Here is a 56474-nt window from a genome sequence, read left to right as displayed (position 1 = left end):
ATGTCTGAAAAGCCGATGATGGCGTTAAGCGGCGTGCGGATCTCGTGGCTGACATGCGCCAGGAAATCGCTCTTGTGGGCGTTGGCTGTCTCGGCGGCGCGCTTTGCCGTGCGAAGCTCGTCTTCGGTGCGCTTCCACTGGGTAATATCGCGGATCACGGCGCAATAACCGTTCGACGAGGTCAGCTTGCCGATCGTCATAAACAGCGGCAAGAACCCGCCGGACGCTTCGCGACCGATCACCTCGCGGCCATCGTTCAGCACGCTGGCAACGCCATGCCCGGCAAGTCCGGAAAGATAATCGACGATCGCCCGCTGGCTTTCATGGGCAAACAGCATCACGAACGGTTTGCCGTCGATTTCTTCCTGATCGTAGTTGAACAGCGCGCTTGCCGCCCTGTTCACCGAACGGATCTCGCCATCCGCACCGATCAGCACGACGCCATCGGTCGCAGTTTCCAGGATTGCACGCAACTCTTCGACTTCCACCTGCAGCCTGACCAACTGGTCGGCAGGGCGGACCGTTCGGGCAACCGTACGGATTTCCGCGCCCGGGTGATCGGACAGCGAGTTTGCTTCCGACGCGTCGGATGTCGTCGGCATCAGCGCCAGCATCAGGGCCGTCGTGTCGTCCCAGCGAACCGATTGCAGACGTGCGGTCACCGGCAGGATCTCGTCGTCGGCACGCACCACCACCATGCCGCTTGGTCTCGCACCATCGTCATCGAAGTCCTGGCGCTGCAAGAGGGCATCCAGACCGCCGACCTCTTCCAGTTCCTCAAGTGATGCATAGCCGGTCAGCTTGAGGAATTCCGGATTGCAATGGATCAGCGTGTCGCCGTTGTGAACGAGCAGTGCCACCGGCATCTGGTCGACAATCTCGGCGGAGAGGCCGATGCGCTCGCGCACCGGGATCATGCTCAGCAGAGGGACGTCGGATGGCTCGACATGCTCTGGCTCCGGCGCAACATCTGCGGGCTCAAGCATTGCTGCAGCCGGGATTTCCGTGCCAGCGTCGTCCTCGCTGTCGCTCTGGTTCTCGTTTGCAGCGACAGGCGGGAAGTCCGAGGCGAGGTGGTCGTCAACAGCGCTGCCGTCGAGATCCGTTTCGGATGCCTCGATGCTATGGCCTTCGTCGCCCGCCTGAGCGACAATCTCAGCCTCATCCGACACGTGGTCTTCTGCGGCCGGTGCCTCTTCGGCGGAAAGCACCTCTTCTTCGGATGCCATGTCTGAAGCAGGCTGCTCCTGCCAAGGATTGGTCACATCAGTCTCATCTGCCACTGGCTCTGAAACGTCAGTATTCTCCGCGGAAATCTCGCTTGCGGGGGAAGCTTTGCTCGGCGCTGGTTCAGTCGGCGCAGTCTCGGCGTTTGCTGGCGTTTCTTCCGTTGCGCGGTCGAGCTGGCGCCCAATCTCGCGGAAGGCCGCCTGTTCGACCGGCGTCAGGCGGGCGCGGTGTTCTTCGAGCTGGATGACCTTGTCGGACTGGCGACGGCCGGGGTTCTCGACCAGCCGCAGCGCAGGACGCTCACCGGCTGGCCACTCGAGCGGGGCAGCGTCGGAACGGTCGCTATCGGAATAGGTGGTTCCGTAGATGGCGCTATCAGACGGGGACGTTGCTTCCGGCTCCTCCTGTTGCGCTTCCGTCGCCACCGGGCGGTCTTCCAGAACGTCGGAGACCTGCTCGGCGTCATCGGATGGCAGATCGGCGGCGTTTACCGCGTCCTCGATGCCCGGTTCTTCAGTCTCCTTGACCGCTTCATCCTCGACCGTCGTCGGCGAAAGCGTCAGGCCGGTGGCGTCAGGATCATCCTTGGCGTCGGCGATCCGCACGATGCCGAAGCCGCGGAAGCCGTCGAATTCGCGACTGCGGGTATAGGTGGGCAGTGCCGCCAGATCGACCGGCACGACAAGTGCCGTGCCCTCTACCGGCCACCAGATGGTTTTGCCCGACCAGGTGTCGCGCTTGCCGAGCAGTTCGGTAATGCGGCCCTCCGGATCGAGATGGAAGAGAGCGGCGAGGTCGGAAAACGCCATGCCGACAACATCTGCCGCATGCGGTCCCACGGCCTTGGCGAATTCTCCCGAGACCTCTGTAAACTGCCCATCGGCATCGATCTTCCAGACGAAACGCACAGCGCGTGAATCGCGGCTGAACACAAAGCCTTCCACGTCGCCGGATGCATCGGGCTCGGCAACCGTAGTTTCTGGAGCGGCGACCGATATCAGAGCCTGCTCGCTCCGTGTTTCGGCCGGCTCGGATGCATCCCCTGCCTCCGGTGCCGGAAGGCGGTCTTCCGCGATCTCGTCCGAGGCTTCCGCGATCTCATGCGCCGGAATGTCTTCGACAATATCCTCCGACACGATGTCTTCGGCAACTGCTTCCGGAGCGGGCTCCAGATCGACTTCTTCACTCTCCGGCTCTACCGCCGCCGCTTCTTCAACTGGTACGTCGCCATCGACCGGCGCGTCAGCAACCGTAGCTGCGTCGTTAACCGCGGTTACCGCAGCCTCTATTTCCGCAACCGGCTCCGGCTGCTCGGCGGGCTCGTAAATTTCTTCGTCCGCCGCAGTCTCTTCAATCGCGACCGTGTTGATCTCGGTTGCCTCTGCCGCCGTCACGGTTTCAGGAAGCTCGAACTCTTCCTGAGCCTCAACATCGTCCTCGATCGCGGCAAGGGCGTCGATGACCGCAGTCTCGTCGTCGGGCACCATCGCAACGACGCCGGGATCAACCAAGGTTTGCGGGGTAACCGCGTCATCGGTCGCCATATCGACAGTGAACAGAATGTAGAGGGCAGGGGCGTCCGAAAGCTTGCCGATGGCAGCCGGAAGGTTGCCCTTGGCGGTCGTGATCGGGCGTTTGGCAAGCCGGCTGGGATCGGCGGATGCCGTCGCCGAAAGCGTCGTGATCGCCGCTTCCGATATGTCGAGACTTTCAAAACGCTCGGAGGCAGCGGCAACCTTGCCTGCCGCGTCAACGATAGCGATATGGGTGTCTGCTTCCTCGAAGCCCTCGATCATCCGCTCCGCACGCTCGGCGATCGTTGCAAGCTCCCGCTCGGGTGCTGCCGAAAAGAGAATGGCCCGCTCGCCATGGACTTCGACAAGTTCACAGGCCCCGCGAAGCACGACCCGTTGGAAACCGGAAATAACGCGGACTGCGAGGCCTCTTGTATCGCCGACCTTGGCAAGCTGGCGGGCGGTTGCCTCGACCTGGCGAAAGGCCACGTCGGCGCGGTTCGGCCCCTGATCGATCAGGTCGTAGATCGAGCCAAATCCGAAGAGCGCTGCACCGCGTCCGTTCGCCCACAGAGGCATGCGCATGTCGGAGGAAAACAGCACGATTCCGTCGCCCGCTGCAAAGCGTTCCCTGACGCGCTCGTGGACGGCGATGTCGATGAAAGGGTACTGTACAGAGGACATGAACGACCTGTCGGTTAACTACCGGCATTCCTGAGAGACTTAATCCTTCGTTAATACCTTGCCCCCCTTCCGGGGTCCACAGGCCGACCGGTTAAACCTCCGTCAGGGTTAACGACGGCGCTTTTGTGCGCCGCACAAATTCGTTGCGCGGCACAACGTTTGCGATTATATTTCAGGCATCCAACTCCGGCTTTTGCCCATTTAAAAGTCGGGGTAGGGCCTTGGAGGAGCTTTCGCGATGGCACACGGCACAGAAGAGATGTTTTCGTTTTCCGCTTTCGATCCCATGAAGCTTGGCGAACGCCTTCGCGACTTTGCCGGGCAGGGCGCAAGCCAGTCCAGTGAAGCCTATGCTAGGATGAAAGCCGCGACAGAGGAAGCCACCATGGCGGTGGAATCCACAGTTCACACGGCCCAGTCCGGTTCCGTTGAACTCGGGCTTAAGGCAATGGAAGCGTTCCGGTCCAATGCGGATCTGTCGCTCTCGCACATGCAGGCGCTGCTCGGCGTCAAATCAGCGTCGGAATTCTTCGAATTGCAGACCTCGTTCATCCGCCGTCAGGCAGAGGCGACGGTCGAGCAGGCAAAATCCATGCAGGACATGGCCCGCCAGCTTGCAGAAGACGTGTCGCGGCCGGGCAAGGACGCTGCCAAAAAGGCAATGGCAAATTTCCGAACCGCTTGATCGCGACCAGCGCATCACGCCCATATTCCATGGCCGCCGACTGGGCGGCCATTCCATTTTTGGCTTCGTTCTCTCAAAAGGGGCTTGCCAAACGCTGCCGATGGCAGTATCTGCACCGGCGACGCGATTTAGGCGTCTTGTGCGGTTGTAGCTCAGTTGGTTAGAGCGCAGGCTTGTGGCGCCTGAGGTCAGTGGTTCGACCCCACTCAACCGTACCACTTCTTTTCCTGGAATTTCAGATCAGTGAAGCGGCTTGTCGCCGGCAATCCGCATGGCGTCCTGAAACACACGGCCGAGCCTGGCGCGTTCTTCGCCCAGTTGGACCAGGGCCTTGTTGAACCGCCGCGCTACGGCAGCATCGATATCGCTCCGCCGGACCTGGTTTGGTTTCTGGCCATCCTGCGATTTGACAATCATCGGGCGACCGATGTTTTCCTGAAACTGCGCCAATGTCATGCCCGCCTTCAGCAACAGCGTGCGCATATGAGTCCTGTTTTCGGTCGCAAGCGTCAACCGGAAAGCATTGACCAGCGAGTCCTTGGAGGCCGGCAGGTCGCGCACGTCGAAGAGGTCGTTCTTCGTCTCGTGTTCGCGCAAATAGGTCAGGTGAAGCTCCACAAGGCGATGCGCCGCCTCGAGAATGTCAGCATCGGTGCTTCCGGGTATACCCAGATTTTCAAAACGTTTCGAACTCGACTGATGCATATTGACGTCCCTATTCGAGCAGAGAACGCGCGAAGACTGTTTTTGTTCGAAAAAGCGGCAAACAACGAGCTCGGATCTGCGACGACGCTCAACACTTTTTGTTGCAGTGCAGCGAATGCCCTTGCCGTGGGGGCATCAATGCATATCTATTGCGCTCTGGCGGCACGAATATTGTGCAGTCGAACTTCGGGCTGCTTGCCCCCTTCACTGCCTAACGGCAGATTTTGACGGAAGGAAGATTACCATGACGGTTTCCATTAATAACTTTCGTGCCTCGACAGAACAGGTTCTCGCACCGGATCAGGTGGCTGGGTTGATTGCCCAGGCGCGCCAGGCTGCCGGCTACAGCATCGACGATCTTGCCGTTACGACCGGATTGGTCACGGACGAGATCGTGGGTATGGAGAACGGCACGGATTTCGATCCTGCCAAGTTGAAGCGCATCGCAAATGCCCTCAAGATGCCGATGTCGGTTCTGAAGGCGTCGTAATCGCAGACGTCCGGCCTATCATGCTGGACGCTGTGAATGCTTAAGGCCCGCTTCTCGCGGGCTTTATTTTTGTCCGGACGGCGGTTTCCACACGAAGATCCGCGCTTCCTCCTGAATGACTTCCCGCAGGAAATCCGCGACGGTTCGAACCCGCACCAGGTTCCTGGCCGTCTCGTGATAACTGCTCCAATAGGCCCGGCGAATGGAGATGTCCGGAAGGATGCGGGTCAGGTTCATGTCCTGCGAAGCGACATAGTCGTGCAGAATGCCGATCCCGGCGCCGGACCGCACCGCTTCGATCTGGCCGATTGCGCTCGAAATCTCGAACCCGGCATCCCAGTTGCGCATCACCTCGCCGGTGAAGTTCAGCGACGGGGAAAAGATCAGGTCTTCCACATAACCGATCCGCGCATGGTCCTTGAGCGCCTCGATACTGTCGGGCACGCCTGCGTCCTGGAGATAGGCTTTCGAGGCGTAGAGGCCGAGCGTGTAATCCGTCAGCCGCGATGAGACCAGGCGCCCCTGTTCTGGCCGGTCGATCGTGATTGCGATATCCGCTTCCCGTTGCGACAGCGAAAACGAGCGCGGCACCGGCACCAGTTGCAGTTTCAGCTGCGGATGCCGCTTCGTCAGCATTCCCAGGCGCGAGGCCAGGAAGTGCACGCCGAACCCGTCGGGCGCGCCGACCCGCACGGTACCGGCAATTGCCGCGTCGATCCGACCGGTACTCGCCTGCGCGTCCAGCATCTCCGTCTCGATCCGCTCGGCGGCCCGCAGAAACACCTCTCCCTCAGGCGTCAACTCGCAGCCATTGGTGCGGCGGATCAGCAGCCGCGTGCGAAGATCCTCTTCCAGCGCTGATATCCGTCGCCCGACCGTCGCATGGTTGATCCCGAGCCGACGGGATGCCGCAAGAATTTGTCCGCTGCGCGCGACAGCGAGGAAAAGCCGCAGGTCATCCCAGTTCATCGTTACCTCCAGGGCGGGTATCGTTGTGTCGAATTTCGCACAACGGATGCGTAAACCATGGCGTTGCCTTGTGCAAATTGACGCGTATCCTCGCCGCTTACAATTTCAAGAAGGAGGATCACCATGTACGAGATCGGTCATTTCATCGGCGGCAAGCATGTTGCCGGTACGAGCGGGCGCACGGCCAATGTCTTCAATCCGGCAACGGGCGAAGTCCAGGCGACCGTGGCGCTTGCGAGCGATGCGGATCTGAATGCAGCCGTCGAGAATGCCAAGGCTGCCCAGCCGAACTGGGCCGCCACCAACCCGCAGCGCCGCGCCCGCGTCTTTATGAAGTTCGTCCAGTTGTTGAATGACAACATGGATGAACTTGCCGAGATGCTGTCGCGCGAGCATGGCAAGACGATCGAGGATGCCAAGGGCGACATCGTTCGCGGTCTTGAAGTCTGTGAATTCGTCATCGGCATCCCGCATCTTTCCAAAAGCGAGTTCACCGAGGGTGCCGGTCCGAACATCGACATGTATTCCATTCGGCAAGCGGTCGGCATCGGTGCCGGCATCACGCCGTTCAACTTCCCGGCGATGATCCCGATGTGGATGTTTGCACCCGCGATTGCCTGCGGCAATGCCTTCATCCTGAAGCCCTCCGAGCGCGATCCGTCCGTGCCGATGCGTCTGGCCGAACTGATGATCGAGGCAGGCCTTCCGGCTGGCATTTTGAACGTCGTCAACGGCGACAAGTCCGCGGTCGATGCGATCCTGACGCATCCGGACATTTCTGCCGTCTCGTTTGTCGGCTCGACGCCGATCGCCCGCTATGTCTACGGAACCGCCGCCATGAACGGCAAGCGCGCACAGTGCTTCGGCGGCGCCAAGAACCACATGATCATCATGCCGGATGCCGATCTCGACCAGGCCGCCAACGCCCTGATGGGCGCCGGTTACGGCTCGGCCGGCGAGCGCTGCATGGCGATCTCGGTTGCGGTCCCGGTTGGCGAGGAAACCGCCAACCGCCTGATCGAGAAGCTGACACCGATGGTCGAATCCCTGCGCATCGGTCCCTACACGGACGAAAAGGCCGACATGGGTCCTGTCGTCACCAAGGAAGCCAAGGAGCGTATTCTCGGCCTGATCAACAAGGGTGTCGAAGAGGGCGCAAACCTCGTTGTCGATGGCCGCGATTTCAAGCTGCAGGGCTACGAAAACGGCAATTTCGTCGGCGGCTGCCTGTTCGACAACGTCACGCCCGACATGGACATCTATAAGACCGAAATCTTCGGCCCTGTCCTGTCAGTGGTGCGCGCCAAGACTTATGAGGAAGCGCTCGACCTGCCGATGCGCCATGAATACGGCAATGGTGTTGCGATCTATACCCGCGACGGCGATGCCGCCCGCGACTTCGCCTCGCGGATCAATATCGGGATGGTCGGCGTCAACGTTCCGATCCCGGTGCCGCTCGCCTATCACTCCTTTGGCGGCTGGAAGTCCTCGTCCTTCGGCGACCTCAACCAGCATGGCACGGATTCGATCAAGTTCTGGACCCGCACCAAGACGGTAACCAGCCGCTGGCCCACAGGCATCAAGGATGGCGCCGAATTCGTCATGCCCGTCATGAAGTAAGCCCGACTGTCGAATAGACACGCTCCGCCGCATTCTCGTGCGGCGGAGACATTGACCTCTTCCTAGGCGCTGCTAATTTACACATTCGTGTGAGGGGGAGTGTTCATCATGAATTACGAGTGGGACGTTTCGCGCGCGCGCCGCATCCGCCTGGCGAAAATCGGCATAACGTTTCTGGCGGCGACCTTCCTGTTTGCAGTTCCAGTCTGGTTTGCGGTACACATGGGCCTTGCCGAATAATGCCGGCAATAAAGCGCGTCATCGGCAACGCAGCGTTCAAGGGCAATTTCGCAAACTTTGGAATTGTTCAAAACTAGCAAACCCACTATGTATGGGGCCGTGACGAGTCTCGGGAGACGAATATGCGCCTGACAAAGCAGACCAACTACGCCGTTCGCATGCTCATGTACTGTGCTGCGAACGAGGGGAAGCTCAGCCGCATCCCGGAGATCGCGCGCGCCTATGGCGTGTCCGAACTGTTTCTCTTCAAGATCCTGCAGCCTTTGACCAAGGCCGGCCTGGTCGAGACCGTTCGCGGCAGAAACGGCGGTGTTCGCCTCGGTCGCGCTGCCGACCGTATCACTCTGTTTGATGTGATCCGCGTGACGGAAGACAGTTTCGCGATGGCCGAATGTTTCGAGGAGGGCGTCGCCGAATGTCCTCTGGTCGATAGCTGTGGTCTCAACTCGGCACTTCGCAAGGCGCTGAATGCCTTCTTCGACGTGCTGGCAGACTATACGATCGACGATCTGGTCAAGGCGCGCCCGCAGATCAACTTCCTGCTCGGGATCGATCCGCCGCCAGCAATCGCCAAGATGGTCGCGGCACCGGCCGCCTGATCTCAATACAGATCTCATCGCAGCATCAGTTTAGCGGCCCGGCAGGTTGACCTCCGGGCTGTCTTCTTTAGGAGTAGGCAACGTTTCCTTTATTGATGGCCCCTTGAGCCTGGCTCCGGGTGGTCACCCAGATATTCGTTGCCATGCCCTTTTCCCAACTGCGTGAATTTGCCCTGACCGCGCTGGTCGGTGCCGGCGGTGCGCTGATCGCCGCGATGATCGGCTTCCCCGCTCCCTATCTGATCGGTCCGGCGCTGGCCGTGTCGCTTGCGGGTATCGCAGGCCTCACCCTTTCGATCCCGAAAATCGTCCGGAACGGCTGCTTCATCGTCATCGGCATCTCGATGGGGGCGACCGTCACGCCCGACATCCTGGTGGCGATCAAGCGCTGGCCGCTAAGCTTTGTGATGGTCATGGTTACCGTCACGGCCCTGCTTTACGTCGCGGCCTGGGTCATGCAGCGTTTCTTCCATTACGACCGCACCACGGCTTTCCTCGCAGCTTCGCCGGGACATCTGAGCTACGTCCTCAGTCTTGCCGCTGACATGCGTTGCGACCAGCGAACGGTCGGCATTTCCCAGAGCGTGCGCGTGCTTCTGTTGACGATCAGCGTACCCCTGATTGTCACAGCATTTGATCTTGGCGGCGGAGATAGTGTCGCTCAGGTCATCGCGATGGACCTGCCGATGCTGTTGGGCATCCTTGCGGTGTCGACCGTCATCGGCATGCTCTTCCTGCGCTGGAAGCTTCCCGCAGCCCTTCTGCTCGCCGGCACACTGGTTTCGATCTCCACCCACGTGACATCGTTCGCCACCGGTGGCGTTCCCTCCTGGCTCATTGTCCCCGTCTATATCCTTCTCGGCGCCAACATCGGAACGCGCTTTTGCGGAATCTCGCTTCTCGAGGTGCGCACAGCGCTCGTATCCGGCCTCGTGGTCACGGTGATCGTCTCGGTCATGGCGGCGGCCATGGCCGGCACCGTCTCGTATGTCCTGGACATACCGCTCGATGCGGCCCTGATCGCGTTTTCGCCCGGTGGGCTGGAGACCATGGCGGCGATGGCGGTCATGCTGCATGCCGACCCGACCTATGTCGGCGCCCATCACGTCCTGCGCCTGATCTTTCTGTCGATCCTGATGCCGTTTGCGCTCGGGCGCGATGAAACGGGTCCGGGCAAGTCCGCGACTGGCGTTGAAGATCGCCGGGACTTGTGATCTGTCGCTCAATGCGGTTGAAGGAGACCGGCTGTCGATATCAAAGAGGAGCAACCAATGAGCAAACAGGCTGGCAGAGCCATCATCGTCATGGGCGTCAGCGGCGCTGGAAAGAGTTCCGTCGCTGAGCGTCTGGCAGAGAGCCTGAATTGCCGCTTCATGGAAGGCGACAGTCTGCATCCGCAGTCCAATGTCGACAAGATGGCGCAGGGAACACCGCTTACCGATGAAGACCGCTGGCCCTGGCTCGATGTGATCGGCGAGAAGATCGCCGAGTCGCTCGCGCGTTCAGAAGACCTCGTGGTGACCTGCTCTGCACTGAAAGTCGTCTACCGCGAACGACTGCGCAGCGCTGCGGGTGGCAAGCTGACCTTCGTGTTTCTCAAAGGAAGTCAGGAGCTGTTGAGCCGCCGGATGGGCGAGCGCAAGGGCCATTTCATGCCGACGTCGCTGTTGCAAAGCCAGCTCGCCACGCTGGAAAGCCCCGAGGGTGAAGCAGGCGTCGTGACCGTCGACATTGACGCCACGCTCGACCGCATCGTGGCAGATGCCGTAGCGGGGCTGACGGATACGATATGACACGCGATCCTAATTCAAGATAAACTGTTTGAGTGTCGAATTATTTTCAAAATTCTAATGCTTTCGGTGATCCGACATGCCTGACTTGCCGTACAACGCAAACTTATAATGTAACTATGCTGCCAGGTGCCTCTCTTATCGCCTCGTCCAGTATAGGCGACAGGGCGTACGGAGAGAGTTGCGGATGCGAGATTCGATGCAGAGTGCAGGCGGGAGTTCACTTCGTCGGGTACCGAAACAGGAAAGAAGCCGCGAACGCATTGATGATATCCTGAAGGTCTCGATGGAGCTGATCGGCGAAAAGGGTATCGATGCGGTCACGATGAAGGAGATTGCGTCTCTTTCAGGTGGTCCGATCGCCTCCGTCTACCAGTATTTCCCCAACAAGTCGGCGATCATCGCCATGCTCCATGAGCGCTATGTCGAGGAAGTCCGCGGTATTATCGTCGGACATATTCCACAGATCTCGACGGCCGAAGACGCGCTGGATGCAACGGACGTTCTTTTCGACCTCTATTACACCCGCATGCGCGAAAAGCCGTCGACCCAGGATCTGTTGAACGCCATCCAGGCCGACAAGGCGCTGGCAGACCGTGACATTACCGAAACCCGCTTCCAGGCCGACCTCTTCTTCGAGATCACCAAGCGGTTCGTCAGCGAACAGCTTTGGGAGAACTACGCCCGCACACTGTTTCTTATGTTCCACATGGCCGCGGCAACATTGCGTCTGGCGCTGATGGTGACGGAAGACGAGGCAGCCAAAATCGTTGCACAGTTCAAGTCGATCGTGCGGGCACAGTCGACCTATTACTTCAAAGGCAGTTTTCCCGCATCGCTGTAAGCTACAGCCCGAGTTTGTCCCGCATGCCGTACCACCAGGCCCCAAGCGCGGTGAGCGGCACGCGGAACGCCCGCCCGCCCGGGAAGGGTAGGTTGGGCAGGGATGCCCAGGTATCGAACCTCTCCGCATGGCCGGCAACCGCCTCACCAAGGATCTTGCCGAGCAGATGCGTGGTGGTCACGCCGTGGCCGCTGTCGCCGTGCGAGAAGAACACGGTGTCGGACAGCTTTCCCACATGCGGAATGCGGGTCAGCGTCAGTGCGAAATTGCCGCTCCACGCGTAGTCGATCCTGACATTCTTCAGCTGCGGGAAGGTCTTGAGCATGTTCGGGCGGATCACGCCCGTCAGGTCCTTCGGGTCGCTGCCGCCATAGCCGATGCCGCCACCGTAGAGCAGACGGTTGTCGGCGGTGCGGCGATAGTAATCGAGAATGTAATTGGCATCCTCGACGCAGTAATTTGCGGGCAGAAGGCGCTCAATCAGGCCCGCATCCAGCGGCTCCGTCGCCATCACCTGGCTCGAAACCGGCATCATCCGGCCATGGATCTCCGGCAGCAGCGGCGATAGATAGGCGTTGCCGCACACCAGCACATAGGATGCCGTGACACGACCCTTGTCGGTTCTGACCACGGGCTTTGCCGTCTGGTCGATACCCACCACCCGCGATCCCTCGAAAATCTGCGCGCCCAGGCTTTCGGCAGCTGCCGCTTCCCCGAGCACGAGGTTGAGCGGGTGAATATGGCCACCCTTCCTGTCGATCATGCCGCCGGCATAGCGGTCGCTTTTCACATAGCGTCCGACGTCTGCCTTCGAGACCATCTCCAGCCCGTCATGGCCGTGCTGTTCCCAGACGGCCTTGTGCAGCTCCATCTCGCGCACCTGCTTGTCCGTAAAGGCCGCGAAGAAACCGCCGGGCACGAGATCGCAGTCGATCCCGTATTGCGCTACGCGGGCGCGGATGATCTCGCCGCCTTCGAGCGACATCGCGCCAAGCTGCACGGCCTTGTCGCGCCCGTAGCGTCCGGCGATCGTTTCCAGATCGCGGCTATAGCCGTTGACGATCTGCCCGCCATTGCGGCCCGAAGCGCCGAAGCCGATCCGCTCCGCCTCCAGCACCACGACGGAATAGCCGCGCTCGGCCAGTTCGAGAGCGGCCGAGATGCCGGAAAAGCCCGCGCCGATCACGCAGACATCGGCCTCGATCTCGCCCTCGAGGGCAGGGCGCACACGCTTGTCATTGGCCGAGGCGGCATACCAGGAATTGGCGTGGCGGGGATTGTCTGCGGGTTTGAAAGCCATCTTACACCGTCCTGATATAGGCGTCGTATTCGACGTCGGTCACCCGCAGAGAAAATTCCGACAGCTCCTGCTGCTTGCAGGCCGTGTAGAGCGACCGGTATTTCGGCCCGAGCGTCGCGTAGGCGAACGTGGAGCGGGAAAACTGCTGCAGCGCATAGTCCCAGTTGGTCGGCAGCGGTTCGTGGCTGATCGCATGGTCGTCGCCGGTAATCGCCCCGCCCGGATTGCGCTTTTCCTTGATGCCGGCAAGGGCTGCACTGAGGATCATCGCCAGCACAAGATAGGGATTGGTGTCGGAACCTGCAACGCGGTGCTCGATGCGGGTCGCCGGCTTCGACGCGGTGATGACGCGCACGGCGGCCGAGCGGTTGTCGAAGCCCCAGGAGGCATAGGTCGGGGCATGTTCGGAAGGGCGCAGGCGCCGGTAGGAATTGGCATGCGGGGCAAACACCGCCATGCTTTCCCCCATGTTTTCCAAAAGCCCGCCCACCGAATGAAACAGCGCCTCGGACGGCCCGTTCTCGCCCATATAGACATTGCGGCCGTCGCTATCGATCAGCGAGAAATGCACATGCATGCCGCTTCCGGCCTGCGTGCCATAGGGCTTTGCCATGAACGTCGCGTCGAGATCGTTGGCGCGCGCCACGCCCTTGACGATCCGCTTGAGGAGCACCGCATAATCGGCAGCCTTCAGCGCGTCTGGCACGTGGTTGAGGTTGATCTCATACTGGCCCGGGCCGTTTTCCCGCAGTGTCGTATCGGCCGGTATCCCTTGCGCCCTCGCTGCAGAGGCGATGCCGTGGAAGACATTCTCGAAATCCTGCAGCTCGGAAATCGAGAGCACCTGTGTCTGGCCCGTATGCCAGCGGCCCTCGCGTGAATTCGGTGGCCGCACCGGGTCGATCGCCGAACGGATCGGGTCGATCAGGTAGAATTCCAGCTCCGTCGCCACGACCGGCGTCAGGCCGATCCGCTCGAAACCTTTGAGAACATTCGCCAGCACCTGGCGCGGATCGCCGTAAAATCCGGTCCCGTCCTGCTCGTTCATGCCCAGTAGAACCTGCGCCGTTGGCCGCTTCAGCCATGTCACACGCGACAGCGTGTCGGCGATGGGAAAGCAGATGCCATCCGGATCACCCGTGCCCTCCGCAAGGCCCGCGGCATTGACGTCGCGTCCCCAGACGTCGAGCGCGTAGACCGAGCGCGGCATCGCCATGCCCTTTGAGAGCACGTCGAGCGCCCGTTCGCGCGGGATCCACTTGCCCCGCGGCACGCCGTTGACGTCGATCACGAAGGCTTCGAGAACCTCGATATCGGGATTGTCATCGAGAAAGGTCCGGGCTGTATCGATCGTATCCATGAAAACACCGGTAGCCCAGACTTTCTCCTGCCGCTAGACCAAATGAAGAAGAGGGTCAGACGTTAAACCGCTCCGGCCTGTAAGCGGATATGTCGATCCGGGTCTTTTCGCCCATCATCGCTTCCGCGATGACCTGACCCGTGACCGGACCGAGCGTCAGGCCGTGATGCGCATGGCCGAAGGCGAACCACAATCCGTCGTGACGCGGCGCCTTGCCGATGACAGGCATCATATCCGGCGTGCAGGGGCGGGCGCCCATCCAGGGCTCCTTGTCCAGCCGCTCACCAAGCGGGAAGATCTCGCGTGCCACAGCTTCGGCGCGGGCAAGCTGAACCGGCGTCTTCGGCGCATCGCGGCGCGCAAATTCGGCACCGGTCGTCAGCCGGATCCCCTGGTTCATCGGGGCCAGGAAATAGCCGCGCTCTGCATCCATCGTCCAGCCGTTGAGCTTGGCATTGCCCTTTGGCGCATAATGCATGTGGTAGCCGCGCTTGACGCCGACGAGGAAATTGTAGCCGAGCGGCTTGGTCACCGTGTCCGACCACGGACCAAGCGCGACCACGACATCCTTCGCCTCGACCACGCCTTCGCCGGCAATGATGCGCCAGCCGGTCGCGGTCTTCGAAAGGCTCTTTGCGTCACCCGTCAGAACCCTGCCGCCAAGCTTTTCGAACAGCGCCACATAGGCACGCGTCAGCGCGAGCGGATCCTTGACCGCCCACGGGTCTTCCCATTTCAGCGCGCCGATGAAATCGTCGGAGAGATTGGGTTCCGCAACCGCAAGTTCCGCAGGCGTCAGAACTTTGAAGGAAAGGTCGTATTCACGCTTCAGTCGGTCGGCCTCGCGCACCGTCTCGTCGAGCTTGGCCTGCGAGCGGAACACTTCCTGCCAGCCGTTCTTGGCAATCAGATCCTCGGCGCCCGCCTCGCGGATCAGTTCGTCATGGGTGGCGATCGAATGCTCGATCAGCGGCGCATAGGCGCGCGCGATCAGCTCATGCCTCGGCACGTTGGAATGCCACCAGTATTTTGCCAGAAACGAGGAGACCGACGGCATCGCGCTCCAGTGAAAATGCGCGTCGATGCGGTTGTTCCTGGCATAGCGCAGGATCTGGGCGAACTGCTGGGGAAAGCTGTAGGGGACAACGCCCTCGCGCTGGATCAGGCCGGCATTGCCGTAGGAGGTTTCCATCCCGGGCTCCCTGCGGTCCACCAGGGCGACCGATTTTCCCCGCCGCGCCAATTGCAGAGCCGTCGAAACACCGATGATGCCGGCGCCGAGAACGATCACATCCGCTGCCATGATATTGAATCCATATGAGATAACTGAGCAGGTCACCATGACGCCGGGTCAGGCGCAGCGCAAATGAAAATTGCAGCGGCCGCCTGGATATCCAAGGGGTGAGGAGCGCTTGTGGAACTTGATCTAAATCAAATATAGCTTGACGCAACCAAGTTTGCGCTCCTAAGTCGATGACGCACTGACGGCCACCAGAACTTGCAGATGCACGCTTTGCAGACGCAATATCCTGCCGCGACCGCCGAATTTCTCTCTTGTCGCGCCCTCCGTCAGGGCTTCGGATTCATTCATGTCTGAAAAAGTCTCACATCGCGGGCTCGTCGTAGCCGCGATCATGGCAAGCATGGCGATGATCGCCATCGAAGCGACCATCGTCTCCACCGCCATGCCGCAGATCGCAGCCCAGCTCGGGCAGCTCAATCTCTACAGCTGGGTGTTTTCCGCTTTCCTCCTGTCGCAGACCGCGCTGACCGTCGTCTTCGGCAAGCTTTCCGATATCTACGGGCGAAAGCCGATCGTGCTGGCTGGCATCGCCGTCTTCCTGGTCGCCTCCATTCTCTGCGGGTTTGCCTGGTCGATGCCGTCGATGATTGCCTTCAGACTACTGCAGGGCATCGGCGCTGGCGCCATTCAGCCCGTCGCCATGACGGTGGTGGCCGATCTCTTTCCGGGCAGCCAGCGTGGAAAGGTTCAGGGCTATCTGGCCAGCGTTTGGGCGCTCTCGGCCGTGGTTGGCCCGCTGCTCGGCAGCGTCATCATCCATAACCTGCCCTGGGCCTGGATCTTCTGGATCAACGTGCCGGTCGGCCTTGCCGCTGCCGCAGCGTTCATCCTGTTCTACCACGAGGAAAAGCACACCCGGACGGTCTCGATCGATATCCTGGGCGCCGTGCTGTTTGCCGTCTCCATCTCGGCGCTGATGATTGGCCTCACGGTCTCCGAGACCGGATTGTCGACGTCCGCGATCGTCTCCTTCGTCCTGTTCGCCGTGTCGCTTGCGCTGTTCATCTGGCAGGAGCGTCGCGTCGAAGAACCGATGGTCGCGCCGGATCTCTGGCTCTACCGGCCGATTGCGGCCGCCAACATCTCTGTCTTCTTCGCCTCCATGGCGATCATGGGGCTCACCACCTTCCTGCCCATGTATGTGCAGACCGTGCTCAACCAGTCGCCGCTGGTGGCAGGCTTTGCACTGACCATGCTTCTCTTGGGATGGCCGTGCGGCGCAACGATCGCTTCGCGGAACTTCACCCGGTTCGGGCTGCGGCCGATCATGCTGGTGGGCGCCGTGTTCGTCCCCGTGGGAACCTTCCTGCTGACCCTGCTGACGCCATCCAGTTCGGCGGTGCTTGCGGGTGCCGGCTCGCTCGTCATGGGCTTCGGCATGGGCCTTCTCAATATCGGCGCACTGATCCTCACCCAGGGAAGCGTCGCGGCCTCGCAACGCGGCAGTGCCACGGCGTCGAACGTCTTTTCCCGCAACCTCGGCAGCACGCTGGGCGCGGCGATTCTCGGGGCGGTGCTGAGCTGGGGCCTGGTCCATACGACCAGCGGACAGGCGATCACGACCGACCAGCTGCGTGCTCTCCTGAACGGAACCGGTCTCGTGAGTGGCGATGCCGAAGCGGTTCGCCTTGCGCTGCAGGACGGCCTGCACGCGACCTTCCTGACCATGCTCCTGTTTGCCGTCCTGATCGTGCCCGCTTGCCTGTTCGTGCCCCGCGATGCCGTCCACAAGGACGAGCCCGTGCGGGCCTGAACCTTGAAATCTGGCGCCAACATGCCCATTTCGCTGTGAACGGGGCCCTATCGGGACCGATATCGTCACAACGACTATTAAGGTGGGTGGCACGATGCAGCAGATGACAAAGACAATCCGGGACCTGACGATCGAGGAGCGCGAAGACGCGCTGATCACCATGGCGCACGCGCTTGAAGGCGCTGCCAGAGAAGCCCTGGTCGAAGGTAACCGCCAGTTCGCTGCGATCTCCGGCAACATGGCCGAAGCGATCTTCATCAACGCCGATCAGCTTGCACGCGATCACGTCGAGGAAGCCGAACAGGTTCTCGAACAGGCCGTCCAGATCATGGTCGAATATGAAGCTGAACACCCCTACCGGATCGTCAGCACCGCGATCCACTGAGGACGGCGGCACGGCGGGCGACGGGCAACCTTGCCTGCCTCCCGCATTCTCTCGCAGTGGAGAAGACGCCACCTGATGCGGCAAGCCTTCACTGGTCTCCTATACAAAACGTCTGACATTGAACGCCTGCAAATCCAACGTCGAGTTCCTCGGCGATGGCACAGATGGTAGCGTTGTGCTCCTTGGTGTCTGCGGGAATGGGAAAGAGCCAAAGGGAGGCGGCTCGTGGGCGGATGGCCGCAGACGGCCATAGTCCCGCATGAGCGCGAGTGTTCATCCCCTTTGGCTCTGCCACACATCGCCGAGCCACTCTGTTACATTCTTGATATGCAGATTGGCGATTTGAGAACGGAAAGTTCTCACGGTTTTTGTGTCGCCCCAGCTAAGATCAAGAACATGCAAAAAATCTCAAGCACTCCATCGAGCCTCTCAAGCCGCCTACAAAGCTGATTCAGAACGATGAATCTTCACCGGCGCTAAAATGCCGAGAGCTATCCCGTTCTGACCCCGCTTGACTCTTCTGTCGCGGCGGAACAGAAACAGAACACCAACATTCTTTGGGACATGAAGTCCTGTGCAACGCGAACCTTGAGGAGGGCCGTGAACGATGTCGCATGCCCCTGCCTCAAGGCTTGTCGAGGAACTGAGAGACCGGATTGCGCATCTGGAAGGCAGCGTGTCGCGCAAGGCGCTTGTGCTGCCCTTCGGGGTGCCTGACGTCGACGAGCGATTGCCGGGCGGGGGGCTTGCCTATGGCGCATTGCATGAAATTGCAGGTGGCGGGGCGGGTACAATCGACGGTGCCGCGGCCGCCCTGTTTGCGGCAGGTATTGCGGCGCGAGCCAAGGGAAAGGTTCTTTGGTGCCTGACCCGGCCGGATCTCTTTGCGCCGGCGCTGTCGCAGGCCGGGCTTCACCCCGATCGCGTCATCTATTGCGAAGCCGATAAGGAGGAGGACGTGCTTGCCTCGATGGAAGAGGGGCTGTCCTTCGGGGGATTGGCGGCCGTCGTCGGGGAACTGGTGAGGCTGCCGATGACCGCGTCGCGGCGTCTTCAACTGGCTGCCGAGAAGACGGGGACGCTCGGCCTGGTCGTCCGGCGCTGGCGACGGCAGACGGAGGCCTCCGACTACGGTCAGCCGACGGCGTCCACAACACGCTGGAGGATCAGCACCCTGCCGTCCGAGCCGCTTCCTGTCGCCGGCGTGGGACGGGCGAGGTGGCTGGCGGAATTGATGCGGGTAAAGGCGGGGCAATGTGCCGAGTTTGAGTTAGGAGCCTGCGATGCCGAGGGTCGTGTCTGTTTACTTCCCCTATCTAGCAACGGATCGGATACGTCGGCATGGCGAGGAAGCCGTGTCGGTTGACCAGCCGCTGGTCGTGGTCTCGCGCAGCGGCTCGAAACGCTGGATATCGGCAGCCGATACGGCTGCCCGCAAGCTGGGCCTCAAAGTCGGCATGGCTGCCAGCAAGGCACAGGCGATGATTGGCAACCTTCATATGGTGGACGCCGATCCCGTTGCCGACGCCGCAGCCGTCGAGCGCCTGGCGCTATGGGCGCTTCGTCAATACAGCCCCGTCGTTGCCGTGGATGGAACGGATGGCATCGTCATGGATACCGAAGGTGCCGATCACCTTCAGGGTGGTGAAGAGCTGCTGATCTCCGGCGTTGTCAACGGTCTCCGCGGCAAGGGCCTGACGGCACGTGCCGCTGTCGCCGATACCTGGGGCGCGGCGCATGCACTGGCGCGACTGACGACGAACGAAACGACGGTGGTGCCGCGCGGTGATGTCACCAAGGCCGTGATCGGACTTCCAATCCACTGTCTGCGGCTTGCGGCAGATACGATCCAGGCATTGCGCATCCTGGGTATCGACACGGTAGGAGAGCTGTCGGCACTGCCGCGTGCGCCGTTGACACTGCGATTTGGTCCGGAGGTCGGACGCCGTCTCGATCAGCTCTTCGGCCGTCTTGCAGAACCCATCGATCCGTTGCGCACGCCGGATCTGGTCGAGGTGGCGCGCAATTTCCAGGAACCCATCGGTGCGCCCGATACGATTGCAAAATACGTCCGCCGGCTGGTGGCGCAACTGACGGCAAAGCTGGAGGAGCGGGGGCTGGGCGTCCGGCGCTCCGATCTGATCATCCATCGCGTCGACAACACACGCCAGTGTCTTCGAGCAGGACTTGCCAAGCCCGTGCGTGATCCTGCCCGCCTGACAAAGCTTCTCTGTGACCGTATCGAAAAGATCGACCCGGGTTTCGGCATCGAGCGGATGGTGCTGGTGGCGGTCATGGCCGAGCCGCTGGAAATAAAGCAGGTCGCAAACGCGCTGGTGGAAGAGGCGGTGGTGGATGTGACGCCGCTTGTCGATATTCTCGGCAACCGGGGCCAGCGCCTTTACCGCATCACGCCGGTCGCCTCCGACGTTCCGGAACGATCTCTCCGGCGGATCGGACCGACGGCCGTCGAGACGGGTGCCGAGTGGGCAGCCAGGTGGCCGCGGCCGTCACGGCTGCTGGCTTATCCCGAAGAAATCGAAACCATGGCTGTCCTGCCCGACCAGCCGCCAGTCGTCGTCACCTGGCGCGGCAAGCGCCGCCGCATCGTTCGTGCGGATGGGCCCGAGCGCATCTTCGGCGAATGGTGGCTCCGGCCGCGCGAAATGCAGGCGGTGCGCGATTACTTCGTGGTCGAGGACGAGCACGGCGATCGGCTGTGGGTCTTCCGCGCCGGCGACGGCGTCGATGCAGGCACGGGGTCACACAAATGGTTCCTCCACGGCATCTTCGGGTAAGGTTTGAACTATGCGCCATGCCGAACTCCAGGTGACCACGCATTTCTCGTTCCTGCGCGGTGCAAGCTCCGCGGAAGAACTGTTTGCCACGGCCGCCGCACTGGGCATCGACGCCCTTGGTGTCGTCGACCGCAACTCGCTTGCCGGCATTGTCCGGGCCTGGGAGGCGGCAAAGACAACCGGGGTGCGCCTGGTGGTCGGCTGCCATCTCGACCTCACGGATGGCATGTCGCTGCTCGTCTACCCGACGGACCGGCTCGCCTATTCCAGGCTCACCCGGCTGCTGACGCTTGGCAAAAGCCGGGGCGGAAAGGCCAAGTGCGTTCTCGACCTTGCTGATGTCGAGGCCTATAGCGAGGGCCTCATCGCGATCCTCATTCCGGATGAGGCGGACGATGTCTATGCGGGTCAGCTCCGCAAGGTGGCCGCAGTCTTTGGTGACCGCGCCTATGTTTCGCTCTGCCTGCGGCGGCGTCCGAACGACCGGCTGCGGTTGCATGATCTGTCGAACTTGGCGCAGCGTCACAAGGTGAAGACGGTGGTGACCAACGATGTGCTCTTCCACGAGCCCGGCCGCCGACAGCTTCAGGACATCGTCACCTGCATCCGCAACCGCACCACCATCGACAGCGTCGGCTTTGACCGGGAGCGGCATGCTGACCGCTTCCTCAAGGAGCCGGAGGAGATGCACCGCTTGTTTGCCGACTATCCCGAAGCTCTCGCAAGAAGCCGCGAGATCGTCGAGCGCTGCCGCTTCGACATGAGCGAGCTGCAGTACCAGTATCCGGAGGAGGCAATTGTGCCAGGGCTCGACGCCCAGCAGTCGCTGGCCAAGTTCGCCTGGGAAGGTGCGGCGGAGCGTTATCCAGAAGGCATTCCCGACAAGGTCCGCAAGGCAATCCTGCACGAACTCGACCTGATCCGGAAGATGAACTACGCTGCGTATTTCCTCACCGTCTTTTCCATCGTCCGCTTTGCACGCTCCAGGAACATCCTCTGTCAGGGCAGAGGGTCAGCTGCCAACTCCGCCGTCTGCTATTGCCTCGGGATCACCAGCATCAACCCGGAAACAGGAGACCTCCTGTTCGAGCGCTTCGTTTCGATGGAGCGTAACGAGCCGCCGGATATCGACGTCGACTTCGAGCATAACCGGCGCGAGGAGGTCATCCAGTGGATATACGAAACCTATGGCCGCTCCCGTTCGGCCCTCTGCTCCACCGTCACCCGCTACCGAACCAAGGGTGCACTGCGCGATGTGGGCAAGGCGCTCGGCCTGCCCGAAGACCTGATCGGTCAACTGACCTCCGGCGTCTGGGGCTGGTCGAAGGATGGCATCGGCGAAAAGCAGCTCAGGGAAAACAACATGAACGCGTCCGACTACCGGCTGCGTCTGGCGCTTGACCTTGCCTCGCAACTCATGGGAGCGCCGCGCCATCTTGGACAGCATCCAGGCGGCTTCGTGCTGACGCAGGACAGACTGGATGATCTGGTCCCCATCGAGCCCGCCGCCATGGATGACCGCCAGGTGGTGGAATGGGACAAGGACGACATCGACGCCTTGAAGTTCATGAAGGTGGATGTGCTGGCGCTCGGCATGCTGTCCTGCATGGCCCGCTCCTTTGAGCTGCTGGCGGAGTACAAGAACGAAGCGATGGGTCTGGCAGACGTTCCGCAGGAGGATCCGAAGACCTACGCGATGATCCGCAAGGCGGATACGCTTGGTACCTTCCAGATCGAAAGCCGCGCCCAGATGGCGATGCTGCCAAGGCTCAAGCCACGCACCTTCTATGATCTCGTGGTTCAGGTCGCCATCGTCCGCCCTGGCCCGATCCAGGGCGACATGGTGCATCCCTATCTGCGTCGGCGGGAGGGCAAGGAGAAGGTGGAGTATCCGACGCCGGAGCTCGAGGCGGTGCTTGGCAAGACGCTCGGCGTCCCGCTCTTCCAGGAGAGCGCCATGAAGGTTGCCATGGTCTGTGCGGGTTTCAGTGCAGGCGAGGCGGACCAGCTGCGTCGGGCCATGGCGACCTTCAAGTTTACGGGCGGCGTGTCGAGGTTCAAGGAGAAGCTCGTCAACGGCATGGTCAAGAACGGCTACTCTCAAGACTTCGCGGAGCGGACGTTCAGCCAGCTGGAAGGCTTCGGCTCCTATGGCTTTCCGGAAAGCCATGCAGCTTCGTTCGCCCTCATCGCCTATGCCAGTTCCTGGATGAAGTGCCATCATCCGGATATCTTCTGCGCCGCTCTCCTCAACTCCCAGCCCATGGGGTTCTATAGCGTTGCCCAGATCGTCACCGATGCCCGCAACCACGGGGTGGAGGTCCGGCCCGTCTGTGTCAATCGGTCTCGCTGGGACTGCACGATGGAGGAGACCGGAAGGCCCGGCCGCTTTGCGGTTCGTCTCGGTATGCGCATGGTAAAGGGGTTGCCGCTGAATAATGCTGCCAGAATTGTTCTTGCCCGTGTTGACCAGCCTTTCGAGAGTGCCGACGACATGTGGCGGCGATCCGGCGTGCCGACAGCGTCCCTGGTCAAGCTGGCAGAGGCCGATGCCTTCCTACCGTCGTTGAAGCTGGAACGGCGTCAAGCGCTCTGGGACATCAAGGCGCTGCGCGACGAGCCGCTGGAACTATGGGCGGCAGCCGCAAAGCGTGAAGCAAGGGTCGTTGCCGAGATGCAGGAACCCGACGTGTCGCTCAAGTCGATGAAAGAGGGCAGGGAGGTCGTTGAGGACTATTCCCATACGGGCCTCAGCTTGAGGTCGCATCCTGTGTCTTTCCTGCGTCCGGAACTGAAGAAAAAGCGGATCGTCACCTGCGCCGAAGCGATGGGTGAGCGCGACGGCCGCTGGCTCTGGACGGCGGGCCTCGTCCTCGTGCGTCAGAAGCCTGGTAGCGCCAAAGGCGTGATGTTCCTGACGCTCGAAGATGAGACGGGCGTCGTCAATGCCGTCGTCTGGCCCTCGCTATTCGAGAAGCAGCGCCGGATCGTCATGTCGGCTTCGATGATGGCGATCCATGGCAGGATACAGCGCGAAGGTGAGGTCGTGCATCTGGTCGCCCAGCGCCTGTTCGACTTTTCCGGCGATCTCTCCAGTCTCGGCGAGCTTGGCGGCGACTTCCCCTTGCCGTACGGCCGTGGCGACGGAGCCAAACATGGCAGCGGGCCTGATCCCCGCGACAATCCGAAGCCTGTCATCCCGACGCGCGACATCTATATCCCGGATCTCCACATCGACACGCTCAAGGTCAAGTCGAGAAACTTCCATTGACCGGCAAGGATGTCAAAGACAGCGTTGTTGATATTGCTCTTAAGTCTGTCCCGTTTTGCCTGTGCTCCGGCCGGTTACGGCTTCCCTCACAGGGTTGGAGCGGCGGGTTGCGTATCCGCACGAATTCGTCCGTGTCATCCATTCCAGGACTGACTGCGGACGTTGATAGCGTCGGCGCTATGCCCGCTTGAAAGCGTAGACCAGGCGCATGCGGGAGAGGGCGCATGCTCACGATATGTCTTTTTGATGGATCAAAGTCAGCCCTCCGGTGTTGTTGAAGACAGAACGGATTATGGTATGACCGTTCTCCGGAGGCCCGCTATCGTGAAATCACGTATCGAAGTCGTCAATGCCGTGACGGATGTTTTAAGACGGTTGCGGGTCAGGCCGCCATCGCAGGTCAAGTTCGGGACGATCGCGAACACGCCCGCGACTACCGGATATTCAAGAAACGAACTTCTGAACGCGCTCTACGCCCTGGAACATGAAGGCGTCATAGCATTGCACCATGACAACAGTTTCAGCGTCTTGAAATCATCGACCTTGATCTAGCTTCCGGCAGAGCCGACACGCTTGAAACACGATGCGCGTTGGAAATTCGACATCGTCTGTTTCTCGTGCCGGCAGCCTATCGGATCAGCATGCGATCTGGTGTTCCATTTTTCTCTCGAAGAACCATTCTTCAAATGCGGCTGGCGACAGCGGCTTTGCAAAAAGATACCCCTGCGCTTCATCACAACCCATCTTGCTCAAAGCCTCGGCCGCCTCGGTCGTCTCCACCCCTTCCGCCACGACCTGGTAGCCCAGGTCGTGCGACAGCTGGATCATCGATCTGACGAGATTGGTTTCGCGAAAGCCATCATCCATGCTGCGGATAAAGGATTGATCGATCTTGACCACGGTGGTCGGCAAGGTCTGGAGATAGGACAGGCTGCTGTAGCCTGTGCCGAAGTCGTCGATCGATAGTCTGACCCCGCCCTCGGAAAGCGCCTGCAACTTCGCCAGCGCGTTTGCCGCGTCCTTCATGATCGCGCTTTCGGTGACCTCCAGCTCCAGCATCGCCGGCCGGATACCATGTCTCAAGAGGGACAGTTGCACCCGTTGGACAAAGTCCGGTTCATCGAGGTTTGCCGCCGAGATATTGACCGATACCGGAACGATTACCCCCCTGGATTTCAGGTTGCCGGCTTCGCGCAGAGCGGCATCCAGAACCCACGCGGTCATCTTGCCTATATGTGGAGACTGCTCGATGATGGGAGCGAATTCGCCGGGGGAGATGGCTCCCAGTTCCGGATGGAGCCAGCGCAGGAGGACTTCTGCTCCGACGCAATGGCCATCCGGCAAACTGACACGCGGCTGGAACACGATCGATAGCTGATCGCTGCCTTGAAGGGCGTTGTCGAAATCCTGCAGCAGACGGAAACTCCGCTGGTAGCGATCGTCACTGGCCTGTGAAAAGACCGCGACATGTGTCGCTGTCAGACGAGCGTCCTGCGCTGCGCTGCTCATGGCACGCAGGAAATCCGACGGCGTGGTGTCGGGTTTGAGCGGCGCGACGCCGATTGCCGGCGTCATCAGAAATCTGAGGTCCGACTCGTCGTCCAGGTCACCCAGCAGCTGTCTGAGGTAAACCATGCAGTCGAGGCCTGCGATATTTCTGTCCCTTATGAACGCAAACTGCGTCGTGGAGACGTGATAAAGTGTTGTTTTGCCGCCAACGATCGCTCTGAGCCGCTGTGCGGCATCGCGCACTTTCGCATCGATTTCGGCTGTTCCCATCACGCGGGAAAGGTCGTCAAGCTGCCGCGTCTCGGCAAGGTCGATCAGGACACCGGTATAGGCCGTCCGCCAGGCCGGTCCTCTGAGAAGGTCGCTCACGTCCTCGGAAAACTGGGTACGATTGGGAAGCCCGCTGACCGGCTCGATCCTGCCATACGCATGTTGCAGTTCGATCTGGGCCATCACCATTGCGGCAAGGTCCTGGAGACTGGCAATCTCGTTTTCGGTGGTCTCACGCGGCTCGGCTCCAAGGACACACAAGGCGCCGAGACAATGCCCCTCGCGCGTCGTGAGCGGTGCTCCCGCGTAAAAACGCACGCCTGTCTTTGCAAGGACACTGTCGTGGTAGTGCGCATCCTTGGACAGGTCCGGAACGACGAGAAGTTCGGTACTCTCGGCCACTGCCGCACAGGGCGCCTTGTCTCGTGGAATAGACTGGTGCTCCACCCCGACACGCGCCTTGAACCACTGCCTGTCGGAATCGGTTAGCGATATGGCCGCGATCGGCAGGTCGAATATCTGGCTCGCCATGCGCGTGATACGGTCGAAGCTCTCACTTGCTGGCGTATCGAGCAATTTCAAAGAGTGCAGAGCGGCGAGACGGATTTCCTCATTGGTTTTCATGTAATATCTCAGTCGTAATGTCTTTTCGGGATAAAGTTGGGACGGCGTTTAAATTGACATTCTCACGAGGTTGCGGCCTGACGCCTTTGCCTCGTACAGACGGCGATCTGCCGTCTTGAACAGTTCTTCGTAACTGGTGTTTTCGCGGAAGGTGGCCCCGCCGATGCTGACCGACAGCAGCCCTTCGCCAACGTCCCTGGGGAAGGGCAGTGCGCGGATCCTCTGTCTTATCAGCTCGGCCGTGCGCGACGCCGTGTCATCGACAACAGCCGGCAGGAAGACGGCGAACTCTTCGCCGCCGACGCGTCCGACAAGATCTGCCGGCGACAGAGTTTCCTTGATAGCCCCAGCAATCAACTTCAGGGCCTGGTCACCCGCCTGATGCCCGTGACTGTCATTGATTGCCTTGAAATGATCCGCATCAACGATCAGAAACGATCCCGTTTGCGGAAGCGATCCCGCCCGCGCTCTTTCCAGATAGGCTTCGACCAGCATTTCGAATGCACCGCGGCTAAGCACGGCGGTAAGACTGTCTGTCGAAGCAAGCCGCTGCAGCTCCACCTTGGCCACGGCGAGTTGCCGGATCTTCTCCAACAGAAAGTAAAAGAAAGGCCCGCCGATCAGGGTCGGGAGCAGGATGTCTGTCGCGAGTGCGCGACGAAAATGATCCTGCGACATCTCCGCGAAATTAAACGAGTCGGCCAATACTGCGGCGACAACGCAAAGAGCTGTGCCAAGCAGTGTTCCTGCAAACACACGCAGTCTCGAAGTCTCTTGACGGATAAGGTGGACGAACGGCAATGCTGTACCCTAGATTCAGACATTCTGAATTAGCATCTGCCTATTAAGAAAAGCGCTATATCAAACACTCAAATCGTCTCGATTTGGTACGTAGATACCCGTACATGTGGGGCTTGTTCCATGCGCGGCAAATTCGGATCATCGACAGTGAGATCCGCTCGGGTCATGACCGGTTGAACTGCTCACGGAGTGTGCTGGCGATGGGCTCTTTTCGAAGTTGCGCTAGGACATTGTTCCCAATTGCCGGACGGTCTCTCGGGCAGTCGTCGCGTGGACGAGTTGAAGCTGCGAAGTAATACCGAGAAATGACGCGCAACCAAACGCGACACCATTGGCGCTGAGAGTTTTGCAACGACCGAGATTGTTGTCGGGGAGAATTGGCTGGGGAACCTGGATTCGAACCAAGATTAACGGAGTCAGAGTCCGTCGTTCTACCGTTGAACTATTCCCCAGCAGGAAAAGCCTTGTGGCTCATCGGTGTGCGGCGCTTATAACCAAACACTTGGCGCTTGCAAATACCCTTTGTGAAAAAAATCGACATCATTTTTGGTCCTGCTTGCCGCGCCCTAAAAAGCCGTTGGCGAATGCGCCTGAGGCTGTTATCTTCAGGTCAACGAAACGATCAGACGCCAGCTGCATGCTCCAAAGTGTTGCGCGGCGAGATGGACTTATAAAGTGATGAACCCCGATAGCGGCGGAAAGCCGCCGGAAGGCGGGGCGTCGGCGGAACTGCGCAGGGATGTCAAGAACTCCCGGCGCCGCAAGGCGAAGCGAAACGGCAAAGACCGTGACGCGGCGTCGATGGCGCACGCAAGCCCGGCTGAAAAGGCCGGCCAGGCCGGACGCTCGCACGGCATGAAACCGGATGGTGGCACGTCCGACGGCGGGCGGCCAGAGCCGGGCTCACCGCATCCGCGCAAGCGCAAGCGCCGTCGCTCCCGTTCGCGCTCCGCGGTCACGGAGAATTCTGCACATGCGCCAAATCCATCCGTGGATGGTGGCGATCGCCTATCTGGCGCCGATGCGCCGGCGGGCGAAGGCTTGCGCGGTGACGCCAAGCCGGCCGGAAAGCAGCCGCGCCAGCAGGGCCCGCAGCAGGATCGCAATCAGAGCCGCAAGAAGAAGCGTGCCGGTCGGGGCCCGCAGGGTCGGCCGCTGACGCAGGCCAAGCAGGGACCGCTGGTCACCGCCAAGACGGTTTCGGCCGCAGGCCATGCCGGTTATGCGGCGCTCGGGCATGAAAGCCATGGTTCTCCCGGCGCCGACAAGTTCGCAGGCTTCCGCGACGAACTCTATGCAGCCCTTGATCTCGGCACCAACAATTGCCGTCTCCTGATCGCCCAGCCGACGCGGCCGGGCCAGTTCCGGGTCATCGACGCGTTTTCGCGCATTGTCCGTCTGGGCGAGGGGCTGGCTGCAAGCGGTCGCCTGTCGACGGAAGCGATGGATCGCGCCGTCGATGCCTTGCGCGTGTGCGCGTCGAAACTTGCGCACCGGCCGATCCGCCGCATGCGGCTGATTGCCACCGAAGCCTGCCGCGCTGCCGAAAACGGCGAGGCATTTCTGGCGCGGGTCACTGAGGAAACCGGGCTCGAGCTCGAAATCATCGATCGCGAAACCGAGGCGCGGCTTGCCGTGTCCGGCTGCTCGTCGCTGGTCGGTCGCGAGGCCCGCTCCGTCGTGCTGTTTGATATCGGCGGCGGTTCGTCTGAAATCGCGGTCATCCGCATCGGCGACAGCCGCTCGTCGCGGCTCGCCAACCACATTACCCACTGGACCTCGCTGCCGGTCGGCGTCGTGACGCTGTCGGAACGCCATGGCGGCCGTGATGTCACGCCGGCCGTCTTTGCCGGCATGGTCGATGAGGTCGAGGGCATGCTGTCGAAGTTCGATTGCCCGCCGATCGGTTCCCCGCACCAGCAGGGTGCCGAGGACTTTCATCTGATCGGCACATCCGGCACGGTCACCACGCTTGCCGGCGTCCATCTCGATCTGCCACGCTACGATCGCCGCAAGGTCGATGGTCTCTGGCTGTCAGATTCCGAGGTTTCCGCCATGCAGGCAAAGCTCCTCTCATGGGATTTCGCCGGCCGTGCCGCCAATGCCTGCATCGGTCCTGACAGGGCCGATCTGGTTCTTGCCGGCTGCGCCATCCTCGAAGCGATCCGCCGCCGCTGGCCGAGCCAGCGCATGCGGGTTGCCGATCGCGGGCTGCGCGAAGGTCTTTTGACGGATATGATGGCTGATGACGGTGTCTGGCGCCGCGGCAGGGGACGAAGGTTCGGCCAGGGGTCAGGCAGCGGTTCAGGCCAGGGCCACCATCAGACGAATAATTCAGGCCACGGGCAGACGCAGGAAACGGGACGCAAGCAATGACGAAACCATCCGTTGGCGGCAACCGCACCGGTCGCAAGCTTGGCCAGAAGGTCAAGAAGGGCAAGCTGAAGGCGTCTTCACGCCGCTGGCTGGAGCGCCATATCAACGATCCCTATGTCCAGCGCGCCAAACTCGAGGGTTATCGCGCCCGTGCGGCGTTCAAGCTTCTGGAGATCGACGAGAAGCACCAGTTGCTCAAGGGCGCGCGCCGCATCATCGATCTGGGTGCAGCCCCCGGCAGCTGGTCGCAGATCGCCGCCAAGGTCACCGAATCCAGCGATGACGATATGCGCGTCGCGGCGATCGATTTTCTTGAAATGGCGCCGCTTGCCGGCGTCAAGATCCTGCAGCTCGACTTTCTGGATGACGATGCTCCGCGCCAGCTGATGGAAGCGATCGGCGGCACGCCGGATGTCGTCCTGTCCGATATGGCGGCACCGACCACCGGCCACCACCGTACAGACCATCTGCGCACCATGCATCTGTGTGAAGTCGCCGCGCATTTTGCCGTCTCGGTTCTTGGCGAGGGCGGCCATTTCCTGGCGAAAACCTTCCAGGGCGGCACCGAGAAGGACCTTCTCGACATGCTGAAGAAGAATTTCAAGCAGGTCATCCACATCAAGCCCGGCTCGTCGCGCCAGGAATCGGTGGAAATGTTCCTGCTTGCAAAACACTTCAAAGGTCAGGCCCACAGGCTCGCCAACGAAGCGGCCGGCGACCATCCCGGCGATGATGCAGCGGACGAAGCACAGGATGATCCGCGGGAACAGGCGGGCGACGAGGGCTTCGGCCGGGACTGAGTTTACTCGCCGGCTCCCGGTGTCGGCTCTACCTGTCCGACGCGCACTCCGCGCCGGTGTCCCGATACGTCGGCGCCGGTCATCGGGTCGAGCTTGAGGATTGGGATCACCGCAAATACCGAAACAGCGGCGACGATAAAGAACGCGAGATGGAAATCCGCGAGCGCCAGCTGGCTGCCGGAAAACGTCGACGACATCTCCAGAATGAAGGCTGCAAACGCGACGCCGAGTGCCAGGCTCACCTGTTGCAGGAATGAGGCCATGGACGTCGCCTGGCTCGCCTGCTGGTCCGTAATCTCCGAATAGCCGAGAGCATTGGCACCTGTGAAAAACAGGGAGCGGAATAGCCCTGCCGCGAGCAGCGCGCCGATGATCACGATATGGGGTGTGTCCGGCGTGAAGAACCCGTTGACCGCCGTCGATGCTGCGCCAAGGATGCCGGCAAAGATCAGCGCGGTTCGAAAGCCTGTCATCGCAAACACCCGCCTTGCAAGGAACTTGACCGTCAGCGCACCGATCGCACCGGCGAAGGTGATGAGGCCGGACTGAAACGGATTGAGGCCGAAACCCAGCTGCAGCATCAGCGGCATCAGGAAGGGGATCGCCCCGGTCGCGATGCGAAACATCGTGCCGCCGGTGGTGGAGGCACGGAAAGCCCGGTCGTTGAAGATCGTGAGGTTCAGCACCGGAAACGGGTGCCGCTTGGCATGGAAATAATAGAGAATGCAGGCGGCAAAGCCGGCAAACGTGGCCGTGATGCCGACGACCGGCGGCAGCGCCGGCAGGCCGATCACCGACAGGCCGAAGACGACGCCGGAGGCCGCGACCGAGGTCAGCAGAAAGCCGAACCAGTCCATTCGAGGCGTCTCCACCGGCGGCACGTGCGGCAGGTAGATGCCGGTCAGGATCACGCCGGCGATGCCGATCGGCACGTTGATGATGAAGATCCAGTGCCAGGAAAAATAGGTGGTGATGAAACCGCCGATCGGCGGCCCGGTCAAAGGCCCGACCAGCGCCGGGATCGTCAGAAGCGCCATGGCGGAAACAAGTTCGCTTCGCTTCGTCGTCCGCAGCAGCACGAGACGGCCGACCGGCGTCATCATTGCACCGCCCATGCCCTGCAGGAAGCGCGACATCACGAACTGCAGCAGTGACTCGGAGATTGCGCAGAGGATCGAGCCCACAATGAAGACGCAGATTGCCAGGCGAAAGATCTTCTTTGCCCCGAATTTGTCGGACATCCAGCCGCTCAGCGGAATGAACATGGCAAGAGCCACCATGTAGGATGTCAGCGCCAGTTTCAGCGTGATCGGGCTGACCCCGAGATCGGCGGCGATGGTGGGAAGTGCGGTGGCGATGACGGTCGAATCCATCTGCTCCATGAACAGAGCGACGGCCAGAATAAGCGGAATGATGCGGTTCATGGGGAGGGCCTGCGATACGCGACGCACTTCAACGTCCCCGCTCTAGACCTGTTCCGGCATGAAGCCAATTGCACAATGTCAATTTCCGGGAGACCGTGTCACGTCTGCGTGAGGCTTGTTTCCCTTTGCCTGTCGCCTGTTATCTATTCGTGTGCGGGGCTTGGGCATTTTCGGTGCACCCCCGAAAGCTTTCAAACGGAGGGATGAGATCATGACGTTCAAGGACGAACCAAAGGGCATGGAACGCCGCACGCTGCTGGGAAGTGCCGGACTGGCCGTCCTCGCGGCGCCGGCTATATGGAGTGGCCAGGCGCTGATGAGCAGCAAAGCGCTGGCACAGGAGAAGAAATTGGCAATCGATCGCGTAACCCCTCCCGACATTCACAAATTCAAGCTCGGTAGCTTCGATGTTCTCGTGGTGAAGGATGGCTCCCGCGCTTCCGGCACTCCGAACGAGACGTTTGGAACCAACCAGTCGGCCGAGACCGTCAGCGCGCTTCTCGCAGACAACTTTCTGCCGACCGATCAGTTCGTCAACGGCTTTTCCCCGACGCTCATTGATACCGGCAGCGACGTCATCCTGTTCGATACGGGATTCGGCCAGTCGGGTCATGCCATGGGTGCCGGCCGTCTGGTCGAAGGCATGGCGTCTGCCGGCTATATGCCGGGCGATGTCACAAAAGTGGTCCTGACCCATCTCCACGGCGACCATATCGGCGGCCTGATGGAAGACGGCAAGCCGGCTTTCCCCAAGGCGACCTATATCACCGGTCAGACGGAATATGATTTCTGGGTCGACGGCGCCCGCGCCGGAACGCCCGCTGAAGGCAATCAGAAGTCCGTGCTCGCCAATGTAAAGCCTCTGGCGGACAAGATGACCTTTATCGGCGAAGGCGACGACGTCGCACCCGGCATCACCGGCATGCTCGCACCCGGCCACACGCCCGGCATGATGATCTTCAACGTGGAATCGCAGGGCAAGCGCCTGATCCTCACGGCCGATACCGCCAACCACTTCGTCCTGTCGCTGCAGCGCCCGGACTGGGAGGTCAAGTTCGACATGGACAAGGCAAAGGCGGCCGCAACCCGCAAGCGCGTGTTCGATATGATCGCCACCGACAAGGTCGCCTTCCTTGGCTACCACATGCCGTTCCCCGCCGTCGGCTACGCCGAAAAGCAGGAAACCGGCTACCGCTTCGTGCCGAAGAGCTACCAGTTCGATATCTGACGAATATTGACGCGGTAAATTCACAGCTATGCAAACCCGGAGGGCCTGCCTCCGGGTTTTAAATGTTCCCTTCCTGTCATTATCGTGTTACCAGCCCTCGCCAACTTCCAAGCAATTGTTGCCGGAACGTCGGGACGTATTCACGGTCCTGAGCGGTCCCGCATTTTTAAGATCGAAGGAATTGGCAATGGCTCGTATTATAGAAACGCCGACCGGTCTCGACGCCCTCACATTCGATGACGTGCTGCTGCAGCCGGGGCATTCCGAAGTTCTGCCGGGCCAGACCAGCGTCGCCACGCGTATTGCCACTGATTTCGAGCTGAACATTCCGATCATCTCGTCTGCGATGGATACCGTCACCGAAAGTCGTCTCGCCATCGCGATGGCGCAGGCCGGCGGTCTTGGCGTCATCCACAAGAACCTGACGCCGGTCGAGCAGGCCGAACAGGTTCGCCAGGTCAAGAAGTTCGAAAGCGGCATGGTCGTCAACCCGGTCACGATCGGCCCGGATGCGACGCTTGCCGACGCGCTGGCCTTGATGAAGACCTTCCACATCTCCGGCATTCCGGTCGTCGAAGCGTCTGGCCGTCTGGTCGGCATCCTAACCAACCGCGACGTGCGCTTTGCCTCGGATCCGGCCCAGAAGATCCACGAGCTGATGACCCATCAGGGCCTCATCACCGTCAAGGAAAACGTCGATCAGCAGGAGGCCAAGCGCCTGCTGCATACCAACCGCATCGAAAAGCTGCTGGTTATCGATGGCGAAGGCCGCTGCGTTGGTCTGATCACCGTCAAGGATATCGAAAAGTCGCAGCTCAACCCGCATGCCTCCAAGGACATGCAGGGCCGCCTGCGCGCCGCTGCCGCGATCGGCGTCGGTGACGATGGTTTCGAGCGTGCCGAGCGGCTGATCGAAGCCGGCGTCGATCTTCTGGTCGTCGATACCGCGCATGGCCATTCGGCCCGCGTTCTCGAAGCCGTTACCCGCGTCAAGAAGCTGTCCAACCATGTCCGCGTCATGGCCGGCAACGTTGCCACCGCAAGCGGCACCAAGGCGCTGATCGATGCAGGCGCAGACGCCGTCAAGGTCGGTATCGGCCCGGGCTCGATCTGCACCACGCGTATCGTCGCCGGCGTCGGCGTTCCCCAGCTCGCCGCCATCATGTCGGCGGTCGAAGCAGCGCAGGCGCAGGACATCCCGGTCATTGCCGATGGCGGCATCAAGTTCTCCGGCGACGTCGCCAAGGCGATCGCATCCGGCGCGTCGGCCGTGATGATCGGCTCGCTGCTCGCCGGCACCGATGAAAGCCCGGGCGAAGTCTATCTCTACCAGGGCCGCTCGTTCAAAGCCTATCGCGGCATGGGTTCCGTCGGTGCCATGGCCCGCGGTTCCGCCGACCGTTACTTCCAGGCTGAAGTCCGCGACACCCTGAAGCTGGTGCCGGAAGGCATCGAAGGCCAAGTGCCCTACAAGGGTCCGGTTTCCGGCGTCATCCATCAGCTCGCAGGCGGCCTGAAAGCTGCCATGGGCTATGTCGGCGGCAAGGACATCAAGGACTTCCAGGAGAAGGCGACCTTCGTTCGCATCTCCGGTGCTGGCCTGCGCGAAAGCCATCCGCATGACGTGACGATCACCCGCGAAAGCCCGAACTATCCGGGCTCCGGCGCCTGAACGTAGCGACGTCCAAAACAACAGGGCCGGGCATAGTAGCCCGGCCCTTTTTATTTCGTGCCCCCAGTATCCGCCAGCACAAATTTTGATATCTTCTCGTCGTCGATAGAGATCGACTTAAGGGGAGACTTTCGTGAAGAGAACAGTTCTTGCTGCGGTGCTTCTGGGCGCTGCTTTCATTGCGCCTGCCCAGGCGCAGACCGTCAAGGCCGGCGCGTACACGGTTGAGGGCACCAATCTCGACGGATCCGCCTATGACGGCACCGCCACCATCAAGCTGACCAGCGAGACGACCTGTGCCATCGTCTGGAAGACGGGTTCGGGCAAGAAGGCCACGTCGAACGGCATCTGCATGCTCTATGAGAACGCTTTTGCCGCAGGCTACGTGCTGGATGGCGAAGTCGGCCTCGTCGTCTATGAGGTGCGCGATGATGGCGTGCTGGAAGGTGCCTGGACGATTTCCGGCCAGGACGGATCCGGCACCGAAACCCTGACGCCCCGATAATCCAAGTCTGTCTCACGAAGGCCGTCGGCCCGTTGTCGGCGGCCTTTGCTTCGTCTATGCATTCTTATGACGACAGGAGGATCAATGCTTTCCACCAATGCAACGCTCTGGCCGATGATCGCGCATGTCGCGCTCGTCTTCTGTCTCTACTGGATGCTGTCGAAGAAACGCGTTGCCGCCGTAAGGTCGGGCCGCGTCGAGGCAGCGCAGTTTCGCGAGAACCTGCAGGAACCGGCGGAAAGCCTGCTGGTCCACAACAACATCAAGAACCAGTTCGAACTGCCGGTGCTGTTTCACGTCGTCTGCCTGGTGCTTTATGCATCGACCGCAGACAACTGGGGCACGGTGGCGCTCTCCTGGCTCTTCGTCGCCTCCCGCTTTGCCCACGCCTATGTGCATGTGACCAGCAACCGTCTGCGCTACCGCCGGCCGCTGTTCATGCTCGGCTTCTTCACGCTGGTCGCGCTCTGGGTCTGGCAGGCCGTGTGGCTTGCCCTCAACTGAGGGCAGGCGGCGTTATTGTCTGCATTACCAGCCGGGCATCACCGAACCGCGCGAACGCACCATGCGCGGAAACGCCTTGGTGTCGGCATCGAGATCGTCAGGCACCACGGCCGGCGAGATATTGTCGAGGCAGGCGGTGATATGGTCGGTGATGGCGTTCATCAGCGACGGTGAGACCCCCGGCCGCTTCATCAGGCCGATCTGCACGGGTGGCAGCGGCGGAAAACCGTCGGCAGCCGTCAGAACCTTCATGCCGGGCCGCAGCGCCGATTCCGGCAGGACGGAGACAGCCATGCCGGCAAGCACGGCCGCCGCAACGACGGTCGACGACCAGCTCGTAAACAGGACCTGATATTCGCGGCCTGACGCATCCAGCGCCGAACAGGAAAGCTGGCGCCAGAGGCAGTCACGCCGACCGACCGCAAGCGGCACCGGCGCGTCGTCCTTCAGCGTGTGGTTGGCCGAACCCACCCAGCACAAAGGCTCGGTGCGAACCACGTCGGAGATCCGCTGACGCGGGTTGTGTGTGACGAGCGCGATATCCAGCTCTCCGCGTGCCATCTTCTCGGCAAGGCTGACCGAGGGTTCGCAGACGATGTAGAGCTCCACATTGGGATGCGTCTTCGCAAACCGTCCGATGATTTCGGGCATGTAGCGGTCGGCGTAGTCGTCCGGCGTACCGATCCGGATCGAACCTTCCAGGCGGTTGTCGTCGAAGGCGGCGATCGCCTCGTTATTGAGTCTGATGATGCGCCTTGCGTAATTCATCAGCTTTTCGCCCTCGGCCGTCACCCGGTTGCCGCGCCCGTCCTTGGCAAACAGCTGCTTGCCGATCCGTTCTTCCAGCCGGCGCATCTGCATGGACACCGCCGACTGGGTCTTGAACACCCGATCGGCCGCCTTGGTGAAACTGCCGGTGTCGATGATGGCGATGAACGTGTGTAGCTGATCGATGTCGAGCGGTGCGGACATGCAGGCCTCCAGATGAACGTCATTCATAAGAGCGATTGATGCATATCATTAGAAACATTCGTTGGACTGATCAATAGATTTTCCCGCATAAACACGATGCAAAATCAGAACCAGCGAAGGCCTCCTCCCGGATGCCTTCACAAAGGGCAACCTTTCCGCAAAGCCGTTGTGGAAGGGGTGAGCCTCTCCGTGCCTTACGAAAGGATGATCCGATGAGCACGACCAACTACGGAACCGAACTGAAGCTTTACCGTGCAGCAGCGAAGACCAGCTTTGCAGCGCAGATCATGCTTCGAACGAAATCCGTATGGCGCGCTCTTCGAAATCGCTTCGAGGCCAATTCCCTTCACGACCTCGACGATTACCAGCTCGAAGATATCGGCATTACACGCCACGATGTGGTGAAGGCGCTCGATCGTTCGGGCGTTCTGGATGACCCGTCGCGGCTTCTGACGCGTGCCGCCCGCGAGCATGCGCGTACACGCTTCAAGCGGCTCTAGCGAGCCTCAAGTTTCCCCGCAGGGCGATTGCCAATAGCCCTGCCTTTGCCCGGCCGGTTTATCCGCGCCGGGCTTTTTCGTTCAAGTGACTTTTTCGTTCAGGGCTTGGCCGCTTTTCCAGTGCCGAAGTAACCGTCGAACATCGTCTCCAGGCTCTTCTGGTAGCCTTTATTCGCCTCGACGCCGCTGTCGAACATCCGGTTGACGAGATCCGCATAGGTTTGGGCAGCGCCCGGAGCGGTGGCGGAAGGCTGCGGCTGCTCTGGCTTTTCCAGGCCCCACATCGCCCGCATCGCCTGCGCAAAGGGATTGTCCAAGGGATTGCTCGTCGCGTCCGGATTCGGTGCCGCATTGTCAAAACCCATCGCGGTCATCCACTGCTTCTGCATCGTCTCCAGCGCCGGGCCGAACGTATCGCCGCCGGCCGGAAACTGGGTCGCGAAAGGCGCCCCCATCTGCCCTGTAAACTGTTTGAAGAAGCCGCCCATCAGCGTATTGGCCATGCCAGGCATCATCTTCTCGATGATGTCCTGGCCGATGCCGGTAAACTTCTCCACCTGCGCGGCGATCGCGCGGGAAACTTCCTTGGAGCCGAACAGCTTCTCCAGCACGGCATTGCCGTCCGCCTTACCCTGAGGTGTAAAAGCCTTGCCCATGTCCTCGAAATATTTGCCATAGGCGCCGGAAAACACGGTGCTCATCAGGTCAGAAAGGTCGTAAGGGTTGGCAGCCTTGCGCTTGAAACCGGAGGAAAAGGCAGGCATCAGCGCCGCCATCGCTTCCGAGACCTGCTCCTGGGCAAGACCGAACTGCTTGGCGAAGGCCTCCATGGATGCGCCGCCGCCCTGGCCGCCTCCGGCCTTCATCATCATGTCGAACAATGGCAGCATGGGCATCCCTTCCGGCATGGGTGACACACCCACTATAGCCGGAAAGGCAAAGCCTGAAAGCGGATTATGGAGCAGCGAATGCTCCTGCTCAGTAAGCGTAGTCCTTGAACGCCGGCTCGACCGAGCCTTCCCAGCGCCCGTTGAACAGCGCCAGCATTTCGTCGGCAAGCGTTGCCTTCTTCACCAGAATTTCTTCCAGCGGACGAAGGAAAATCGTCTCGTCGTCGCCCTCGGCATTCTTGCGCGCGCGGGCCTTAAGGCCGGCCTTGGAGATCAGCACGCTCTCGCGGGCGATATCGAGAACCGACACGCCACGGATCTCTGCTGAAAGCCCCTTTGATGGAACGGTGTCGCGCATCTGGACGACGTCTTCGAACGTCCAGTCCTTCGTCAGTTCCTGCGCATCCGCAAGCGCCGTGTCGTCATAGAGCAGACCCACCCAGAAGGCGGGAAGCGCCGAGATGCGATCGAGCGGACCGCCATCGGCACCGCGCATTTCCAGGAACCGCTTCAGCCGCACGTCCGGGAACAGTGTGGAAAGATGGTTGATCCAGTCGCCCATCGTCGGCTGCCAGTCGTCGACCGAGCCCTTCAGCCCGCCGTCCATGAACTGCCGGAAGGTGATATTGGTACAGTCGTGATACTTGCCGTTGCGCACGATGAAATACATCGGCACGTTGAGCGCCCATTCTGCGTAATCGGCATAGCCGAAATCGGAGTTGAACACGAAGGGCAGCACGCCGGAGCGGCTGTTGTCGGTGTCACGCCAGATGTCGCCGCGCCAGGAGGACAATCCGTTCGGCTTTCCCTCGGTGAACGGCGAAGCCGCAAACAGCGCGGTCGCGATCGACTGCAGCTTCATCGACACCCGCATCTTCGCGGCCATGTCTGCCTCGGACGAGAAGTCGAGGTTCACCTGGATCGTGCAGGTGCGGTACATCATGTCGAGACCCTTGCTGCCGACCTTCGGCATGAAGCGGGTCATGATGTCGTAACGGGATTTCGGCATGCGCGGCGTTTCTTCGCGCGTCCATTTGGGGCTGCCGCCAATGCCGAGGAAGCCGATGCCCATCGGCTCGGCAATCTCCTTGACGAGAGCGATATGCTGCTCGGCCTCGGTCGCCACCTCGTGCAGCGTCTCCAGAGGCGCGCCCGAAAGCTCGAACTGGCCGCCGGGCTCGATCGAGATCGCGCCCATGCCAGATTGTTCGCCAAGCCCGATGATGTTGCCGCCATCGGTGATCGGCTCCCAGCCCAGCCGTTCCTGCATGCCATTCAGCAGCGCGGAAATGCTGGCGTCACCGGCATAGGGCACGGGCGAATGATCGGCTTTGAAGAAGACGAACTTTTCGTGCTCGGTCCCGATCCGGAATTTTTCCTTCGGTCGCGGTCCCTCGGCCATGTAGCTGGAAAGCTCGGCCACCGAAGAAAGCGGGGTCTGGTCGGTGGTGTCGCGGGCCATGAAAACTACCTTGTTCGGAGTGCCGTATTTAGAGAGCGAACGTCCGGCTGATTGGACCGGAATGATGTGCGGTGCAAGTGAATTTCTTTCAACGCTGGTTTAGAAAAACAGGCAGCTGTGTGTCAAATCTGTCGCGCCGGTTGGGAGCATGTTCAACGCCAGTCGCCGATCGAAGCCTGGACCACGGCAAGTGCTGCAACCGCTGCGGTATCGGCCCTCAGGATACGCGGTCCGAGCGGAATGGCACTGACAAATGGCAGCGAACGCAGACGTGCCCGTTCTTCTTCGGAAAACCCGCCTTCCGGGCCAACCAGCAGCGCCAGCTTGGTCTCCTCGATCTTTGCGAGGATCGTCAGCGGGTTCTGTCCCTCATCGCCCTCGTCGCAGAAAATGATGCGCCGGTCGGACGGCCAGTGGTCGAGGACATCGCCGAGTTTCTTCGGCGAAAGGACCTGCGGGACTGACAATATGCCGCACTGTTCGGCAGCTTCGATCACGTTCGCCTGCAGCCGTTCCATGCTCGTAATCTTGCCCTGCACGTGCTGCGTCATGACGGGTTGAAGCGTGCCGGCGCCCATTTCGACCGCCTTCTGCACCAGATAGTCCAGCCGTCCCACCTTCAGCGGCGCAAACAGGTAATGCAGGTCCGGTGCTAGCGGCTGCGGGCGCACCTGCTCGATCGGTTCAAGCGCGATCTTCTTGCGGCTCGGAAAGATGAGTTTCGCCAGCCATTCGCCGTCGCGCCCATTGAACGCGAGGATCTCGGCACCCTCAGTCAAGCGCAGCACATTGGCGAGATAGTTGAAATGCTCCGCTCCCACCTCCTGGTGCTCTGCCTTGGCAAGAGGGGCGTCGATGAACAGGCGCTGTATCCGGAAATTGGCACGCATGGGAAAACTTTCGAAACTCAGACGAACAGCGCGAAGATAACCGTCGCGACCAGCGCTGCAAGCGCAGCCGATGCCGGCAGCGTAATCATCCAGGCGGCGATGATCGACAGGAAATGCGAGCGGCGCACCAGAAAACGGCGTTTCACCTCGTTCTCGTCGTGCTCGTGCTCCTGACCGACATCCGGATCCTTGCCGGCCCTGACCCGCATATACTCGTAACGGCGGCGTGAATGGCGCGTGTACCATTCGCGGAAAAACCCGACGCCGAACACGGCGCCAACAGCAATATGCGTGGAAGATACCGGCAGACCGACCCAGGACGCGACGATCACCGTCAGCGCCGTCGAAGACGAGACGCAATAGGCGCGCATCGGATTGAGCTTGGTGATTTCGGCACCCACCAGCCGCACCAGTTTCGGTCCGTACAGCAAAAGTCCGAGCGAGATACCAAGCCCGCCGATCACCAGCTCCCACAGCGGTATGCCGACAGGTGCGGACACGCCGCCGCGTTGCGCTGCCGCGACGATCGCTGCCAGCGGACCAATCGCGTTCGACACGTCATTCGCCCCATGCGCGAACGACATCAGCGCCGCGGCAAACACCAGCGGAATGCGAAACAGCTTGCGCAGCGACTGGTTGCGGTTCTCCAGTCCGCGCGACTGTCTGGCGATGACAGGGATGACCAGTCGCCAGACGGCAAGACCCGTGATCAGCGTGATGGCGGTCGCTGTCAGTTTTGACACCGTTATCAACTGCCCAAGACCGACAAGCGAGAGGTAGCCCGCAAAAGCGCCCGCCATCAGGCCGATCAGGATCGGCACCCAGATCCGGGCAGAAGCGATCTTGTCCTCGCGGTAGATGATCGTTTCCTTGATCAGGAACAGCAGGCCGGCGGCAATCGCGGCACCAAGGAGCGGCGACAGGACCCAGCTTGCGGTAATACCGCCGACGGTCGCCCAGTTGATTGCCGAAAAACCGGCCGCCGCGATGCCTGCACCCATCACGCTGCCGACGATCGAATGGGTGGTAGAGATCGGCGCACCGAGCCATGTCGCGACGTTGATCAGCACGGCTGCGGAAAGCAGTGCCGCCATCATCGCCCAGATCATCACGTTCGGATCGGTGATTACGCCGGCACGCATGATGTTGTTGGCGATCGTACCGGCAACGCTGCCGCCGGCAATCACCGCGCCGGCGATTTCGAACACTGCCGCCAGCGCCAGGCCGAACGCCATCGTCATCGCGCGCGCGCCGACCGCCGCGCCGATATTGTTGGTAACGTCGTTGGCGCCGATATTCATCGCCATGTAGGCCGCAAGCGCGGAGGCCGCGATCACCACCACAGCACCCGGATGTCCGGTCACATAGGAAGCGGCAAAGATTGCCACCAGCACGATGAACAGCAGCGCTGCACCGGGTGCTGCAAGCCCGCGCGACGTCTGGCGCGCGGCGTCTTCCACCGAGGAGAGCTTTTCGAGATCCTTGTCGAGCGTCGGCTTGGCCAGACGCGGCCGCGTTTGGCCCATCATTTATTCCAGTATACGATTTTGGTTGGTCGAGCGGACTGTCAGCCTGCGGCCTTGATCGGCACCGTTGAACGAAGCGGATCCATTTTTTCGGCAAACCGCAGGAAGAGAATTTTCAGTTCCGGCTCGTTGACGCGGTTGGCCGCTTCCTCGCAGGAGACCCATTCCAGCTTCCGGGATCCTTTTTCCGGAAAATTCTTCAGGCAATCGGCAACTTCCAGTGCGTGAACCTGCACGCGCACCAGCACTTTCAGGCCGCTGTCGAGGGTCTTGCGGTAGTGGAAGAAGCCAAGCGCGTCCTTCTCGACCTTACCCTTGACGCCCACTTCCTCGTAAGCCTCGCGTTCGGCTACCTGATGCGCCTTCTTGTCCTTCATCGGCCATCCCTTGGGAATGACCCAACGCCCCGTATCGCGGCTTGTGGCGACCAGAACTTCCAGCTGCGTCCGCTTCTTCGTCAGGCGATAGCACAACGCGGCATACTGCTGTCGCGCAGGGCGCTGCAGCATCAAACGAAGATTGCCGGTCAGTCGGTCCATCAAGCCCAATTTCGAAACGCCTCCAAAAAAATGTATGTTGCTAATATAATGCTTGCGCCGGGCTTAACGAGCAAAAGAGGATTATTTTAGGAGAATCATCTCTAAAGGCGCATTCTCCATTCTGAAGCCGGCTACTGTTGCGTCAACGTCTATTTTGCGCGGACCGCGCTTTGTACGCTGATAATGTCGAGAGCGGATCTGTGGTTTATGCGTGGGCAACCCGCATTCGAGTTGATGTGCAACACCGTCATGGCATACGCTGTAACGAGATAGAGAAAGCCACGCGTTCTGAGGAGGAGGCCATGGCCGAGGCAATCGCATTCCTGCCGCCACGCGCGTCCGTCCTGTCGCGGCGGGATAACATCGTGACCGATCTTGCCCGTCTCGTACCGGCGGACTGTCTCATCCACGAAGAACGCGAACTCGCACCGTTCGAGACCGACGCCTTCATCTCCTATCGGCGCGTCCCGCTTGCCGTCGTCCTTCCACGCACCACGGCGCAGGTTGCGGCTGTGATGAAATACTGCCATCGCCACGCCATTCCGGTCGTTGCAAGGGGGGCGGGAACCTCGCTTTCGGGTGGGGCCATTCCGCAGGAGGATGCGGTCGTTCTGGGCCTTTCCAAGATGTCGCGGGTGCTGGAAGTGGACTACAGCAATCGCACCGCCACCGTGCAGGCCGGCGTCACCAATCTCAGCATTTCGGAGACGGTCGGCATCGACGGGTTTTTCTATGCGCCGGACCCGAGTTCGCAGCTCGCCTGCACGATCGGCGGCAATATCGGCATGAATTCCGGCGGCGCCCACTGCCTGAAATACGGCGTCACCACCAACAACCTGCTCGGCGTCCGGATGGTGCTTGTCGATGGCACGGTGATCGAGCTTGGCGGCAAGCATCTGGATGCCGCAGGTTACGATCTTCTCGGCCTCGTCTGCGGCTCGGAAGGCCAGCTCGGCATCGTCACCGAGGCGACGGTGCGCCTGATTGCCAAACCGGAGGGCGCGCGCCCGGTCCTGTTCGGGTTCGATAGCTCGGAAGAGGCGGGAGCCTGCGTCGCCGATATCATCGGCTCCGGCATCATTCCGGTGGCGATCGAGTTCATGGACAAACCGGCGATCGAGATCTGCGAGGCGTTCGCCAAGGCCGGCTATCCGCTGGATGTCGCAGCGCTCCTGATCGTCGAGGTGGAGGGCTCAGAAGCTGAGATGGACGCGACGCTCAAAGATATCGTCGAGATCGCCCGAAGGCATCAGGTCAAGACCGTGCGCGAATGCCAGTCGGCCACCGAGGCGGCGCTGATCTGGAAAGGCCGCAAATCGGCTTTCGGCGCCACCGGCCGCATCGCCGACTATATCTGCATGGATGGCACGGTGCCGCTCGGCAAACTCTCCTACGTGCTGGAAAAGACCGCCGAAATCGTCGAACGCTTCGGCCTGCGGGTGGCGAACGTGTTTCATGCAGGTGACGGCAACATGCATCCGCTGATCCTGTTCAATGCCAACGATCCCGAAGAAGCCATGAAGGCGGAGGAAGCCGGCAACGAGATCCTGAAGCTCTGCGTCGATGCCGGAGGCTGTCTCACCGGCGAGCATGGCGTCGGTATCGAGAAGCGCGACCTGATGCGGCATCAGTTTACCCAGCCCGAACTCGACCAGCAGATGGCAATCCGCTCAGCCTTCGACGAGCAATGGATACTGAACCCGTCCAAGGTGTTTCCGCTCGAGGGGCGCAGGTGAATTTCATGCCCACCAACACCATTCCTGAAGTGGGTTTCCCTTGCTGATACCCCATTCCGAAACCGATGCCGCCTATGTCATCCGCAGCGCCGTGGCCGATGGCCGGAAGTTCGCGCTCTGCGGCGGCAACACCCGCTCCGGCTTCGGCAATGCCACCGAGGGCGCAGAGCCCCTGTCGTCGCGCGGCCTCACCGGCATCGTCGATTACGATCCGGCCGAAATGGTGATGACCGTTAAGGCCGGCACACCCGTCGCCGAGGTGGAAGCGGCCCTTGCCGCAAACCGCCAGATGATGGCTTTCGAGCCCATGGATCACCGCGGCATCATGGGCGCGTCAGGAGAGCCCACGATCGGCGGCGTGTTTGCCGCCAATGTCTCCGGTCCGCGTCGCTTCGTGGCAGGGGCGGCTAGGGACAGTCTTCTCGGCATCCGGTTCGTCAACGGCAGCGGCGAACTGCTGCGCGCGGGCGGGCGGGTGATGAAGAACGTTACCGGCCTCGATCTGGTCAAACTTCTCGCCGGTTCGCACGGCACGCTGGGATTTCTGACGGAAGTGACCTTTCGCGTCCTTCCGGTGCCGCAGACGGTGGAAACCATCGTCATCTCCGGCCTCGATGACGAGACCGCCGCCAAGGCAATGGCGGCCGCCATGGCGCTGCCGGTGGAGGTGTCCGGTGCCGCCCATCTGCCCCAGACCGTGCGAGCCCGGTTTATCGATGGCGCCTTGCCCGAGAACGAAGCAACCGTCCTGCGTCTCGAAGGTCTCGCCGCATCCGTCGCGGTGCGTGCCGAAAAGCTGGTCGCCGTGATGCAGGCCTTTGGTCCCGTCATCCGACTCGGCATGGAAGACAGCCTGTCGCTCTGGCGCGAGATCCGCGACGTTCATCCCTATGCCAACGGTGCCGGTCGGCCCCTCTGGCGCGTCTCGATGGCGCCGATGGCCGGCTGCCAGCTTGTCGCCGCTCTTCGCATGGAGGCGGGCGTCGATGCCTATTACGACTGGCAGGGCGGACTGGTCTGGATGCAGATGGAGGCAGATCCCGAAGCCGACTTCCTGCGCGGCTATATTCGCGCACTCGGCGGAGGCCATGCCACGCTCATCCGCGCCTCGAAATCCGCAAGAGCCGCGACCCCGTCATTCGAGCCGGTGCCGGATGCCGTGGCCGCACTCTCGGCCCGGGTCAAACAGAAACTCGACCCGGCCGGGATCTTCTCGCCGGGCAAGATGGGGTGGTGATCATGAGACCATCATCGGTATCGAGGTCCTGCGCCGCCTGCGGCAGGCGGGGCCAAGTTGACAGGGAAGAAGCGCACTGATGCAGACCTCCTTCACCCCCGAACAACTGCTCGACCCGCATGTGGCGGAGTCCGAAAAGATCCTGCGCCGCTGCGTTCATTGCGGCTTTTGCACCGCCACCTGTCCCACCTATGTGACGCTGGGCGATGAGCTCGACAGCCCGCGCGGCCGCATCTATCTCATCAAGGACATGCTGGAAAACGATCGGGCAGCCGATGAGCAGGTCGTCACCCATATCGATCGCTGTCTGTCCTGCCTCTCCTGCGTCACCACCTGTCCCTCCGGCGTCGACTACATGCATCTGGTCGATCACGCCCGCATCCATATCGAAAACACCTACCGCCGGCCGCTTGCCGACCGGCTGATCCGCAGCCTGCTGGCCGCGGTTCTTCCCTATCCGGCACGGTTCATGACGGCATTGTCGCTGGCAAGGCTCGGCCGGCCCTTCGGCCCGCTGTTGAAGCGCATCAAGCCGCTACGGCCCCTCGCAGCCATGCTGGAACTTGCGCCGAGAGCCGCCCCACCGGCCGGATCAGCCCCCGCGATATCGCAAATGCCCCAAGCGCAACGCCCCGGGCGGGTGGCGATCCTGTCGGGTTGCGCCCAGCCGGTGCTCGATCCCGGCATCAATGCCGCGACACACCGGCTGCTGTCGCGCCTCGGCGTCGAGGTCGTCAGCCCGCAAGGCGAAGGCTGCTGCGGCGCTCTTGTGCATCACATGGGGCGCGAGGAACAGGCGCTGGATTTCGCCCGCGGTAATGTCGATGTCTGGACCCGCGAAATCGAGAAGGGCGGTCTCGATGCGATCATCATCACCACCTCCGGCTGCGGCACCACGATCAAGGATTACGGCCACATGCTGCGGCTGGACCCGGCCTATGCGGAGAAGGCAGCAACAGTCTCGGCGCTCGCAAAGGACATCACCGAATACCTGTTCACGCTTGATCTTGCCAAGCTGGAGCCGAAAAAGCTCACCGTCACCTATCATTCCGCCTGTTCAATGCAGCACGGCCAGAAGATCGTCGCAGCACCAAAGCAGCTTCTGAAGGCCGCAGGCTTTACCGTCCGCGATCCCGCAGAAGGCCACCTCTGCTGCGGATCGGCCGGGACCTACAATATTCTGCAGCCGGAAATTTCAGGCCAGTTGAAGGCGCGCAAGGTCAGGAATATCGAAGCGACGAAGCCGGACGTGATCGCAACAGGCAATATCGGCTGCATCACCCAGATCGCGTCTGGAACAGCCATCCCGATCGTCCACACGGTGGAACTGCTGGACTGGGCCTATGGCGGGCCCGAACCGGCAAAGCTCGCGAGAAAGGCAAAGGCACTCGTCTAGGCGAGGCCGGCCGATCTTACCCTGAAAGGCGACATCGTCGTCTGATTGCCGCCGGCACCGCCCACTCTCCACCCTCATGCCTGTGCTTGTCACAGGGATTGAGCAGCGTCGCGTCTGCGATGCGGAAGAATCTCTTCAGTCCTTTAACCTAGACCGACCGCATTCCTGTGACGCGCACAGGAATGCGAGAAGAGATGCCTAACAATCAGCCGCCGAAGATGGTGCGGAAAATGTCGAGGCCGCGGTCTTCGAAGGCGACGTCGCCCGGCTTGCTGCCGGGGCCGATGACGACCACCTTGGAGCCGACAGCAGCGCGCGCGTAAAGATGCTCGACATCCTTGTTCATCATGCGGATGCAGCCGGACGAGAGGTTGAGGCCGATCGTCCAGGGCTGGTTGGTGCCGTGGATGCGAAAGATCGTATCACGGCCGCCCTTGTAGAGATACATGGCGCGGGCGCCGAGCGGGTTTTCCGGGCCGCCCTGCATGACGACGGGCAGCTTGATGCCGCGGCGGGCCTCACGGGCGCGCATTTCGGCAGGGGGCGTCCAGGTCGGCCATTCCGACTTGCGGCCGATCGAAACCACGCCCGACCAGCCGAAGCCTTCGCGACCGACGCCGATCCCGTAGCGGGTAGCGCGGTTGTTGCCCTCGACGTAGTAGAGAAACTTGTTGTTCGTATCGACGATGATCGTGCCCGGCGCTTCATTGGTGGCGAACCGAACCTTCCGGCGCTGGAATTTCTCCGGCACCGTGCGGTTGCGCACCGAAGGCGCCACGTCGCTGGCGGTCGTCTGCGGCCGCGCCGAACTGGAGCTCTGCGCTGAGGCTGCGTGGGTCGAAGCATCCACTGCCAGAATCGAAACCATCATGCCGGCCACGGCAAACAGCATTTTACCCGATTTCATCCTTACCCCCTGATATTTTCGTCTTGAACTGCAGGAAAACATGTCCCGACCCATCGCCTGCGGCAAGATGAGACGAGGTGAATATACACGGGCGCTCAACGATCGCCGAAGCCACCGTGGCCATATGGCCACAGCAGCCGCGATGGCGCTTACATCACGATGACTTTGGTGCCGACATCAACACGACCGTAGAGGTCTGTCACGTCCTCGTTGCGCATGCGGATACAGCCGGAGGAGACGGCGCTGCCGATCGTCCAGGGCGCATTCGTGCCGTGGATACGGTAGAGCGTCGAGCCGAGATACATGGCGCGGGCGCCGAGCGGGTTTTCCGGTCCGCCATCCATGCGGGCGGGAAGGTAGTGGCCCTTGGCGGCCTCGCGGCTGATCATTTCCTGCGGCGGGATCCAGCTCGGCCATTCGGCCTTGCGGGTCACCTTGTGTTCGCCGGCCCATTCGAAGCCCGGCTTGCCGACGCCGACGCCGTAGCGCCGGGCCTGGCCGTCCGCCATCACGAGATAGAGGAAGCGGTTGTTCGTATCGATGACGAGCGTGCCCGGCTTTTCCTTGGTGTCATAGGCCACCATCTGCGGCAGGAACTGCGGATCGATGCGGCTGCGTGCCGGCGCGTTGGGCCTCATGGCGACCTGTTGCGCTCTCGGCTGACCGCGATCGAATATGCCACGGCGCACCGGCCGCGGCTCGGCCTGCTCGCGGTATATCACCCGCGGCTGTGCGGTCTGCTGCCGGTCGTTCTGCGGCTGGCGATATTGGCGCACGGTTGCTGCCGATCGTCCATTCGGTCCGGCAAGCTGCATCACCCACGGAGCGGCAAGATCCGGGCTGACGATGACCGGCGGGCGGTCGCCGTAGCGGTCGTTTGCCAAAGCTGTGTTGCAAAGCGCGGTCGTCAGGCCTAGGGCCAGAAGCAGGGTCTTCGTCGTCATCGGTTCCACGTCCACTCGTTTACGGATCTGGCGGCCATGGTGAATGGCACGTCAAAGCGTTTGGTAAACGGGTGGGGTGTTCGGCGCTGGAATTCGCATAAAGCTTTTGGCAGGGTTACCGGCTCGTGTGTAAACATGGTTGCCGCAAGCTGAAGACCTGTCAGACTGACGTTGGGGATTGGATTGTCATGGTTTGGGAGAAGCAAGTGGCCGGCATCATCACGAGCGAAGATGGGAAGGGCCGCTGCTTCTGGCACGGCGGTCTCGAAGACTACCGCCGCTATCATGACGAGGAATGGGGCCGGCCGATGGCCGACGATATCAGGCTGTTCGAAAAGATCTGCCTCGAAGGCTTCCAGTCGGGTCTCTCCTGGCTGACGATCCTGCGCAAGCGCGAGAATTTCCGCGCAGCCTTCGCAGGCTTCGATTTCGACACCGTGGCGCAGTTCGGTCCAGACGATGTCGAACGACTGGTGCTCGATGCGGGCATCATCCGCCATCGCGGCAAGATCGTGTCCACCATCAACAATGCCAAGCGCGCCGTCGAGATGCGCGATGAGTTTGGCACCCTCGCCAAATTCTTCTGGAGTTTCGAACCTCGCGAGGAAGACCGACCCGCGATCATGGATCTCGCCACGCTATGCGCCAACCCCACGACGCCAGTCTCCGTCACACTGTCCAAGGTGCTCAAGAAGCGCGGCTGGACCTTCGTTGGCCCGACAACCGTCTATGCCTTCATGCAGGCCATGGGCCTCGTCAACGATCATTTCGAGGGCTGTTTCTGCCAGCCGGAGGTCGCGCAGGCACGGCTGAATTTCAAACGGCCATGACTTCGGTAAGGACCCGCTGCAACTCGCCAAGGTTCTCGATCTTGCGGAAACGCGGCGCTTCGGTCGGCGCGTCCACATGTTCCAGGACCCAGGTCAGGGCATGCGGCACGTAAACGCCCCAGGATCCCGCGGCGATGGCCGGCACGATATCCGACTTGAGCGAGTTGCCCACCATCATCGCCCGTTCAGGCCCGTCGGCCAATTTTTGGAAAATGCGCCGATAGGTGGTGGCCGTCTTGTCCGAAACGATCTCCACCGCGTCGAAGAAATCACCGAGGCCCGATTGCGCCAGCTTGCGTTCCTGGTCGAACAGGTCGCCCTTGGTAATCAGCACCAGCAGATAATGGCCGTTCAGCGATCTTAGCGTTTCTTCCACATGCGGCAGCGCCTCGACCGGGTGGCGCAGCAGCTCCCGGCCGATATCGAGGATTTCGCCGATGGTGCGGGATGGTACGTTGCCGTCCGTCACTTCGATCGCGGTTTCGATCATCGACAGGGTAAAGCCCTTGATGCCGAAACCATAATATCCGAGATTGCGCTTCTCGGCCTCCAGCAGTCGCGCGGAAATATCGGCGCCATCGCCAAAATCACCAAGCAGCTTTTGGAAGTGCCGTTCCGTCAGGCGGTAGTATTGTTCGTTCTGCCAGAGCGTGTCGTCGGCATCAAAACCGATTGCGGTAATCGGGCGCATGTCACTAGCCTCCAGACCGTCAAGATACGGAAGGATGCGACGTTGGACAAGCTTCGAAGCTTACTGTCCCTTCGCCTTCAGCCATGCCTGCATCTCGGCAATTTCCTTTTCCTGCGCCTTGATGATCTCTTCAGCCAGCTTGCGCAGGTCAGGGTCCTTGCCGTGTTCCAGCTCGACCTTGGCCATATCGATCGCGCCTTGGTGGTGAGCGATCATGCCGCGCGCGAAATCGACATCTGCATCGCCGGAATAGTTCAGCGACATGCCGCTGTGCATTTTTGCAGCCGCATCCTTGTAAGCCTTCGTAGACGGGCTTGTGTCCGTCTGTCCCTGCGGCTTTGTCGAGGAATGGTCATGCCCCTTCATGTCCTGCGCAACGGCCAGGCTGAAGGAAAGGGCAAGAACGGCGGCGGCGATGGGGAGCGTGCGTGTCATCATGCACCAAAGCTAAAACGCAGCTTCGCGCAAATCAAGCTACCGCGCGATCACATCATGGACAGCCTGATACTCACGGCCAAGTTCGCCATAGGGCGCGACCGGCCAGGACCAGGCTCGGACCGCCTGTGGCGGCGTAACGCCGGCCAGAAGATCCGTTGTCTCCAGAACCTCTCCCTGCCGATCGACAATTCTATAGGCGGTATCGGTCAACAGGATCTGGCGGCAGGGCAGGGCGGAGATCCCGTCCAGATGCGCGCTGACAAGCTTGGCAACGATGGCATCCGGCTCCGGGTGCCTCATCTCCTCAAGCTGCCGCCTCGCACCGACGCCGATCTGAGACAGGATGTTGGCCGAGACGACGAGATCGAGATACGGCACCTGCCGCAGAAACGCCAAAGGCTCCGGCACCGCGCCGGCAAGCGCCTTGTCGAGACCGGAGAGATTGCGCGAAATCAGCCGCACATTCTGGTATCTGCGCGCAAGCATCCGCAGCCGCACGGAGGCGAGATGCACCAGATCGACCAGAACGACCGTATCGAAACCCTTCGCCAGATCCTCGATCGGCACGTCGCGCAACAGACCGGAGCCAAGCACGACGACGGTCCGCCGCTGCTTCATGTCCGCAATAGTCTCGCGAATGAACGTCTTGCAATTCTCCTCATGCGGTGCCCAGGCGTCGGCGCAACGTCTGGCACGCGACCAGAGATTGACCGAGGACCGGATGAATGGCCGAAATTCGGATGACGTGACCGGCAGGGTCGCGGTGTAATGGAGCGCTTCGAGGATCATGGGTGAGCGATAGAGGCCTGGCTCCCAGTTCTGTCAAGCATTCAGGCCAAGCTCGCGCTCCATCTCGTCCCAGGTGTAGGTTTTCTCACCGGCTTGGAGACGTTCCATGGCGGCTTGCCCGGCTGCGATATCGTACATATTCTCAAGATGCTGCTCGATGACGTCTCGGATATAGACGTCCGGCGCAGAGCCGGCCTCTGCGGCGTAGCCTTCGACAAGCTTCAGCATTTCATCCGGGATTTCGATCGTGACGCGCTTGTCCATGGCCGTAACCCCTGTGGTGGCGCAATATATACCACCGCTCTGGCCTGTTCGCCAGCCGCCGCCCTTGCCGCTCCGGCTGTCATCCTCTAAGAAACCGCACACTAATCCGGCCTTTCCCGAAGGCCCGAAGGCAATGGAATATCGATCATGAGCGACAAACAAAAGAAGCCCCAGAAACTGAAGGCCCGCCTGCCGCGCGGCTTTGTCGATCGTTCGAGCGCCGATATCCACGCCACCAACGAGATGGTCGGAAAAATCCGCGAGGTCTACGAACGCTACGGCTTCGATCCGCTCGAGACGCCGCTGTTTGAATATACCGATGCGCTCGGCAAGTTCCTGCCCGACAGCGACCGTCCCAACGAAGGCGTCTTCTCGCTGCAGGACGATGACGAACAGTGGATGTCGCTGCGCTACGATCTGACCGCGCCGCTCGCCCGCCATGTCGCGGAAAACTTCAACGAGATCCAGCTGCCGTTCCGCACCTACCGCGCCGGCTACGTGTTCCGCAACGAAAAGCCAGGTCCCGGCCGCTTCCGCCAGTTCATGCAGTTCGACGCCGATACGGTCGGCGCACCCGGCGTCCAGGCCGATGCCGAAATGTGCATGATGATGGCCGACACGATGGAAGCGCTCGGCATCAAGCGCGGCGATTACGTGATCCGGGTGAACAACCGCAAGGTTTTGGATGGCGTCATGGAGGCGATCGGCCTCGGCGGCGACGACAAGGCCGGCCAGCGGCTGAACGTGCTGCGCGCCATCGATAAGCTCGACAAGTTTGGCTCTGAGGGCGTTGCTCTGTTGCTGGGTGCCGGCCGCAAGGATGAGAGTGGCGACTTCACCAAGGGTGCGGGACTTGGCGAGGAACAGATCGAAAAGGTTCTCTTCTTCGTTGGCATCAAGGATTACGCGGAAAGCGCGGCTGAACTCGGCGAACTGGTTGCTGGAACAGCCAGGGGCAGCGAGGGCGTTGAGGAACTGAACATCATCGGCGCGCTGGCAACAGGTGCCGGTTACGGCCCCGATCGTATCAAGATCGACCCCTCCGTCGTCCGCGGCCTCGAATACTACACCGGCCCGGTCTTCGAAGCCGAACTCACCTTCGACGTCACAAATGATAAAGGCGAAAAGGTCGTCTTCGGCTCGGTCGGCGGCGGTGGTCGTTACGATGGTCTCGTGTCGCGCTTCATGGGCCAGCCGGTGCCGGCCACCGGTTTCTCCATCGGCGTCTCGCGGCTGCTGACGGCGCTGAAGAACCTTGGCAAGCTCGGCCAGGATGAGGTGGTCGCACCCGTCCTCGTCACCGTCATGGATGGTGATGTCGAGAGCATGGGACGCTACCAGAAATTCACGCAGGATCTCCGCCAAGCCGGCATTCGCGCCGAAATGTACCAGGGCAACTGGAAGAAATTCGGCAACCAGCTGAAATATGCCGACCGCAGAGGCTGCCCGATCGCCATCATCCAGGGCGGCGACGAGCGCGCCGAGGGTGTCGTGCAGCTGAAGGACCTGTTCGAGGGCAAGCGCCTCTCCGGCGAGATCACCGACAATGCCGAATGGCGCGAAGCCCGCGTGGCGCAGGATACGGTCTCAGAAGCCGATCTCGTCGCCAAGGTGCAGGAAATCCTGGCAGCCCAGGCCGAAGACCGCAGGCGGGCGAAGGGCGAATGATGTCTGTGACGGTGGCTTTTCCCCTCCCCAACCCTCCCCACAAGGGGGAGGGAGCGCGTTGGTGCGTGACGCCTGCGTCGGATCTCCAGCTGCGCCTCGCTGGTGAGATCGGCGCCCGTCACGAGTCTTCTCCCCCCTTGTGGGAGAGATGGGCGGCAGCCCAGAAGGGGACTTTCTCCCCTATTGCAGGAGCCGTCCCATGCCGCTGATCAACATGCCGGAATTTTCCGGTCGCCTGCTCGATGAATTTGCCGGTCGCGGTGCGGCCCGCATCGATACGCCGGTGATCCAGCCGGCAGCACCCTTTCTCGACATGGCCGGCGAGGATCTGCGCCGCCGCATCTTCCTCACCGAAAGCGAGCGCGGCGAAAGCCTGTGTCTGAGGCCGGAATTCACCATTCCCGTCTGCCTGCGCCATATCGAAACCGCCACCGGCACGCCACGGCGCTATTGCTATCTCGGCGAAGTGTTTCGCCAGCGTCGTGATGGCGACAACGAATTCTACCAGGCCGGCATCGAGGATCTCGGCGAAAAGAACGTCGCAAGCGCCGATGCCCGTGCCGTCACCGATGCGGTCGAAATCATCGCGGGCCTGTTGCCCGGCCGCGCCCTCACGATCACGCTCGGCGATCAGACCGTGTTCGAAGCGGTCGTGCGCTCGCTCGGCCTGCCACTCGGCTGGCAGAAGCGGCTGATCCAGGCGTTCGGCAACACAGCGCTTCTGAAACAACTGCTGCTGACGCTCGCCACCCCGCAGCCGGTCGCAGGCCTGTCGCCGGAGCTTGCCGATCTCTTGCGCCAGGACGAGGCGGCGCTGATCGACCATATCGACCGGACCATGCAGGACACCGGCTATTCCACCAATGCCAGCCGCTCGCCGCGCGAGATCGCAGCCCGGCTGACGGAAAAGCTGGCACTTGCCGAAACCCGGCTGGATGGCGCAGCACTTCTTCTGCTGAGCGAGTTCCTCTCGCTGGAACTGCCACTTTCGGAAGCAGCCGCCGCTCTTGCCGGTTTTGCCGATGCCGCAGGCCTGTCCTTCGGCCACGCGCTGGGCGAATTCGAAGCCCGCGTTGCAGCGCTACAGGATCTCGGCATGGACCCGTCGCGCATCACCTATCGTGCCGCCTTCGGTCGTCCGCTCGATTATTACACCGGCCTCGTTTTCGAGGTCACGCAAAAGGGGTCGGACGCGGTTCTGGTCGGCGGCGGTCGCTTCGATCGGCTGCTGACGCTGCTCGGCGCCGTCGACGACATTCCGGCCGTCGGCTTCTCGCTGTGGCTCGACCGGATCGAACAGGCGAGGGCGCGCTGATGACCATTACCATCGCTTTGCCCTCCAAGGGGCGCATGAAGGACGATGCCTCGGCGATCTTCGAGCGCGCCGCCCTTCCCATCGTCGCCGTCGGCAATGACCGCTCCTATCGCGGTCGCGTCGAGGGCCATGATGATATCGAGATCGCCTTTCTCTCGGCCTCCGAGATCGCCCGTGAACTGGGCGCCGGCGCCGTTGATTTCGGCGTCACTGGCGAGGATCTCGTGCGCGAGGGACTGGTCGATGCAGACCGGCAGGTCGAGATCGTCGCCCGCCTCGGTTTCGGCCATGCGGATGTGGTCGTCGCCGTTCCGGAAATCTGGCTTGACGTCGATACCATGGCCGATCTCGGCGATGTCGCTGCCGATTTCCGCGCGCGTCACGGGCGGCGGTTGCAGATCGCCACGAAATACTGGCGGCTCACCCAGCAGCATTTCTCGTCGCAGCACGGCATCCAGCTTTACCGCATCGTCGAAAGCCTCGGCGCCACGGAAGGCGCACCGGCAGCAGGCCAGGCCGATATCATCGTCGATATCACCTCGACCGGCTCGACACTGCGCGCCAACCACCTGAAGATCCTGTCGGATGGCGTCATCCTTAAGTCGCAGGCCTGCTTGGTGAGAGCGCGCAAATCCGCGCATGAGAGCGATCCGCGCATCGCGCATATCGTCGACGCCGTGCGCAACGCGCTCTGATGGCCGGCGAAGACGCCAATATCATCGGGCTCTACGAACGCCACGCAGCTGCCTTCGACAAGCTGCGCGGCAAGACCCTGTTCGAGAGGCCGTGGCTCGACAGGTTTGCGGCCACCATGCCGCCGCGCGGTCACGTGCTCGATCTCGGCTGCGGTGCAGCGGAACCCATCGCCGCCGACCTCATCCGCCGTAATCATCGGCTCACCGGCGTCGATACATCGGAAACGCTGATCGGGCTTGCCCGCGAACGGTTTCCGGGCCGCGCCTGGATCGTTGCCGACATGCGCAAGTTCTACCAGCCGACCAAGTTCGATGGCATCATCGCATGGCACAGCTTCTTCCACCTCAACCCGCAGGACCAGCGCGCCATGTTTCCGCGCTTTGCAGCACTCGCTGGCCCCGGTGCGGCGCTGATGTTTACCGCCGGCCATTTCGAAGGCGAGGCGATGGGGGAGTTCGGCGGTGAACCGCTTTACCACGCCAGCCTGTCACCGGAGGAATACGAAGCGCTCCTCACGAAAAACGGCTTCGAGGTGGTGGCGAGCGTCGCCCAGGATCCCCAATGCGGTGGCGCAACCGTCTGGCTGGCAAAGAACATCCGCCGCCGGACATCATAGCAATTCAAGAATAAAAAAAGCCCACCAGTCAGTTGACTGGCGGGCCTTCATGGCAGGGAACACTCAAAGGTTAGGCAGCGATTGCGACCTTACCGCGGCGTGCGTCGACCGAGTAGAGACCTGGGCCGTAGGTGGCGAGCAGGATGTAGGCGCCGGCCAGCGTCACGTTCTTCATCAGCATGATGCCGTTGAGCGTGTTGATCCAGCCGAGAGCGGCATCCGGCCAGCCGGGAACGGCAACGGTGCCCGAATGGAACATCACGCCGGTGAAGATGCAGAACAGGGCGATGGCCCAGCCGGCGATCTTGGTCTGGAAGCCGACGAGAACGGCAAGACCGGCAACGAATTCGAACAGGCCGGCGAGATAGGCAAGGGCGGTTGCAGCCGGCATGCCGGCGCCTGCGATCATGCCGGCAGTGCCTGCAGGATCGGCCAGCTTACCGAAGCCGGCAAAGATGAACATGAACGACAAAAGGATACGCGCGACAAGGATGATGATGTTGTTGGTGCTGGACATGGGAAGTCTCCGGGTTGCGGCGCTGGATCTTTCTCCCCGCCGCGTGTGAATTCTTGAACCGGACATTACCCCTTTCTGCCAAACGCGAAAGATGAACGATCGGAGACTGTTTGTCTCATAAAAGTGAACGATCAAGGCCATTTTAGAATGTGCAAAAAATCGCATATGCAAGCGAAGGTGAACGCAACCTTCAGCCGGGGTTCACCGTTTGGCACCTACCATCGGGTCGTTCTCACATTGAGTTCGACCTCGAACTAGGAGGAAGATATGAAGAAGATCGCCATCACCACGCTCGCTCTCGTCATGGCGTCTGCATTTGCAGTGCCGAGCTTTGCGCAGACATACCGCAGCGAAAGCCGCGAAAACCGGCAGGAAAACCGGATCTACCGCGGTGCCGT

General features: G+C 61.3%; 51 protein-coding genes and 2 tRNA genes (2 of these 53 running past the window's edge). 30 read left to right on the top strand and 23 right to left on the bottom strand.

What is annotated here, in order from left to right; all coding sequences use genetic code 11:
• Positions 1-3428 carry the 5' portion of a PAS domain S-box protein gene (locus AC0JZ8_RS19705; protein WP_471893256.1) on the bottom strand. It extends 625 nt beyond the left edge of the window, so only the first 3428 of its 4053 coding nucleotides appear in the window; it begins with the start codon at positions 3426-3428; the stop codon falls past the left edge of the window.
• 238 nt (positions 3429-3666) lie between these two features.
• On the opposite strand from AC0JZ8_RS19705, the gene AC0JZ8_RS19700 reads away from it, so the two are divergent.
• The gene (locus AC0JZ8_RS19700) at positions 3667-4113 is read left to right on the top strand and encodes a phasin (protein WP_325261819.1); all 447 of its coding nucleotides are present in this window, start codon (positions 3667-3669) and stop codon (positions 4111-4113) included.
• 141 nt (positions 4114-4254) lie between these two features.
• Positions 4255-4331 (top strand) — tRNA-His (locus AC0JZ8_RS19695).
• A gap of 22 nt (positions 4332-4353) precedes the next feature.
• On the opposite strand, the gene AC0JZ8_RS19690 is transcribed toward AC0JZ8_RS19695, so the two are convergent.
• Complete coding sequence (locus AC0JZ8_RS19690) at positions 4354-4818, bottom strand: hypothetical protein (RefSeq protein ID WP_092661249.1); 465 nt, start codon at positions 4816-4818, stop codon at positions 4354-4356.
• A 244-nt stretch (positions 4819-5062) separates the two neighbouring features.
• On the opposite strand from AC0JZ8_RS19690, the gene AC0JZ8_RS19685 reads away from it, so the two are divergent.
• The gene (locus tag AC0JZ8_RS19685) at positions 5063-5308 is read left to right on the top strand and encodes a helix-turn-helix domain-containing protein (RefSeq protein WP_062579161.1); all 246 of its coding nucleotides are present in this window, start codon (positions 5063-5065) and stop codon (positions 5306-5308) included.
• A gap of 63 nt (positions 5309-5371) precedes the next feature.
• On the opposite strand, the gene AC0JZ8_RS19680 is transcribed toward AC0JZ8_RS19685, so the two are convergent.
• Complete coding sequence (locus tag AC0JZ8_RS19680) at positions 5372-6277, bottom strand: LysR family transcriptional regulator (RefSeq protein WP_062453760.1); 906 nt, start codon at positions 6275-6277, stop codon at positions 5372-5374.
• A gap of 123 nt (positions 6278-6400) precedes the next feature.
• On the opposite strand from AC0JZ8_RS19680, the gene AC0JZ8_RS19675 reads away from it, so the two are divergent.
• The 6 genes from AC0JZ8_RS19675 (at position 6401) to AC0JZ8_RS19650 (ending at position 11370) form a co-directional block, all read left to right on the top strand.
• The gene (locus AC0JZ8_RS19675; protein WP_471893255.1) at positions 6401-7897 is read left to right on the top strand and encodes a CoA-acylating methylmalonate-semialdehyde dehydrogenase; all 1497 of its coding nucleotides are present in this window, start codon (positions 6401-6403) and stop codon (positions 7895-7897) included.
• Between the two features lie 108 nt (positions 7898-8005).
• Positions 8006-8137 (top strand): hypothetical protein, encoded by a 132-nt coding sequence (locus tag AC0JZ8_RS19670; RefSeq protein ID WP_471893254.1) that lies wholly within the window; start codon positions 8006-8008, stop codon positions 8135-8137.
• A 122-nt stretch (positions 8138-8259) separates the two neighbouring features.
• The gene (rirA, locus tag AC0JZ8_RS19665; RefSeq protein ID WP_062453758.1) at positions 8260-8736 is read left to right on the top strand and encodes an iron-responsive transcriptional regulator RirA; all 477 of its coding nucleotides are present in this window, start codon (positions 8260-8262) and stop codon (positions 8734-8736) included.
• Positions 8737-8879: 143 nt separating this feature from the next.
• On the top strand, positions 8880-9950 hold the full coding sequence (locus AC0JZ8_RS19660; protein ID WP_113166252.1) for an AbrB family transcriptional regulator: 1071 nt from the start codon (positions 8880-8882) through the stop codon (positions 9948-9950).
• Between the two features lie 57 nt (positions 9951-10007).
• Positions 10008-10529 carry a gluconokinase gene (locus tag AC0JZ8_RS19655; RefSeq protein WP_471893253.1) on the top strand — a complete coding sequence of 174 codons (522 nt, stop codon included), beginning with the start codon at positions 10008-10010 and terminating at the stop codon, positions 10527-10529.
• A gap of 184 nt (positions 10530-10713) precedes the next feature.
• A complete protein-coding gene (locus AC0JZ8_RS19650; RefSeq protein WP_062453755.1) occupies positions 10714-11370 on the top strand; it encodes a TetR/AcrR family transcriptional regulator in 657 nt (218 codons plus the stop codon).
• A gap of 1 nt (position 11371) precedes the next feature.
• On the opposite strand, the gene AC0JZ8_RS19645 is transcribed toward AC0JZ8_RS19650, so the two are convergent.
• The 3 genes from AC0JZ8_RS19645 to AC0JZ8_RS19635 are packed head-to-tail and all read right to left on the bottom strand — an operon-like array spanning position 11372 to position 15333.
• A complete protein-coding gene (locus AC0JZ8_RS19645) occupies positions 11372-12670 on the bottom strand; it encodes an NAD(P)/FAD-dependent oxidoreductase (RefSeq protein WP_062453754.1) in 1299 nt (432 codons plus the stop codon).
• Position 12671: 1 nt separating this feature from the next.
• Positions 12672-14030 carry a glutamine synthetase family protein gene (locus AC0JZ8_RS19640; protein ID WP_092661257.1) on the bottom strand — a complete coding sequence of 453 codons (1359 nt, stop codon included), beginning with the start codon at positions 14028-14030 and terminating at the stop codon, positions 12672-12674.
• 55 nt (positions 14031-14085) lie between these two features.
• Positions 14086-15333, bottom strand: coding sequence for an NAD(P)/FAD-dependent oxidoreductase (locus AC0JZ8_RS19635; protein ID WP_062453752.1), 1248 nt, complete (start codon positions 15331-15333; stop codon positions 14086-14088).
• A gap of 286 nt (positions 15334-15619) precedes the next feature.
• On the opposite strand from AC0JZ8_RS19635, the gene AC0JZ8_RS19630 reads away from it, so the two are divergent.
• From AC0JZ8_RS19630 to AC0JZ8_RS19610, 5 genes are all read left to right on the top strand, one after another.
• Positions 15620-17086 carry an MDR family MFS transporter gene (locus tag AC0JZ8_RS19630; protein ID WP_174195653.1) on the top strand — a complete coding sequence of 489 codons (1467 nt, stop codon included), beginning with the start codon at positions 15620-15622 and terminating at the stop codon, positions 17084-17086.
• Between the two features lie 94 nt (positions 17087-17180).
• Positions 17181-17471: a hypothetical protein gene (locus AC0JZ8_RS19625; RefSeq protein WP_062579170.1), complete on the top strand. Its 291-nt coding sequence runs from the start codon at positions 17181-17183 to the stop codon at positions 17469-17471.
• Between the two features lie 607 nt (positions 17472-18078).
• On the top strand, positions 18079-18837 hold the full coding sequence (locus tag AC0JZ8_RS19620; protein WP_113166244.1) for an ImuA family protein: 759 nt from the start codon (positions 18079-18081) through the stop codon (positions 18835-18837).
• Positions 18755-20269, top strand: coding sequence for a Y-family DNA polymerase (locus AC0JZ8_RS19615; protein WP_175487254.1), 1515 nt, complete (start codon positions 18755-18757; stop codon positions 20267-20269). The genes AC0JZ8_RS19620 and AC0JZ8_RS19615 overlap by 83 nt, the downstream gene beginning before the upstream one ends.
• Positions 20270-20279: 10 nt before the next feature.
• A complete protein-coding gene (locus AC0JZ8_RS19610) occupies positions 20280-23540 on the top strand; it encodes an error-prone DNA polymerase (protein WP_471893252.1) in 3261 nt (1086 codons plus the stop codon).
• Between the two features lie 636 nt (positions 23541-24176).
• Here the strand turns inward: AC0JZ8_RS19610 and AC0JZ8_RS19605 are convergent.
• The 3 genes from AC0JZ8_RS19605 to AC0JZ8_RS19595 form a co-directional block, all read right to left on the bottom strand.
• Positions 24177-25943, bottom strand: a complete 1767-nt coding sequence (locus tag AC0JZ8_RS19605) for a putative bifunctional diguanylate cyclase/phosphodiesterase (RefSeq protein ID WP_471893251.1) — start codon at positions 25941-25943, stop codon at positions 24177-24179.
• Positions 25944-25991: 48 nt separating this feature from the next.
• Entirely contained in the window at positions 25992-26621 is a 630-nt protein-coding gene (locus tag AC0JZ8_RS19600) for a GGDEF domain-containing protein (protein WP_244476072.1), read from the bottom strand.
• A 501-nt stretch (positions 26622-27122) separates the two neighbouring features.
• Positions 27123-27196: transfer RNA gene (locus AC0JZ8_RS19595), tRNA-Gln, on the bottom strand.
• Between the two features lie 226 nt (positions 27197-27422).
• Between AC0JZ8_RS19595 and AC0JZ8_RS19590 the strand changes: the two genes are divergently transcribed.
• Together AC0JZ8_RS19590 and AC0JZ8_RS19585 are read left to right on the top strand one after the other, a co-directional pair.
• On the top strand, positions 27423-29120 hold the full coding sequence (locus tag AC0JZ8_RS19590; RefSeq protein WP_471893250.1) for a Ppx/GppA phosphatase family protein: 1698 nt from the start codon (positions 27423-27425) through the stop codon (positions 29118-29120).
• Positions 29117-29920, top strand: a complete 804-nt coding sequence (locus tag AC0JZ8_RS19585; RefSeq protein ID WP_062579257.1) for an RlmE family RNA methyltransferase — start codon at positions 29117-29119, stop codon at positions 29918-29920. Before AC0JZ8_RS19590 ends, AC0JZ8_RS19585 begins: the two co-directional genes overlap by 4 nt.
• A 2-nt stretch (positions 29921-29922) precedes the next feature.
• On the opposite strand, the gene AC0JZ8_RS19580 is transcribed toward AC0JZ8_RS19585, so the two are convergent.
• A complete protein-coding gene (locus tag AC0JZ8_RS19580; RefSeq protein WP_192076467.1) occupies positions 29923-31344 on the bottom strand; it encodes an MFS transporter in 1422 nt (473 codons plus the stop codon).
• 211 nt (positions 31345-31555) lie between these two features.
• On the opposite strand from AC0JZ8_RS19580, the gene AC0JZ8_RS19575 reads away from it, so the two are divergent.
• The 4 genes from AC0JZ8_RS19575 (at position 31556) to AC0JZ8_RS19560 (ending at position 35253) form a co-directional block, all read left to right on the top strand.
• Positions 31556-32572, top strand: a complete 1017-nt coding sequence (locus AC0JZ8_RS19575; protein WP_425503192.1) for an MBL fold metallo-hydrolase — start codon at positions 31556-31558, stop codon at positions 32570-32572.
• A gap of 187 nt (positions 32573-32759) precedes the next feature.
• Positions 32760-34244, top strand: coding sequence for an IMP dehydrogenase (gene guaB / locus AC0JZ8_RS19570; RefSeq protein ID WP_062453742.1), 1485 nt, complete (start codon positions 32760-32762; stop codon positions 34242-34244).
• Positions 34245-34377: 133 nt separating this feature from the next.
• Positions 34378-34749 (top strand): hypothetical protein, encoded by a 372-nt coding sequence (locus AC0JZ8_RS19565; protein WP_062453741.1) that lies wholly within the window; start codon positions 34378-34380, stop codon positions 34747-34749.
• 84 nt (positions 34750-34833) lie between these two features.
• Positions 34834-35253 carry an MAPEG family protein gene (locus AC0JZ8_RS19560; RefSeq protein ID WP_471893249.1) on the top strand — a complete coding sequence of 140 codons (420 nt, stop codon included), beginning with the start codon at positions 34834-34836 and terminating at the stop codon, positions 35251-35253.
• Between the two features lie 24 nt (positions 35254-35277).
• On the opposite strand, the gene AC0JZ8_RS19555 is transcribed toward AC0JZ8_RS19560, so the two are convergent.
• Positions 35278-36225, bottom strand: coding sequence for a LysR substrate-binding domain-containing protein (locus AC0JZ8_RS19555; RefSeq protein ID WP_062580164.1), 948 nt, complete (start codon positions 36223-36225; stop codon positions 35278-35280).
• A gap of 212 nt (positions 36226-36437) precedes the next feature.
• Between AC0JZ8_RS19555 and AC0JZ8_RS19550 the strand changes: the two genes are divergently transcribed.
• Positions 36438-36725 carry a YjiS-like domain-containing protein gene (locus AC0JZ8_RS19550; protein WP_062453739.1) on the top strand — a complete coding sequence of 96 codons (288 nt, stop codon included), beginning with the start codon at positions 36438-36440 and terminating at the stop codon, positions 36723-36725.
• A 98-nt stretch (positions 36726-36823) separates the two neighbouring features.
• Here AC0JZ8_RS19550 and AC0JZ8_RS19545 read toward each other — a convergent pair whose 3' ends face one another.
• The 5 genes from AC0JZ8_RS19545 to AC0JZ8_RS19525 form a co-directional block, all read right to left on the bottom strand.
• Positions 36824-37615: a DUF937 domain-containing protein gene (locus AC0JZ8_RS19545; protein WP_471893248.1), complete on the bottom strand. Its 792-nt coding sequence runs from the start codon at positions 37613-37615 to the stop codon at positions 36824-36826.
• Between the two features lie 88 nt (positions 37616-37703).
• Entirely contained in the window at positions 37704-39077 is a 1374-nt protein-coding gene (locus AC0JZ8_RS19540) for a glutamate--cysteine ligase (protein WP_471893247.1), read from the bottom strand.
• A 152-nt stretch (positions 39078-39229) separates the two neighbouring features.
• The gene (locus tag AC0JZ8_RS19535) at positions 39230-39967 is read right to left on the bottom strand and encodes a 16S rRNA (uracil(1498)-N(3))-methyltransferase (protein WP_113109536.1); all 738 of its coding nucleotides are present in this window, start codon (positions 39965-39967) and stop codon (positions 39230-39232) included.
• 17 nt (positions 39968-39984) lie between these two features.
• Positions 39985-41493, bottom strand: a complete 1509-nt coding sequence (locus AC0JZ8_RS19530; RefSeq protein ID WP_174195682.1) for an inorganic phosphate transporter — start codon at positions 41491-41493, stop codon at positions 39985-39987.
• Between the two features lie 41 nt (positions 41494-41534).
• Complete coding sequence (locus AC0JZ8_RS19525; RefSeq protein WP_174195683.1) at positions 41535-42041, bottom strand: NUDIX hydrolase; 507 nt, start codon at positions 42039-42041, stop codon at positions 41535-41537.
• Between the two features lie 293 nt (positions 42042-42334).
• On the opposite strand from AC0JZ8_RS19525, the gene AC0JZ8_RS19520 reads away from it, so the two are divergent.
• From AC0JZ8_RS19520 to glcF, 3 genes are all read left to right on the top strand, one after another.
• Positions 42335-43768 carry an FAD-linked oxidase C-terminal domain-containing protein gene (locus AC0JZ8_RS19520; protein WP_113109538.1) on the top strand — a complete coding sequence of 478 codons (1434 nt, stop codon included), beginning with the start codon at positions 42335-42337 and terminating at the stop codon, positions 43766-43768.
• 40 nt (positions 43769-43808) lie between these two features.
• Positions 43809-45005: an FAD-binding protein gene (locus tag AC0JZ8_RS19515; RefSeq protein ID WP_471893246.1), complete on the top strand. Its 1197-nt coding sequence runs from the start codon at positions 43809-43811 to the stop codon at positions 45003-45005.
• 79 nt (positions 45006-45084) lie between these two features.
• Positions 45085-46401 (top strand): glycolate oxidase subunit GlcF, encoded by a 1317-nt coding sequence (glcF, locus tag AC0JZ8_RS19510; protein WP_471893245.1) that lies wholly within the window; start codon positions 45085-45087, stop codon positions 46399-46401.
• Between the two features lie 205 nt (positions 46402-46606).
• On the opposite strand, the gene AC0JZ8_RS19505 is transcribed toward glcF, so the two are convergent.
• Entirely contained in the window at positions 46607-47308 is a 702-nt protein-coding gene (locus AC0JZ8_RS19505; RefSeq protein WP_244473998.1) for a L,D-transpeptidase, read from the bottom strand.
• A 149-nt stretch (positions 47309-47457) separates the two neighbouring features.
• Positions 47458-48252 carry a L,D-transpeptidase gene (locus AC0JZ8_RS19500; protein WP_471893244.1) on the bottom strand — a complete coding sequence of 265 codons (795 nt, stop codon included), beginning with the start codon at positions 48250-48252 and terminating at the stop codon, positions 47458-47460.
• Positions 48253-48440: 188 nt separating this feature from the next.
• Between AC0JZ8_RS19500 and AC0JZ8_RS19495 the strand changes: the two genes are divergently transcribed.
• A complete protein-coding gene (locus AC0JZ8_RS19495; RefSeq protein WP_062453729.1) occupies positions 48441-49082 on the top strand; it encodes a DNA-3-methyladenine glycosylase I in 642 nt (213 codons plus the stop codon).
• Here the strand turns inward: AC0JZ8_RS19495 and AC0JZ8_RS19490 are convergent.
• Genes AC0JZ8_RS19490 through relB form a run of 4 tightly spaced genes read right to left on the bottom strand, consistent with a single transcriptional unit; the run spans position 49069 to position 51264 of the window.
• Positions 49069-49773 (bottom strand): HAD family hydrolase, encoded by a 705-nt coding sequence (locus AC0JZ8_RS19490; RefSeq protein ID WP_062453728.1) that lies wholly within the window; start codon positions 49771-49773, stop codon positions 49069-49071. The two genes, AC0JZ8_RS19495 and AC0JZ8_RS19490, sit on opposite strands and share 14 nt — an antisense overlap.
• Before the next feature lie 60 nt (positions 49774-49833).
• Positions 49834-50211, bottom strand: coding sequence for a CopM family metallochaperone (gene copM, locus AC0JZ8_RS19485; RefSeq protein ID WP_471893243.1), 378 nt, complete (start codon positions 50209-50211; stop codon positions 49834-49836).
• 36 nt (positions 50212-50247) lie between these two features.
• Positions 50248-51000, bottom strand: coding sequence for a hypothetical protein (locus tag AC0JZ8_RS19480; protein WP_471893242.1), 753 nt, complete (start codon positions 50998-51000; stop codon positions 50248-50250).
• A 33-nt stretch (positions 51001-51033) separates the two neighbouring features.
• The gene (relB, locus tag AC0JZ8_RS19475; RefSeq protein WP_174195689.1) at positions 51034-51264 is read right to left on the bottom strand and encodes a type II toxin-antitoxin system RelB family antitoxin; all 231 of its coding nucleotides are present in this window, start codon (positions 51262-51264) and stop codon (positions 51034-51036) included.
• 147 nt (positions 51265-51411) lie between these two features.
• On the opposite strand from relB, the gene hisS reads away from it, so the two are divergent.
• The 4 genes from hisS (at position 51412) to AC0JZ8_RS19455 (ending at position 55559) form a co-directional block, all read left to right on the top strand.
• Positions 51412-52932, top strand: a complete 1521-nt coding sequence (hisS, locus tag AC0JZ8_RS19470; protein WP_471893241.1) for a histidine--tRNA ligase — start codon at positions 51412-51414, stop codon at positions 52930-52932.
• Between the two features lie 199 nt (positions 52933-53131).
• Positions 53132-54247 carry an ATP phosphoribosyltransferase regulatory subunit gene (locus tag AC0JZ8_RS19465; RefSeq protein WP_471893240.1) on the top strand — a complete coding sequence of 372 codons (1116 nt, stop codon included), beginning with the start codon at positions 53132-53134 and terminating at the stop codon, positions 54245-54247.
• Positions 54247-54942 carry an ATP phosphoribosyltransferase gene (hisG, locus tag AC0JZ8_RS19460; protein ID WP_471893239.1) on the top strand — a complete coding sequence of 232 codons (696 nt, stop codon included), beginning with the start codon at positions 54247-54249 and terminating at the stop codon, positions 54940-54942. Before AC0JZ8_RS19465 ends, hisG begins: the two co-directional genes overlap by 1 nt.
• Complete coding sequence (locus tag AC0JZ8_RS19455; protein ID WP_471893238.1) at positions 54942-55559, top strand: class I SAM-dependent DNA methyltransferase; 618 nt, start codon at positions 54942-54944, stop codon at positions 55557-55559. The genes hisG and AC0JZ8_RS19455 overlap by 1 nt, the downstream gene beginning before the upstream one ends.
• A 70-nt stretch (positions 55560-55629) precedes the next feature.
• Here AC0JZ8_RS19455 and AC0JZ8_RS19450 read toward each other — a convergent pair whose 3' ends face one another.
• Positions 55630-56076 carry a DoxX family protein gene (locus AC0JZ8_RS19450; RefSeq protein ID WP_062453720.1) on the bottom strand — a complete coding sequence of 149 codons (447 nt, stop codon included), beginning with the start codon at positions 56074-56076 and terminating at the stop codon, positions 55630-55632.
• A 267-nt stretch (positions 56077-56343) separates the two neighbouring features.
• On the opposite strand from AC0JZ8_RS19450, the gene AC0JZ8_RS19445 reads away from it, so the two are divergent.
• On the top strand, positions 56344-56474 hold the beginning of the coding sequence (locus tag AC0JZ8_RS19445) for a hypothetical protein (RefSeq protein ID WP_062453719.1). 190 nt of this gene lie beyond the right edge of the window; only the first 131 of its 321 coding nucleotides appear in the window; its start codon is at positions 56344-56346; its stop codon lies beyond the right edge, outside the window.

It is taken from the genome of Velazquezella soli, assembly GCF_977018685.1.
Note: the sequence above shows the minus strand (reverse complement) of the source record. Positions and strands in the feature narration are given on the sequence as shown.

What these genes read in the sequence shown, in the direction of transcription:
- AC0JZ8_RS19700 (WP_325261819.1), top strand. Translation starts at nt 3,667, where the DNA reads ATGGCACACGGCACAGAAGAGATGTTTTCGTTTTCCGCTTTCGATCCC.
- AC0JZ8_RS19690 (WP_092661249.1), bottom strand. Translation starts at nt 4,818, where the DNA reads ATGCATCAGTCGAGTTCGAAACGTTTTGAAAATCTGGGTATACCCGGA.
- AC0JZ8_RS19685 (WP_062579161.1), top strand. Translation starts at nt 5,063, where the DNA reads ATGACGGTTTCCATTAATAACTTTCGTGCCTCGACAGAACAGGTTCTC.
- AC0JZ8_RS19680 (WP_062453760.1), bottom strand. Translation starts at nt 6,277, where the DNA reads ATGAACTGGGATGACCTGCGGCTTTTCCTCGCTGTCGCGCGCAGCGGA.
- AC0JZ8_RS19675 (WP_471893255.1), top strand. Translation starts at nt 6,401, where the DNA reads ATGTACGAGATCGGTCATTTCATCGGCGGCAAGCATGTTGCCGGTACG.
- AC0JZ8_RS19670 (WP_471893254.1), top strand. Translation starts at nt 8,006, where the DNA reads ATGAATTACGAGTGGGACGTTTCGCGCGCGCGCCGCATCCGCCTGGCG.
- rirA (WP_062453758.1), top strand. Translation starts at nt 8,260, where the DNA reads ATGCGCCTGACAAAGCAGACCAACTACGCCGTTCGCATGCTCATGTAC.
- AC0JZ8_RS19660 (WP_113166252.1), top strand. Translation starts at nt 8,880, where the DNA reads ATGCCCTTTTCCCAACTGCGTGAATTTGCCCTGACCGCGCTGGTCGGT.
- AC0JZ8_RS19655 (WP_471893253.1), top strand. Translation starts at nt 10,008, where the DNA reads ATGAGCAAACAGGCTGGCAGAGCCATCATCGTCATGGGCGTCAGCGGC.
- AC0JZ8_RS19650 (WP_062453755.1), top strand. Translation starts at nt 10,714, where the DNA reads ATGCGAGATTCGATGCAGAGTGCAGGCGGGAGTTCACTTCGTCGGGTA.
- AC0JZ8_RS19645 (WP_062453754.1), bottom strand. Translation starts at nt 12,670, where the DNA reads ATGGCTTTCAAACCCGCAGACAATCCCCGCCACGCCAATTCCTGGTAT.
- AC0JZ8_RS19640 (WP_092661257.1), bottom strand. Translation starts at nt 14,030, where the DNA reads ATGGATACGATCGATACAGCCCGGACCTTTCTCGATGACAATCCCGAT.
- AC0JZ8_RS19635 (WP_062453752.1), bottom strand. Translation starts at nt 15,333, where the DNA reads ATGGCAGCGGATGTGATCGTTCTCGGCGCCGGCATCATCGGTGTTTCG.
- AC0JZ8_RS19630 (WP_174195653.1), top strand. Translation starts at nt 15,620, where the DNA reads ATGTCTGAAAAAGTCTCACATCGCGGGCTCGTCGTAGCCGCGATCATG.
- AC0JZ8_RS19625 (WP_062579170.1), top strand. Translation starts at nt 17,181, where the DNA reads ATGCAGCAGATGACAAAGACAATCCGGGACCTGACGATCGAGGAGCGC.
- AC0JZ8_RS19620 (WP_113166244.1), top strand. Translation starts at nt 18,079, where the DNA reads ATGTCGCATGCCCCTGCCTCAAGGCTTGTCGAGGAACTGAGAGACCGG.
- AC0JZ8_RS19615 (WP_175487254.1), top strand. Translation starts at nt 18,755, where the DNA reads ATGCCGAGGGTCGTGTCTGTTTACTTCCCCTATCTAGCAACGGATCGG.
- AC0JZ8_RS19610 (WP_471893252.1), top strand. Translation starts at nt 20,280, where the DNA reads ATGCGCCATGCCGAACTCCAGGTGACCACGCATTTCTCGTTCCTGCGC.
- AC0JZ8_RS19605 (WP_471893251.1), bottom strand. Translation starts at nt 25,943, where the DNA reads ATGAAAACCAATGAGGAAATCCGTCTCGCCGCTCTGCACTCTTTGAAA.
- AC0JZ8_RS19600 (WP_244476072.1), bottom strand. Translation starts at nt 26,621, where the DNA reads ATGTCGCAGGATCATTTTCGTCGCGCACTCGCGACAGACATCCTGCTC.
- AC0JZ8_RS19590 (WP_471893250.1), top strand. Translation starts at nt 27,423, where the DNA reads ATGAACCCCGATAGCGGCGGAAAGCCGCCGGAAGGCGGGGCGTCGGCG.
- AC0JZ8_RS19585 (WP_062579257.1), top strand. Translation starts at nt 29,117, where the DNA reads ATGACGAAACCATCCGTTGGCGGCAACCGCACCGGTCGCAAGCTTGGC.
- AC0JZ8_RS19580 (WP_192076467.1), bottom strand. Translation starts at nt 31,344, where the DNA reads ATGAACCGCATCATTCCGCTTATTCTGGCCGTCGCTCTGTTCATGGAG.
- AC0JZ8_RS19575 (WP_425503192.1), top strand. Translation starts at nt 31,556, where the DNA reads ATGACGTTCAAGGACGAACCAAAGGGCATGGAACGCCGCACGCTGCTG.
- guaB (WP_062453742.1), top strand. Translation starts at nt 32,760, where the DNA reads ATGGCTCGTATTATAGAAACGCCGACCGGTCTCGACGCCCTCACATTC.
- AC0JZ8_RS19560 (WP_471893249.1), top strand. Translation starts at nt 34,834, where the DNA reads ATGCTTTCCACCAATGCAACGCTCTGGCCGATGATCGCGCATGTCGCG.
- AC0JZ8_RS19555 (WP_062580164.1), bottom strand. Translation starts at nt 36,225, where the DNA reads ATGTCCGCACCGCTCGACATCGATCAGCTACACACGTTCATCGCCATC.
- AC0JZ8_RS19550 (WP_062453739.1), top strand. Translation starts at nt 36,438, where the DNA reads ATGAGCACGACCAACTACGGAACCGAACTGAAGCTTTACCGTGCAGCA.
- AC0JZ8_RS19545 (WP_471893248.1), bottom strand. Translation starts at nt 37,615, where the DNA reads ATGCTGCCATTGTTCGACATGATGATGAAGGCCGGAGGCGGCCAGGGC.
- AC0JZ8_RS19540 (WP_471893247.1), bottom strand. Translation starts at nt 39,077, where the DNA reads ATGGCCCGCGACACCACCGACCAGACCCCGCTTTCTTCGGTGGCCGAG.
- AC0JZ8_RS19535 (WP_113109536.1), bottom strand. Translation starts at nt 39,967, where the DNA reads ATGCGTGCCAATTTCCGGATACAGCGCCTGTTCATCGACGCCCCTCTT.
- AC0JZ8_RS19530 (WP_174195682.1), bottom strand. Translation starts at nt 41,493, where the DNA reads ATGGGCCAAACGCGGCCGCGTCTGGCCAAGCCGACGCTCGACAAGGAT.
- AC0JZ8_RS19520 (WP_113109538.1), top strand. Translation starts at nt 42,335, where the DNA reads ATGGCCGAGGCAATCGCATTCCTGCCGCCACGCGCGTCCGTCCTGTCG.
- glcF (WP_471893245.1), top strand. Translation starts at nt 45,085, where the DNA reads ATGCAGACCTCCTTCACCCCCGAACAACTGCTCGACCCGCATGTGGCG.
- AC0JZ8_RS19505 (WP_244473998.1), bottom strand. Translation starts at nt 47,308, where the DNA reads ATGAAATCGGGTAAAATGCTGTTTGCCGTGGCCGGCATGATGGTTTCG.
- AC0JZ8_RS19500 (WP_471893244.1), bottom strand. Translation starts at nt 48,252, where the DNA reads ATGACGACGAAGACCCTGCTTCTGGCCCTAGGCCTGACGACCGCGCTT.
- AC0JZ8_RS19495 (WP_062453729.1), top strand. Translation starts at nt 48,441, where the DNA reads ATGGTTTGGGAGAAGCAAGTGGCCGGCATCATCACGAGCGAAGATGGG.
- AC0JZ8_RS19490 (WP_062453728.1), bottom strand. Translation starts at nt 49,773, where the DNA reads ATGCGCCCGATTACCGCAATCGGTTTTGATGCCGACGACACGCTCTGG.
- copM (WP_471893243.1), bottom strand. Translation starts at nt 50,211, where the DNA reads ATGATGACACGCACGCTCCCCATCGCCGCCGCCGTTCTTGCCCTTTCC.
- AC0JZ8_RS19480 (WP_471893242.1), bottom strand. Translation starts at nt 51,000, where the DNA reads ATGATCCTCGAAGCGCTCCATTACACCGCGACCCTGCCGGTCACGTCA.
- relB (WP_174195689.1), bottom strand. Translation starts at nt 51,264, where the DNA reads ATGGACAAGCGCGTCACGATCGAAATCCCGGATGAAATGCTGAAGCTT.
- hisS (WP_471893241.1), top strand. Translation starts at nt 51,412, where the DNA reads ATGAGCGACAAACAAAAGAAGCCCCAGAAACTGAAGGCCCGCCTGCCG.
- AC0JZ8_RS19465 (WP_471893240.1), top strand. Translation starts at nt 53,132, where the DNA reads ATGCCGCTGATCAACATGCCGGAATTTTCCGGTCGCCTGCTCGATGAA.
- hisG (WP_471893239.1), top strand. Translation starts at nt 54,247, where the DNA reads ATGACCATTACCATCGCTTTGCCCTCCAAGGGGCGCATGAAGGACGAT.
- AC0JZ8_RS19455 (WP_471893238.1), top strand. Translation starts at nt 54,942, where the DNA reads ATGGCCGGCGAAGACGCCAATATCATCGGGCTCTACGAACGCCACGCA.
- AC0JZ8_RS19450 (WP_062453720.1), bottom strand. Translation starts at nt 56,076, where the DNA reads ATGTCCAGCACCAACAACATCATCATCCTTGTCGCGCGTATCCTTTTG.